Raw genomic sequence first — 55,418 nt, 5'->3', positions numbered from 1 at the left:
CACCTTCTCGGCGGTACTGCGCGCCTCCGCGAGCGCCCGCTCCGGCATCGCCGCCACGATCTTCTGCAGCGCCCTGCGGGCGTCCTCCTTGAAGAGCACGTGCTCGCTGCGGCTCAGCGCCACGGCGACGGCCGCCGCCTCGCGGGGAGTGAAGTTCAGCGGCGGCAGGCTCATCGAGCGATCCAGCGTGTACCCGCCCGCTCTTCCGGTCTTGGTCGCGAGCGGAACGCCGGCCTGCCCGAGTGCACTCAGGTCGCGCTCGATGGTGCGGAGACTTGCCTCGAAGTGCCCGGCCAGCTGCCGCGCCGTACGACCGCGCGGCCCTGCCGCCCGCAGCTCCTCCACCAGGGCGTACAAGCGGTCGATGCGGTTCATCCTCGCAGCGTAGATGCGAGCGGGGACATTCCTGGCCCGGGAGCTTCTACCTGGAGCCGTCTCTCGTGGCGGTTGCGTCACGCCGCTGTCAGGCGGGGAGGGTGAGGTTCCGGTGGCGGAGTGACAGGAGGCCGGTCAGGGTGAGGGCGGCGACGACTGCGAGCAAGGTGAGGACCGGGGCGGTCGTGACCGCGACGGCCGGGGCCTTGGGGACGTGCGTGAACGGCGAGAGGTCCTGAACCCACAGTGGCAGTTTGAATGTGGGGCCGAACAGTGGACCAACCAGAATGAACGCCATGAGCAGCGCCCACGACAAGGCAGCAGCGAAGCGGGGGATGAGACCAGCTGCGGCGATCACTGCGGCAGCGACCACGAGAATGCCTGGCATTTGTACCAGGGCTGCACCTTGAAGAATGCGCACCTGTCCGGCCCGATCGCCGAGCACTCCTCCTGCGGCCAGTCCCGAACCAGTGGCGAAGAGCAATAGCAGTGTGGTGGCGCCGAGCAGCGCTGTGACCGCGTGGCCGGCCACCCAGCGGAACCGGCTGACCGCGGTCGAGAGGACTTGCTCCACGGGCCCGTCGACCTCTTCGGCGCGTATGCGCAGCAGCACCTGCACTGTGTAGATCGCCGCCGCCATGCCTGCCATCTGCATGACCGAGGCGCGGTAGGCATCGAGGATCAGCTCGCTGCCGCCCATCTCCGTGTACCAGTCGCGGGCTGCGCCCGTTGAGTCCTTCACTTGGCCGATCAGGCCACCCATCACAAGGCCGAAGCCCAGCATGCCGATCGCCCAGCCGATGAATGCGCTGCGCTGCAAATGCCAGGCCAGGCCGACCGGGCTGCGCAGGACGCGGCCGGCCTGCGCGCGGCCGCGTCGCTGAGGCAGGATTCCCTGCCCGAAGTCGCGCCGCGCGGCCAACAGGACGGCTGTGCCGGTGCAGGCAAGGAACAGCGCGACCGCCAGCCCCAGCGGCCACCAGTGGTCACCGCCGAATGGCCGCATCTGCTGACCCCAGCCGATCGGGGACAGCCAAGCAGGCCAAGCGCTGTTCACGCGCAGGCCGCTGGGATCGACGCGGCCGGCCATGTTGCCGATCCCACTGGTCAGGAACGCAACTCCGAGGACGGCGGCGGCGAGGCCGCTGGCGCCACGCGTGCTGGAGGCGAGTTGAGCCGTGACCGCAGCGACTCCGGCGAACGCGACGCCTACAGCGGCGACCGCGGCGCCGGCGGCGAAGGCCCCGCCGGGCGGCTGCCCGGCAACGATCAGGCCCAGGCCCAGCAGGGCCGCCAGGACGATGTTGCTGACGATGGTCACGATCAGGGCGGCTGCCAGGTTCGCGTAGCGTCCCACGGATGCGGCGCCGATCAGCTCGGCCCGGCCTGATTCCTCGCTCTGCCGGGTGTGTCGCACGACGGCGAACGTGCTCATCAGCGCGGCGAGGACGGCGAGCAGGAGGTAGTCGCGAACCATGGCGTACCCACCGACGCTGGGTCCCGAGGCCAACCCCAGCATGCGAATTCCAGGATTGGTCGCCGTGACACGTGTTTCCTGGACCAGGTCTGCTGCCGGATTCCGGAACTCGTTGGCCCAGAGCGCGGTGGTGGCGGTGGTGAAGATGGTCAGACCGAGAATCCAGGCAGGGAGAGTGATCCGGTCCCGGCGCAGTGCGAGGCGAGTGAGTGTGGCGGTGCCGGTGAGGGTGATCATCGAACACCCGCCAGGTCGGCGCCTGTGCGTTGGGCGGCGATGTCGTCGCCGTAGTGGCGCAGGAACAGCTCCTCCAAGGTGGGCGGGGAGCTGACGAGGCTGTGCACGTCAAAAGTGACCAGCCGCGTCAGCACCGCGTTGAGGTCACCCTGGTCCACGCTGAACCGGGTCAGCGGACCGTCGCGTTTCACGTCCTGCACCCCGGGCAGGCCGTCGAGCCCGTCGATCGGCTGCGAGGTCTCCACGACAACGCTGGTACGCGTCAGGTGCCGCAACTGGTCGAAGGTGCCCGACTCGGCCGTCCGGCCGGCGCGCACGATGGTCACGCGGTCGCACAGCGCCTCGACCTCGGACAGGATGTGACTGGACAGCAGGATGGTGCTACCTGCCTCACGCCGCTCGCTCACGATGTCCTGGAACACCGTCTCCATCAACGGGTCAAGGCCGGACGTCGGCTCGTCGAGAAGGTAGAGCTCGACGTCGGACGCGAACGCCGCAACCAGGGCCACCTTCTGCCGGTTGCCCTTGGAATAGGCGCGACAGCGCTTCGTCGGATCCAGCGCGAACCGCTCGAGGAGATCAGCTCGACGCGAACGGTCCAGGCCGCCGCGCAGCGAACCCAGGAGATCGATGACCTCCCCACCGGTCAGGTTGGGCCAGAGATTCACCTCTCCCGGCACGTAGGCCAGGCGATGGTGCAGGCTGACGGTGTCCCGCCAGGGGTCTGCACCCAGTACGGCGACTTGTCCGGCATCGCGCCGCAACAGCCCCAACAGGATCCGGATCGTGGTGGTCTTACCCGCACCGTTGGGCCCGAGGAAGCCGTGGACCTCCCCGGTCGAGACGGCCAGGTCGAGCTGATCGAGTGCCCGGGTCGAGCCGAAGTTCTTCACCAGCCCGGCCGCCGAAATTGCCACCGTCATGTTCCTCACCTCGTCAAGCTCCCGCTCGAACCACCGCGGCTGTTCTCTTCGGCCTTCCACTTCGACTGTCTCCACCGGTAAGTCGGTCCGGCAGGGGAGAAGGTCCCTGTTTCCAAGGCACCCCGGGCGAAAGTCCGACCCGGGGGCAGGACTTCCGGCCGTGTACCGAACCCCGGTCGTCGCAGGCTGGAGGTACAAGGAGCTCACAGGCTCGGCGGGGTCGAAACGACCGCTGGTCAGGCGTGGCTGGAGGGGGTGTGACGCTCGGCAGCGTTGGCTGGCGGGGGAGGGGGACTCCAGTGCACGGTGAGGGAGTCGCGGTGGCCGATCTGCTCGATGCGGCTGGCGAGTCGGCGTTGAAGTTGCGCTAACTGGTCCTCGGCCGAGGATTCCGCGTGGAGGCGGAGCCCGGCCGGAGTTGCGGACAGGACGCAGGTCGCGTCGCCCAGGTCGAGGAACAAGCTGCCGTCGGTCCGCGTGTCGGCCTGGATCCCACCTGGTCCGTGGCCCAGATGCCTGCTGAGCTGACTGAGATAGCGATCGGCCCGATCGGTGCTGACGAATCCCTCGGCGGTGGGCATCTGCTGACTCCTTCGCTAGGATTCGGGATTTGCGATACATAGTGTCGCATATAAGGACGTAGTGTCGAGGAAGACGACGTTCTGTATGGTTGTCACCATGCCGAAGCTGTGGGACGACACCATCGAGGCACACCGCCAGGCTGTTCGCGACGCGACCCTGGATGCGACGGCAGCGCTGGTCGCCGAGCGTGGGGTGACCGGCGTGACGATGTCGGAGATCGCGAAGCGCACTGGGCTCGGGCGGGCGACGCTGTACAAGTACTTCCCCGACGTCGAGACGATCCTGCTTGCCTGGCATGAGCGCCAGGTCGGCAACCATCTGCACCGACTGTCGTCGATCAGAGATCAGACGGGCCGCCTCGACGCCGTGCTCGAGGCGTACGCCGTCATCTGCAGCGAGCACCCGAAGATTGACCTCGACGCCTCGTTGCACCGGGCGGACGATGTCGCGAAAGCCCGCCGACACCTGACCGACTACCTGGCGCAGTTGCTGGCCGAGGAAGTCGCTGCCGGACGGGTGCGGAACGACGCACCGCCGAAGGAGTTGGCGACGTACTGCGTCCATGCGCTGGCCGCGGCCGGCGTCGCACCGTCGAAGGCGGCGGTGCGGCGTCTGGTCGCCGTCACGCTGGCCGGGTTGCGAAGCCCAGTCCCCGAGCAGGGAGAGTCGGAGGCTGGCACCGGCTCAGCCACAGCTCGGAGGATGACGCCAGGTCCGCTGGCGTCTGGCTGATGCCGTTCGTGCCACCACGCTGTGGAGTCGGCGCTGTCACCGTCAAGGTTCGGGCGCTGCTGGCACCGCCGTCGGCCTCTGGCGGCGCCGCCGGAGTGCCATGGCCGCCAGGCCTACAACGGGTCCGGCAGCGAGCACGACCGCGAGGGCGGCGTAGCCGTAGGTGAGGGTTGCCGCGGTGGCGACGCCGGCGACCAGGAGCGGTCCGCCAGCGTCGCCAAGTTCCCGCCCGAGCTCGGCGGTACCCATGGTCTGACCGAGGCGCGCCGGCGGCGTTGAGGCGGCCAGGGCCGCGAACCCCAACGGCGTGATCAGCCCCGTGCCGGCCCCGATCAACAACGCAGCAAGCAGGACGCCGACGATCCCCGGCAGGGTGGCACAGCCCAGACCGGCCGCGGCTGTGAGCAGGCCTACTGTCAGGCCGCCGCGCGCGGTGATGCGGCCGGCGTCCAGGGCGCGACCGGCGCGAGGCTGTACCAACGCGGCGGTAGCGGCGAGCACGGATACGGCTGCTCCGGTGGCGACCGTGCCCAGCCCAGCCGCCGCGCCGGTCACCGGCAAGAACCCAACACCGACGGACAGGGCCGCGGTGGCCCCGGCCAGCGCGGCGGTCGGCCGCAGAAACACCGGATCGGTGACCCGGCGGGTGAGGTCGATCACGGTCTGACGGGTCCGGGGGAGCGGGGGCACTGCCGGTACTGCGAGCAGCGCCCAGGCGGCCACTGCCAACGCGAGGACGGTCATCACGGCGAACAGCAACCTGAATCCACCCAGCCACACCAGCCCACCGCCGAGCAGCGGTCCGAGGGTGTAGCCGATGCTCTTGTAGAACCCGTAGCTGCCGAACGCCCGGCCGTGCTTGGCCGCCGGGTTGAGTCGCGCCACCAATGCGGAGGCTGACGGCGAGAACGCCGACGCCGCGGCACCTTGCCCCAGCCGCGCGACCCACAGCCACCCAGGGCTGTCGGCCACCACATACAGCCCGGAGGCGACAGCGAAGCCGACCAGCCCGGCCAGCAGTACCGGCCGGGCGCCGATCCGGTCGGCGATGGTGCCGAACACCGGCTTCAGCAGCACCTCGGCACCGTCGTACAGCGCGAGCAGGAATCCAAGCCTCAGCAGCGACTTCACCGCGTCGTCGGAGAAGGCGCCCAGGTTGGCCGCCACCGCGTGCGCACCGAACGCTGTTGTGAACCCGGCCGCGTACAGGGGCCACATCCGCCGGTCGCGGGCGGTCGTGGGCGGTGCAGTGGGGTTGGTCATCGTTCGCCGCTCGGGATGTCGTGCAGGACCCCGAAGACCCGCTCGGCGTAGTCCTCGCACGCCGCCACGCACTCTTTCAGTCGAGCGGTCGCCTGGATGGCTTCCGGAGTACCGAAGACGTCCCGGGCGGTCAGGTCACAATGCCAGCGCCGCAGCCTCTCCAGGCTCTGCTCTTCTTCTTCGAGCTCAGCCAAAGTGAACTTCTCGATCCGGATCTCCTTGGCCACCTCGGCTTGGTACTTGGCGCAGTCGGCGAGGAACTCTGCCCAGTCCGCCTGGCGGGCGGCGTTGAACATCGCCTCGAAACGCTCAGCATCGGCTGGGCTGCGACCGCCGGCCTCCAGGACCGTCGCCTCACCATCAGCGCGCGCTGCCAGCGCGACAGCACGCTCCACACCGCCGGCGAACACAGGCAGGTCTGGCACCGCCCAGACACCCTGACCAAGCGACAACGCACCCGCCTTGCGCAGTTCACGCCACACGCCGACTCGATGCCGGGAAGGCTCGGCAGTCAACCGGATCACCAGCATCAGCCACCGACTTCCGCGCTGCTCGTCTGTCACACAACCGAATGTATCGCGCGTTACATCGACGATCTCCACGGCGGTGGCAACGGTGCTGACGCTCTTCAAACCGCCAGGGGGTGCGAGGTCTACTATCTGCATATGCGTGCAGATAGTAGAGGTTGTCAGCGGCGGCTCCCCGACGATCAGGTGGATCTAGCGGTCGAGGTGTTCCGGATGCTGGCCGATGCCACGCGGATCCAGGTGTTGTGGGCGTTGACGGGCGAGGAGTTGCCGGTCAACGAGTTGGCGACCCGGGTGGGGAAACCGGCGCCATCGGTGTCGCAGCATCTGGCCAAGTTGCGGATGGCACGACTGGTACGGACCCGGCGCGAAGGAACCCAGGTTTTCTACCGGCTGGAGAACGATCACGTCGGCCGGCTGGTCGCGGACGCTGTCTACAACGCCGAACACGCAGGGCCCGGAGTCCCCGCTCACCACCTCGGCGACGAGGAACTGGCCCAGCTCCACCCGGGCCGCGACATCACCGATCCCAGCGGGCAGACTGCTCAATGACCCATCAACGAGCTCGAGAACACCGGCACGATGCCGGCCACGGGCACGGACACGGACACGGCCATGAAGCTACCGGCGGCTGGTGGCAGCTGATCCGCGATGCGGTGCGGCCGCATTCTCATGACGCCGCGGACTCGATCGACAGCGCGATCGAGTCCAGCGCGGCCGGGATCCGGGCCGTGAAGGTCAGCTTGCTAGTGCTCGCGCTCACCGCCGGCCTGCAGTTGATGGTCGTCGCGGTGTCGGGGTCGGTTGCTCTCCTGGCCGACACGGTGCACAACTTGTCCGACGCGTTCACGGCGCTGCCGTTGTGGATCGCGTTCGTCCTCGGCCGGCGCGCCGCGACCCGCCGCTACACCTACGGGTACGGGCGGGCCGAGGACCTGGCCGGGCTGTTCGTGGTCGCGATGATCGGGCTGTCCGCCCTGCTCGCGGGGTGGGAATCGATCCGTCGGCTCATCGACCCGGTTCCGGTCCACAACCTCGGCTGGGTTGCCGCCGCCGGCGTGATCGGCTTCGCCGGCAACGAAGCGGTCGCGGTCTACCGGATCCGGATCGGCCGCAAGATCGGCTCGGCGGCACTCGTCGCGGACGGGCTCCACGCTCGCACCGACGGCATGACATCGCTCGCCGTCGTGCTCGGCGCGGCAGGAGTCGCCGCCGGCTTCCCGCTCGCCGACCCACTGATCGGCCTCGTCATCACCATCGCCATCCTCGCCGTGTTGCGCACGGCAGGCCGCGACGTGTTCCGCAGGCTGATGGACGGCGTCGACCCGGCCATCGTGGATACCGCCGAAACTGCCCTCGCCGCCATGCCCGGAGTCCGCTCGGTACGGCGGGTCCGGATGCGCTGGATCGGCCACGAACTCCACGCCGACGTCGACCTGGTCGTCGACGCTCACGACAGTACCGAGGCTCACCGTCTGGCCCACGACGCCGAACACGAACTGACCCATGCGGTGCCGCGCTTGCGTACGGCCGTGGTACATGCCTATCCGGCAACCCATGATCACCACAGTCACGATGCACACGGGCTCTGATCACGGGGTACCGCGATGCCCTTGCCAAGGGCAACCGCCCTCCATCGGCGGATCGGGGCATACAAGGCCTTGCGAGCATCGCGAGGACGATCCAGCAGGGAGCCATGATGTCCAGCCCTGACCTGGTGTTCGGTCCAGGCCGTCAGTCCCTTGGCGGCTAGAACCTGGGAGGATACCGAAATCCGTCCGCCTCGGCGATCATGGAGGGAAGGGTTGCGACCAGGACCGGCGTTCGACAAGCCGATGCCGCCGGAATGGAGGAATGATGACGGACCCCGCGGACCGGATCGACTTCGCCAATCTCCCCGCGCCCGACGACGACGGCATTGTGGTGACGTTGTTCATCACCGTCCGCAAGGTCGCGCGGTCCCGGGACTTCTACTCGCGTGTCCTCGGCGGCACCGTCGTCCTGGACGAGAATCCGTGCATGGTCAAGCTGGCCAATTCGTGGATCATCATGAACCCCGGCGGGCCGCCCACTCCGGACAAGCCAGGGATCTCGGTGGTCGACTACCAGCCCGGCGACACGACCTCGATCTTCCTTAACCTGCGGGTCGCTGATATCCAGGCCCGCTACGAGGAGTGGAAGGCCAAGGGCGCAGAGTTTGTGACGCCACCGATCGACCGCGGAGCAGAGATCCGCTGCTACATGCGGGACCCGGACGGATATCTCATCGAGGTCGGCCAGTCCACCGGACTGCTGCACGGCAAGCTCGCCGCGAAGCGCGCGGAGGACCTCCCGGGCTGAACTTGTCGCCGGTCGTTCCAGGCATGGGCGTGGCTGCCGGCGAACATCGCCGCTTCGAGGCATCCAGGTAGGTCGCGCGCGCGAAAGGTCGATCGGCTCCGCGCCGCGGGGAGCAGCAGTGGTGACGCTTCGCTGCCCCGGTTCGAGCGAACGCCAACTGGTCCGGCACTAGGTCGATCCGGGCCTGCCTCAGCTCGTCGAGAGGCCCGGACTCGGCTAGCGCCGGCAACTTCAGGTGCGCGTAACCCGGTCCTGTCGGATCGATGCGTAGGCCCTGTTGATGATCCGACGACGGCGAGGAATTCTTCGTGATTTCCGCAGCGGATCAGCTGTGACGCGGATTCCGCCGCGAGGTCGGCAGCACGAGGATCGAGGGGACAGATTTCACCGACGAAGGAGAGCTCCGATGCGCTCGGACACTGATCTGGTCGACAACGTCTGCAACGAACTGTTCTGGGATCGCAAGGTCGACAACGATGCGATCGCGGTGTCGGCGGAAGCCCGCACGGTCCCGCTGGGCGGCATCGTGGGGAGCCTGCGCAAGATGCAGCCGGCGAAGAAGTCGTGATGGGAGGAGGATCAGCCATGCCTACTGACGCCCCATCGGCGAAGCGAATCGCCCGGTTCATCGAGCCGTTCCGAGTGAAGCCGGGCTCGCACGTGACACTCGCTGAGGACTTCGATCCCGCGTTCAAGGCGGGGATCGAGAAGAAGAAGGACGGCGCCGAGCTGTTGACCGAGGGGATCGAGCTGCTTGCGGACTACCAGGCCCGGCTTGCGGCTCAGGACACCGTCGGCGTCGTCGTGGTCCTTCAGGCGCTCGACGCGGCCGGCAAGGACGGGACGATCCGCCACGTGATGAGCGGCGTGAATCCCCAGGGCGTGAGAGTCGAGAGCTTCAAGGTTCCTTCGGCGACCGACCTGAACCACGACTTCCTTCGCCGGTACCAGGAGCGCCTGCCGTCCAGGGGCGAGATCGGCATCTTCAACCGCTCCCACTATGAGGAGGTGCTCGTCGTCCGGGTGCACCAGGAGAATCTCGTCCGCCAGAAGCTGCCGCTCGAGACGCGCGAGGACCACGTCTGGAAGCACAGGTACGAAGCGATCAACAACTGGGAGCGCTACCTCGTCGAGAACGGCTTCCGGGTCGTGAAGCTGTTCCTCAACCTCTCGAAGGAGGAGCAGCGCGTCCGCTTCCTGAGGCGCATCGACCTGCCGGAGCACAACTGGAAGTTCTCGGCGCACGATGTGCAGGAGCGCCGGTCCTGGGACGACTACCAGGAGGCGTTCTCGCAGATGCTGAGCCACACGAGCACCGAGTGGGCTCCCTGGCATGTGATCCCGGCGGACCGCAAGTGGTTCGCCCGAATCGCAGCCGCGGGGGTGATCGCCAACGCACTGATCGAGCTCGACCCGCAGTACCCGACGCTCGACGACGATGCGCTGCGAGACCTTCAGGCGACGAAGGTCGAGCTGGAATCGGAGGCACCCAAGGGGGCTGCCCCGGATCCGTTCGAACCGGCTCTCGCTGAGCAGGAGGCATGAGCGATGGCTGGCAGATTCGTCGCGGCGATCGACCACGGCACCACCAGCACGCGATGCTTGCTGTTCGGCGAGGATGGCACTGCCGTCGCAACCGCGCAGCGCGGACAGACCATGCACTACCCCGGACCGGGCCTGGTCGAGCTCGACATGGCCGAGGTCTGGCAGCGAACCCAGGAGTGCATCCATGAGGCGCTCGCCGCGGCGGATGCCCAGCCGGCGGATCTCGCCGGGATCGGGATCACGAACGAGCGCGAGTCCGTCGTACTGTGGGATCGCCGCACGGGACGCCCGGTAGCGAACTCGATCACTTGGCAGGACACCCGGACGGCCGCGGCCGCCGACGCACTGGCTGCCGACGAAGGCATCAATCGGTTCCAGCAGCGCACCGGCCTGCCGATCTCGACATATTCCTCGGCTCTCAAGCTCCGCTGGCTGCTCGACCAGGACCCGGCCAGGCGGGAGGCGGCCGGCCGGGGCGACCTGTTGTTCGGCACCCCCGACACCTGGCTGCTGTGGAATCTCACCGGCGGTCCCGATGGCGGCGTGCACGTGACCGAGCCGAGCAACGCCAGCCGGACGCTTCTGATGAACCTGCACACGATCGAGTGGGATCAGGAACTGCTGGACATCATGGACATCCCGCGCGCACTGCTCCCGGAGATCCGCTCCTCGAGCGAGGTCTACGGCACCGCGACGGGCGATCTGGCCGGCGTCCCCGTTGCCGGCCTTCTCGGCGACCAGCAGGCCTCGTTGCTGGGGCACACGTGTTTCGACCACGGTGACATGAAGAGCACCTACGGCACCGGAGCCTTCCTGCTCGCCAACCTCGGAACGGAACCGGTGATGTCCAAGCATGGCTTGATCACTACGGTCGCCTGGAAGCTGGGCGACGCCGACGCCGTCTACGCCCTCGAGGGTTCGGTCTCGATGGCCGGCGCCCTCGTCCAGTGGCTCAGCGAGAACGTCGGAATCATCACCGACGCTTCCGAGGTCGAGACCCTCGCGCGCTCCGTCGAGAACTCGGGCGGCGTGGTCTTCGTCCCCGCGTTCTCCGGCCTGTTGGCGCCGTACTGGCACGACGATGCGCGTGGGGTGATCGTAGGCCTGACACGGTTCGCCAACAAAGGACACATCGCACGTGCGGCGCTGGAAGCCACGGCGTACCAGACCTACGACCTGGTTGAAGCGATGCTCGCCGACACCGGCCTGGCGGAGCTCGGCGAACTCCGAGTGGATGGAGGCATGACCAAGAACGAGCTCCTGATGCAGTTTCAGGCCGACATCCTCGGCTCCCACGTCGTCGCTCCGGCCGCGGCTGAGATCACCGCCACCGGCGCCGCCTACGCCGCGGGGCTTGCGACCGGGTTCTGGTCGGGGCTAGACGATCTGCGTGCGAACTACACCATCACGCACGGCTGGGAGCCGCACATGAGTGCGGACGAACGGGCGCGCGGCGTCGCCGGCTGGCGCATCGGTGTGGAACGGACGCTGGGCCTGGCCGGAAAAACAGGCTGACGAGTGCAAAGAGACCGGAACTCTCACACCGGTGACTCTGCGTGGGCCTACGCAGCCGTCTTCACGGTCCCGGACGGTCACTTGTGGATGATCGAGACGGCTCCTTGAGTTCGAGGAGGTAGTCGCCGGAGGCGGCGGTGCGGAGGGCGATCCGCTCGTTCTCGATCCGGACGTTCGTGATCGGATCGTCGAGGGCCAGTCCGGCGACGCGGGTACCTGCGGCTGGGTCCCAGACGGTGAGGTTTCCGCCGGTGGATCCGGTCACGAGCACGGTCCGCCGGTTGACCGGGCCGAGGGCCACGCATTCGACGGCGGCGGCCCCGTCAGCGGGATTCTCGATCCGCTCGCCGGCCGCGATCGCGTACAGCCTCACCTTCCCACTACAGGCCACCGCGACGATCGGACCGCGATCAGCAAGGTTGCCCAGGGCCACAGACGTTGCGAGTTCGAGGCCCGGCTTCATTCCCAGCCGGTCCCAGCCAAACGCGAGGACGTGCTCCGGGAGCTCTACGAACGGTCCCGCGACAATCTGTGGGCGCTCATCGGCGATCGTCTGCTGATCCCAGATCCACACCGCACCTTCGGCCGATCCCGTGGCGAGGATTGGCCGGCCATCCAGTTCGCCGGTCACCGCGACCGACAGCGGCCAGTCCTCGGGTCGGTTCACAGGAATCGGCCGCTGGCCGGACTGGTTCCGCGGCGGCGCCTTGCCGAGCCCGAGCGGAATCGGCATTGGCGCGAACCCCTCGCCCTGAGCAGGGGCGTCCGCGGTGCTACGGCGACGGAAGAGCTTCACGCCGTGCCTGTCCGCCTCGTAGTCGATCTGCTGCAACTGCACCAGGGCGGTGTCGTCGTAGTCGGGTGAGGACACCACGATCCCGCGCCCGTCTACAGTCCCGATCGCGATGGCGCGAGTCAGCGGACCGTACGGCGACCGCTCGACGTGCGCGTTGCCTTCGGTGAGCCACAACAGGCGATCGCCGATGCCGGCGGCGACGACGAACGTCGTCCCGCCCGCGACCCGGCCGCCGGCCATGACGTCCTGCGAGCTGCCGTTCTCGGACGTGATGAGAGCAGTCCGCCAGATCGTGCGGTTGTCCGAGGGATCGATCAGCACCACACGGTGCATGCGTCTGGGCCCGCGCTCGTCCTCCACGCCGAGAACCATCAACGCGCCGTCGTCCTCGACTCCGAACCCACGAACCTGACGCTCCTCCAGACCGGCTACGACGTCCACGGGCTCCAACGAGACCGCATCGACGACGTTCAGCCCGCCGTGGAACGAGGCACCCGCGATGACGAGCCGGCCGTTCACCCGGCCGACTCCGAGGGCGAAACCAAGCCCGATCTCCGCCGCGACCAACCTCTCACCACTACGGGCGTCCCACACCGCGAGCACGCCGTCGTACTCCGCGGCGGTCACCACGACGGACCGTCCGCCGATAGTGGCCACAGCCACCGCGGTCGGTCGGTAACCGACTTCGATGGTGGCCGCGACGTCCGGGACGCCGGCGCGCGGGTCCCAGAGTTCGACTCGTTCGTCGACCGCGATGGCGACCACCGGGCGGTCGCCGACGTGACCGAATCCCAGCCCGCGCACCTTGCCCGCGGTTCCGTACGTCGACTCGAGATCCGCGCTCCAGTCGAGGCTGCCCTCCACCATCCGGAGCCAGGGTGCCGTGGCGGTCCGGCCGATCGCGTTTCCGAGTTCGGCCATCGAGGAGCCGGCGTAGTCCTTCAGCCGGGCGTGGAGTTGGCCGGGAAGCTGATCGGGATCGCGGCTGAGGGCGATCCGGCTCCGGCGCAGCGTCCGCTCGATGACGTCGATGGGCTGGAACGTGCTCGCCCACATCACCAGAGCGTCGGTGTCGTCACGACTCACGTCCTGCTCGGTGACGACCCTGGCCGCGCCGATCAGTGCGACGGTCTGGTCGACGCCCAGCAATTCGATGGCCCGGGGCAACCAACCGGTGTCGGTCACGAGGTCCGCGAGACCGTAGGCATCAGGTGTGGTCCGGTCCGCGTCGGCGACGTAGTGCTCGGCGAGATAGCGAACGGCGTAGAAGTTGGCGGTGGTCCATCCACCCGGGTCGGTACGATAGTGCTCGGCCAGAGCCTTCGCGATCCGGCGGTGCCCCTCGCCGTACCCGGGCTGAGCGTAGAAGTGCTCACCGAAGGTCTGGTGCGCGAGCCGGTAGGTGCTCTGACCGTTCTCGCCGTCGAGCATGATGTACGGCGCCGCGTCGATGATGAGCTTGTCCAGGTCAGCCTCGCCGGGGCGCCGGCCGAACGCACCGGCGACTGTCGCCCAGATGTTGTCGGCACGGGGCAGACCTCGACCGCACTTGTGAGCGAGTGCCTCGAGCAGTGGGCCGAAGGTGCGGTCGGCAACCGACAGGCGTCGTACGGCGGTGGCGAACAGACCGCGGTGATCCTGGGCGAGTAGGTCGGTGAGCTCCCCTCGGTTGGCCGGAGCGAGCAGCTCGGGCCGGGCGAGGATCTCGTGCACCGCCAGGCGGGCGTACAGGAAGTGCCTGTTGTGCGCGCCGACGCTGCGGGCGGCCTCGGCCACGGTGTCCTCGTCGATCTGAAGCGTGCTCAGCTGGCGCTGTACATACCTGGTGACTGCCGCCGTATCGAGGTCGACAGTGACCCGTGTGATGTTGCCGAGGGCATCGAGCAGGTTGGTGTCGTCCGGTTCCGGTAGGTCGGGGCCTTCCCTCGTCGATCGGCGGGTGCCCACGACGACCCGGCATCCTTCGATGTCCGCCAACTGCCGCAGTACGGCGGCTACGTCCAGTGGCTCCTGGGCTTCGTCCAGCGCATCGACCAGCACGGTGAGCGGCGCGGCGCGGCCTTCGACCGCGCGGCGCAGTCCCTCGACCTTCGCGGCGGGATCCCGCCCAGGATCTGGTGCCTCCATCCCGAGGTCGGTGGCCAACCGGTCGACGACGTCGGAGGTCGACAGACCGGTGAGCAGAACGGACGCGTCGAACAAGTTGTCCGGAGGTTGTTCCGCTGCGGGCAGCCGCTCGACCTGGCCGGTGCGGACCAGCAGGTCGCGCAGCGAGGGGTTGGTGTGAACGACGATGTTGCCCAGTACGGCGGATTTGCCCGAGCCGGCCGGGCCGGTGACGGCGAGCAGGCCGGACGAGTTCGTGCTCAGCCAGTCGGTGATCTCGCGGCGTTCCCGGCCGCGGCCTTCGAAGTACCAGGTCAGCTCGCTGAGCTCGGCGCCCTGCGCCTTCGGCACGAAGAAGCCGCGCTGATCCGGAGGCAGGCCGGCGAGGAAGTCCTTGAGTTCGGTGTAGACATCGTGCGGTGCGGTGATGCCCTGGCTGAACACCCGGGGCCGGGCCAACGGACGCGCCCGGCCGAGACTGCTCCGGATCGCGCTTCCGGGCTCGAGCCGGTTCTCCAGGCGGCCGATGAGGTCGTCGATCCGGATCACCTCGTCGTTGTCCTCGTAGGAATCCAGGACCGCTCGCAGCGCAGCCGGAACCGCCGTGAGGAACGACGACCCCCGCCCGCCGCCGCCCAGCAGCGCGAACCGCTGCGGCGGGTTCGGCTTGGCCAGGATGGCCGCCGCCAGCAGCTCGACGAACCGCTCCGCCCCGCATGCCTCGATGACGACGAGCGTCCACGCCTCGGCGTCGCCGCGTCTGGCCGACCACTCGTCATCCAGATGGTCCGCCAGTTCGGTCGCGTTGTGCCCGGTGCCCTTCTTGTGCTGCGCCGTACCGAACGAGGCGAGCCAGGCGTCGTTGCCGTCCGACTCGCCATGCCCCACCCACAGCAGGATCGAACTCCGCGGGCCGTCGCGGTCGGCCCACCGACCCAACTGCTGCTTCACCCATGCCGCGTCGCGTTCACCGCCGGTCCAGTGCTGGACGACGCCGCCGTACGGCGCGAGCAGCTCGGCGATCGCCTCGGCGTCGTCGTCCGCGGCGACAGGCGGGAACGGATTCTGGACCTGGGTGCTGTAGTCGGCGATCGGGACGGCGTGGATGGTGAAGGTCGGCTCGCTCATTCGTCGGCTCCTTCGAGGACATAGTCCTCGGGGGCGACCGCCATCACCTGCTCGGTCACAGCCGACGCCCCACCGCCCTTGACCTCGACCCTGTACACCCCTGGCCCCGGCAGGTCGACGGATGCGGTCACAACGCCGCCCAGCTCCTGCAACGGAGGCCAGGCCACCTGGCGTTGGGTGAACGCGTCGAAGACCCGGCACGACGTACCGCTCGCTTCCGTACCCGTCACCGTGATTCTGAGCGGCTCGGCGACCGACATGACATCGGGTACGTCGATGCCGATCTCACCGAGCCCGAGCGGCGGACCGGCGGTGTCGTTGGTCAGTACGTCGCGGACGTAGGAGACGGCCTCCTCCGTCGCCGCGATGGCACCGTGGGACTGCGGCAAGGTGCCGACCGGGAGATCGAACGCGGCGGCGGCACGGCGGAACACGGTCCCGTCGCCGGCGAGATCCTCACGACGTTGAATCCGACCGGTCTGATCGGTGATGCAGGTGTGCCGGAAGGGAGTCGCCACCCCGCCGTCCACGGACAGACTCTGCATCGTCGGCTGTTCGACGCCGACGAGCAGCCGCAGACCCCGGGCCGGCCCATCCATCAGCTGGTCGTGCCGGTGATGGGACGCGGCGGCGAGGTCCGCGTCACCGCCGAGGTCCGCGACGTCTTCGGGCAGCAACCATCGAGCGGTCTCGCCGTCGTCCACGCAACGGTAGAAGGGCAGCAGGTCGTGCAGTCCTGGCATGTTCCGGACGAGGTGCCGCAGCCGCCGGTGGGGGAGCGGTACGGGTGTGCCGCGCCCCGAGGTCAGGATGTACGCAGCCTTCACCGCGCCGTAGTACGGCGTACCTAGCGTCACTGTCATGCGTACGTCGGACTCGCCGCCGAGCACCTGGGTGAAGTACCGGGCGACGAGTCCGCCCATCGAGTGGGCGACCAGCACCACCTTCGCGTCCGCGCTGCCCGCGGGATGGGCACGCCACCGATCCAGGTGCCACTTGACCCGCCGGCCGAGTTCGCCCGCGTTGTGCTGCACGGACAACCGCCAGTCGTACGGGAACTCGCACAACGCGTCCGGGTGGGCAAGCACCCGTCCGATCCCCGTGAGCAACGCGGTGTAAGGCTCGAACCCCTTCAGCACCGGCGCGAACGCGGGGAACCTCAGCAGGCCGACGGCCCGGATCCGCCCGGTCCGGCCGGTCCGTTCGTCATCCGTCACGGCCAGCCGTCGCAACGCCGTACCGGTCGTCCAGGCGTTGATCAACCACCCGGCATCGTCGAGCCCCCACAACACATCGCCCGACTCTGCCTCGACCAGCGAACTTCCCATGATCCCCGGAAGCACGACTACCGCGTCCCGAGACACAGCCCCACCCGGCCCGTCCATTCGAACCCACCCCCGGGTTCAGTTTCGGCTCGTTCCCGGCGAAATACCAGGCGCCGTGAATCAGATCAGTGCGCGGCTCGCTTGGTGCCGGATTGCCTGCCTCCGCTACCTGCTTGTGCCGCGCAGCTCGTGCAGCGACGTGGTGGTCAGGCTGTCACCTGGAATGGCGCTTTGCCGGGTTCGACCAGTACGACTGTGCGGGCTGCGGCGTGGGTCAACGCGCTGGTGAAGCTGCCGTCGGCGAACTGGGCCACCGGTCCGCGCGGGGACCGGCCGACCGCGATGGTGCGCGCGTCGATGTCGTCGGCGTGCTGAGCGAGGGTCCGACCTGCAGCGGCGTGGTCACCGACGCTCGAGAGCACCAGACCGGTGGCGGCGATGCCCTGCGTGAACAGCCGGTCGAGGTGGCTCAGGACCGAGGCGTGTGCCTGCTCAGCGTCCTCGGCGTCGATGGCCAGCTCCTCGACAACGGCGGTCTCGCGGACGTGGACAACCTCCAACGGGCTGCCGGTGTCGCGGGCGATCATGGCGGCCGCGTCGACGATCTCGGCGGCGTCTTCGGTGGCGCCGACCGCGACCACGACAGGTTGGTACCCCGCCGCCGGCGCGGGCCCGACGCGCTGGAGGCTCGGGCGCACCGGCTCGCCCTCGACCATGCCCTTCTCGGCCGCGGCGACCAGCTTGTGACCGGAGGCGAGCACGACGATGGCCAGGATGAAGGCGACGCCACCGAGGTAGAAGGGGACGCTGAGGTTGGTGGCGTCGGCGAGCTTGCCCGCGACGAATGGTGCGAGGCCGCCGCCGATGAACCGGACGAAGCCGTACGCCGAGGACGCGACCGGCCGCTCCACCGGCGAGACGAGCATGACTGCCTGTGTGGTCAAGGTGTTGTTGATGCCGATGAACGCGCCACTGACGATGACCGCGGTGATGACCGCCGCCGGAGTGTTCACGCCGATCGCGATGACGGCCATGACGATGCCGAGGCCGAGCAGGTTGACGTAGAGCACCGGCGCGGTGCCGAACCGCGCCTGCAGCCGCGGTGCGAAGAACACGCTGAAGGCGGCGACCAGCAGGCCCCAGCCGGTGAAGACCAGGCCGAGCTTGTGGGCGTTGAGTTCCATCGGGTACGGCGCGTAGCCGAGCATCGTGAAGAATCCCCAGTTGTAGAGCAGCGCCATGATGCCCATCGTCAGCAGGCCGCGGTGCCGCAACGCCTTGAGCGGCGCGGCCAACGATGTCTTGTGCTCCGGCTTCGGAAGGTCCGGAACGAACGCGACGGTCGCGACGAGGGCGATGAACATCAGCACTGCGACGCCGAAGAACGGCCAGCGCCAACTGATGCTGCCGAGTTCGCCGCCGAGCAGCGGCCCGACCGCGATGCCGAGACCCAGCGCGGTCTCGTACAGGATGATCGCCCCGGCGAAGCCGCCGCTGGCCGAGGCCACGATGACGGCGAGGCTGGTCGCGATGAACAAGGCGTTGCCCAGGCCCCAGCCGGCGCGGAAACCGACAATGCCGCCGATCGTGTTCGACGTGCCGGCGAGTGCGGCGAACACGACGATCAGGATCAGGCCGACGACCAGCGTGCGCTTGGCGCCGATGCGGCTGGATACCCAGCCGACTACCAGCATTGCGACCGCGGTCACGACCAGATAGCTGGTGAACAGCAGTGACACCTGGCTCGGCGTGGCGTGCAGGCTGCCGGCCAGTGCGGGCAGGATCGGATCGACGAGCCCGATGCCCATGAACGAGACGACACAAGCGAATGCCACGGCCCAGACGGCACGTGGCTGCTTGAACGGGCTCGGGGCCGTCCCATGTGATGCGGTCATATGGAGGTTCTCCTGATGGTGGTGTTTGGCGATTCGCGTATTCAGTCGGACGGCCGGGCCGAGACGAGCCGGTCGAGTGCGGGGAGTGCGGCGGCGATAGCGGCCTGATCCTGCGGATCGAGGCGGTCGAGCAGGCGCTGCAGGGCGGCGGCCCGCTCCGCACGCCGGCGCCTGACGAGGTCGAGGCCGGCGTCGGTCGCCTCCACCAGCACGGCGCGGCGGTCGTCGCTGTTCGCGGTACGGCGCACGAGGCCCTCGCGTTCCATCCGGGTGACCAGCTGCGTCATCCCTGGCTGGGAGGCGCGCTGGGCATGAGCCAGCTCCGTCAGCCCGAGGGGTCCGTCACGTCCGAGGCGATTCAGGGCGGACGAGGCTGCCGCGCTGAGATCGCCGGCGGTGGAGACCTGGCGGATGAACGTCACGAGGTGCTCGAGCACCACAACCAGCTCAGCGCCGGAGGCATTCGATTGCATAACCCTATTATGCATAACCTCCTTATGGATACCGAGTGCCGACCTGCAAGAGTGACGGAGCTCACTCCCGTGTCGAACGCCTGGGCAGAGGCTGCGAAGGTTGACAGCGCATCAATTGCTCAGTAGATATTGAGGCAATGAACATTGAGCGAGTACCCCTGGCGGAGCGGGCGCGGATTCACGCGGCGCTCGGTGATCCAGCGCGGTTGGCGATTGTTGACACGCTGGTCGCCGGGGATGCCGCGCCCGGTGAGTTGGGCGTGGTGCTGGACATGCCGACCAATCTCATCGCCCATCACTTGAAGGTGCTGGAGGACGCCGGCCTGGTCGTGCGGTCCCGGTCCGAGGGGGATCGCCGCCGCACGTACGTGCGGCTGGTGGCCGAGGTACTGGAGTCCGTGGTCACGCCGTCTCTGACCGTGGTGCCGCGGGTGGTCTTCGTGTGTACGCAGAATTCGGCTCGCTCGCAGTTGGCCGCTTCGATCTGGTCGCGGCGCAGTCACATCCCTGCTCTGTCGGCCGGAACTCAGCCTGCGGCCAAGCCACACCCGCGGGCTGTGCGGGTGGCCCGCAAACGCGGATTGGACCCCGCCGCCTGGCGCACCGCTCACGTCGGAGATGTGGTGGAACGCGATGACCTGGTCATCGCGGTGTGCGACATCGCCTATGAGCACCTCCCGGCCGGCGCCCGGCCGCGGCTGCACTGGTCGGTGCCGGATCCGGCGGCTGTCGATACCGACGCGGCGTTCGAAGCCGCTTACGACGAGATCGCCGACCGGATCGACCGGCTGGCGCCCGTGCTTTCGCCCACCAAGACGACCGAAACTCCCAGGAGCCGACCATGACCGAAGTCGCCGGGCAGCACCGAGACGACCTGTCCATCGACCAGCAACTCGCCTTGCGTACCGCGTCCCGAAGGCTCGGCGAGGAGTTCGCCGGCATCTTCGGCACCGAGACGATCGAACGGTTCCTGCATTCGAGCTATGACCAGTTCGCCACCGGCAGCACCGTGCCCAACTTCCTGCCCCTGCTGGCCGAACGGTTCGCCCGCCAGCGCCTGACCGCGCTCGCCCGGGTCGAAGGCCACGGCGACGGCCGACCGGTCGTACTGTTCCTGTGCGTGCACAACGCCGGCCGCAGCCAGATGGCGCTCGGGTTCTTCGAACACCTCGCCGGCGACGCCGCGATCGCCTGGTCCGGCGGCTCCGAGCCGGGTGTCGAGGTCAACCCGTCCGCGGTCGCCGCGATGGCCGAACGCGGCATCGACATCTCGACCGAGTACCCGAAGCCATGGACCGACGAGGTGGTCCGAGCCGCGGATGTTGTCGTGACGATGGGCTGCGGCGACGCCTGCCCGATCTTCCCCGGCAAGCGGTACGAGGACTGGATTCTCGACGACCCGGCCGGCCAGGACGTCGAGCAGGTCCGGCCGGTGCGCGACGAGATCGAGCGCCGTGTCCGCCAGCTCCTCGAGGAACTGTCCGTCCCCGCCGCCCACCTGGGCCGCCAGTGAGCAGCGCCGCGCCGCTGTGGCGACGAGTGGTCGCCGAGGCCGTCGGAACAGGCCTGCTGGTCACCGTCGTGGTCGGCTCAGGGATTGCGGCCGCGTCCTTGTCACCCAATGACATCGGTCTGCAGCTGCTGGAGAACGCGTTCGCGACAGCACTCGGGCTCGCGGTACTGATCCTCATGCTCGGACCTGTGTCGGGTGCACACTTCAACCCGGTCGTCTCAGCTGTCGACTGGTGGCTAGGGCAACGGACCGGTACTGGGCTGACGCTGCGCGACCTGGCGGCGTACATTCCGGCCCAGATCGTCGGTGCCGTTGCGGGAGCCGTACTCGCCAACCTGATGTATGCCAAGGCTGCCGTGTCGTGGTCGACCACCGACCGCAGCTCCGGCCATCTGTGGCTGGGTGAGGTGGTCGCGACCGCGGGTCTCGTCGTACTGATCTTTGCGCTGGCCTGGTCCGGTCGAGCCGCGCTCGCACCTGTTGCCGTCGGCGCCTACATCGGATCGGCGTACTGGTTCACGTCGTCGACCTCGTTCGCCAACCCGGCTGTGAGCATCGGGCGCGCCTTCAGCGACACCTTCGCCGGCATCGCGCCCGGATCCCTTCCGGGGTTCGTCGTTGCGCAACTTTTCGGTGCCGTCGTCGGCGTCGGACTGCTCGCCGTCCTGTACCCCGAAGCCGGGCAAGCCGCCGACGAGATCGTCACCCCACAGGCCGACACCACAAGATCTGGAGTAGCCCAGTGACGCGGCTGGTGATCATCGGCGGCAGCGACGCCGGCATCACGGCGGGTCTGCGGGCCCGCCAGCTCGATCCCACTACCGAGGTCCACCTCGTGGTGGCCGACGACTACCCGAACTTCTCGATCTGCGGCATCCCGTACTACGTTTCTGGCGAAGTACCCGACTGGCACTCGATGGCTCACCGAAGCAAGAACGACCTGGAAAGAGCGGGTCTGCGGCTGCACCTGGAAGAACGTGCCATCGGCATCGATGTCGACGCCCGTACCGTGTCCACAGTGTCTGCTGCGGGGGAGGCTCGAGCGATCGGCTACGACCGGCTGATCATCGCAACTGGGCAGTGCCCAACAAGCCGCAGATCGCCGGGCTCGACCAACTCGGTGCAGGCGACGGGGTGCATCTGCTCCACACCATGGCGACACGTTTGCAGTGACCCGGACGCTTGAAGAGGGCGCCCGCTCCGCGGTAATAGTCGGCGCCGGCTACATCGGCCTTGAGATGGCCGAAGCGCTACGCAGTCGCGGCCTCGACGTCACCGTTGTCGAACAACTCGGGCAGGTCCTGCCGCGCACACTGGACCCACAACTCGCGACCCTCATCGAAACAGAACTCGTACGAAACGGCGTCTCCGTCTACTGCGACACCTCGGTCACCAGCATCGAGAGATCCGATGCAGGACTGGAGGTCCACGTCAGCGGCGCCGGCCAACCGGGCTCACTCGCGTCCGACCTGATCCTGGTCGTCACCGGCGTGCGTCCGGACACCCAGCTGGCTGTCGACGCCGGCGCCAAGACCGGCTTCGGCGGAGCGCTCGCCGTCGATCCGGGCATGCGTACCAACCTTCCTGACGTGTACGCCGCCGGCGACTGCGTCCACACCCACCACAGACTCCTCGACGACCCCACCTACGTCCCTCTCGGCACCACCGCCCACAAACAGGGCCGCGTCGCGGGGGAGAACGCGGTCGGAGGCCGTACGACGTACGCCGGGTCGCTGGGAACCCAGGTCGTGCGGATCTTCGACCTGGTCGCTGCGGCGACCGGACTCCGCGACCGCGAAGCCGCAGCCGCCGGCTACCACCCGGCCACGGTCGTGTCAGCGCCCTACGACCACAAGGTCTACTACCCGGGCGCCACGCCGATCGCACTTCATCTCACCGGTGACACAGCCACCGGCAGATTGCTCGGAGCTCAGCTCGTCGGCCACGCATCAGCACAGATTGCCAAGCGCGTCGACATCCTCGCCACAGCGATCCACTACGGCGGCTCAGTCGACGACATCGGCATCCTCGACCTGTCCTACACCCCACCGCTCGGCTCGCCCTACGACGCCGTCCAGATCGCTGCCCACGCATGGCAGGACAACCAGCTCAGGTGACGGCGGCGGTCAGTCGGACGGTGTGGTCAAGGTGAGCTGGCGCCGATGGAACTCGAAATGCTGGGTCGGGAAGCGATAGACGTCAGCCAACGTCATGTAGTCCTTGAAGAACGGATCCCACCGAGTCGGGTAGTGCATGCCACGCGCGAGATCAGCCTCGGTCTCGGCATCCAACCTCTGATGCAGTTTGGCGATGACGTGGTCGAACATCGCTTCCATGCGGTCCGGACCCAGCGTGTTCCCGCCGAGGTAGGAGCCAAGGAAGTTCACTGCGTCGAACAGCCCGGTGCCGGCATTCAGCAGTCGGGCGTAGGCGAGACTGAACCCTTGAGGAAGCCGGCCGAAGACACGAACCAGTCTCAGCAGCGACCGGATGATCAAGTAGCCCAGCAGCATGTGGAAGAGCAGTTGACGATTGTTCCAGCGGGTGCCGTTGGACGGCCGGCGCAGATCCGCTTCGTCAGCCCCTGCCACCAACCGGTGGAAGTCATCCCTGGCTTGCTCGAGCTCGTCGTGCGTCCGTGCCCTGTCCATAACTCATGATCCACGGCATCCAGAGAGCATCCAACGGTCGGATGGCCACCTGATGCCTGCGTGGGTGTGGCGCCTGATCCTCGGGAACGGCGGTCCGAGGGTCAGGAGGGTTCGACGTACCAGGGTGGGAGTTGTTCTGGGCGGAGGTCTGTGGTGTCGCCGGGGCGGGTGAGGGTTAGGACGGCTCGTTCGATTTCTGGGCGGGCGTTCAGGGCGTCTTCTACTGTGTTGAGGCGCACGGCGAGGTCGGATTCTGGCGCGTCGCCGACCATGTCTACGGCGGCGACCAGGAAGATTTTGTCGGTGCCTACCCACTCCATGTGGAGGAAGCTGACTCGTTCGATGTCGGCGTGGTCGAGGAGGGCTCGTAGGGCTCGGTTGCGGGCGAGTGGGGTCACGGCCTCGCCGGTGAGGAAGTCCATGTTGCGGCTGATCAGGAACAGCGCGACGAAGGCGAGCAGCAGGCCGACCACGATCGAGCCGATCGCGTCCCAGGCGGCGTTGCCGGTCACCTGGTGCAGGGTGATGGCAACGGTCGCGATGATGATGCCGATCAGCGCCGACAGGTCTTCGGCGAACACCGCGCGCAGCATGGGGTTCGAGGTGACCTTCAAGTAGCGCAGCGGGCGTAGCCGGCGTTGTGTCGCGCCGGCTCTCGTCTGCCGCAGCGCCTGGAGGAAGGAGATGCCTTCGAGTACGAAGGAGATCGCGAGGACGGCGTACGCCCACACGTACGACGAGTCGTCCCCCTCCGGGCTGCGCAGCGACTGGATCCCGTGCCAGATCGAGACCGCCGCACCCACGGTGAACAACCCGAACGCCGCGAACATCGACCAGATATAGCCGACCCGGCCGTAGCCCAGCGGATGAGCCCGGTCGGCGGGCCTCCCGGCCTGCCGCTCACCGATCAGGAGGAAGACCTCGTTACCGGTGTCCGCCCAGGAGTGCGCGGCCTCCGCCATCATCGAAGCGGAGCCGGTGATGACGGCGGCGATCGTCTTCGCGACCGCGATCAGCAGGTTGGCGCTCAACGCGACGACGACGGTCAGGAGGCTATCGCTTCCGGTCGTTGCGGCCGTGCCTTGCGAGGTGCTCACGGAACGACCCTAAACCTCGATCCACCGCGAGTTCCGCGGGCGTATCACCGCGGTGGCCGTGGCGTCGAGGAACGCCAGCACTGCGAGGAGGCCGCGGTAACGATCAAGTCGCCGTTGGCTTTTGCCGGCCGTAGACGAAGTAGGTGATCGGCACCACGCCGAGTGAGTTGGTCAGCGTGATGGCGATCGCCCAGGGGACCTTGGAACCTCGGACTTCGGCGGCCGGTCGGCGGGCGAGGTCAACCAGGGCGACGACCTTCAGTGCGCCCTCGAGAACACCGCTCACGATGATGAGGAGCCGCTTGCGATCACTCAGGTCGTCCCACTTCGTCTTGGCCACCACTACACGATGCGCCCACCCGACTCGCCCTGCAAGCAGCGGGGTCATCGGTCGGCTTGCGGACCATGAACACGTCGACCGGATCCTCGCTCTCGAGGGTGAATCCGCACCGCTCGTACAAGCGTCGTGCTGGACTGCCCTGAAGCACGTTCAACCTGACAGGGACGCCGGCCGAAGACCCCAGTCCACCACGATCCGCCACGCTACAACGCGGTGCTGCGGTGGGCGTCAAGGGATAGGTTCGGGCCATGGCAGCAGTTCGTCGGCCGGCCGGGGAGACGCTTTCGATCGACGTGGCGCGGCGGATCGCGCTTGCCGCGCAGGGGTTTGCTGATCCGCGGCCGTCGGGCCGAGTCGACGTACGGCATGTCCGGCGGGTGATTGATCGTGTCGGCGTGCTGCAGATCGATTCGGTGAACGTGTTGTGCCGGTCGCACTACCTGCCGATGTTCGCTCGGCTGGGAGCCTATTCGCGGGCGGCCTTGGATCAGCTGGCGTGGGGTGGGGAGCGGGAGCTGGTCGAGTACTTCTGGGGGCACAAGGCGAGCTTGCTTCCGATGGCGACTTATCCGTTGCTGCGGTGGCGGATGCGGGTGGCTGAGCGGCAGATGTGGGATGCGGCGCTTGATCCGGAACTGGCGGTGCCGTGGTCGGTTGTGGCTGGGATGCAGCGGCTGAGCGTGGAGCGGCCGGGACTGGTCGACGAAGTGCTTGCCGTGGTCACCGAACGTGGACCGATCACGGCCGGCGAGGCCAACCCCGATGGGGTGCGCCGCAAGCGGACCGATCCGGATCCGGATCCCAGCACGGGGCGGATGTGGAACTGGCAGGACGCCAAGATCGCTGTGGAGTACCTGTTCTGCACGGGCCGCGTTGCGATCGCGGGCCGGCGCAACTTCGAGCGTCTGTATGACCTCACCGAGCGGGTGGTGCCAGCCGGAGTGCTCGCCAGGCCCGAGCTCGATTCCGACGAGGCGCGGCGAGAGTTGATCAGGATTTCGGCCCGGGCGCTCGGCGTCGCCACCGCGCGTGAGCTGTGCGGAGCCAGTGGCGGGTATTTTCCGTTGCCGATTGCAACCGCCAAGCGGGTGATCAGTGAGTTGGTGGAGGCTGGCGACCTGGTTCCGGTACGCGTTGAAGGGGTGTCCCAGCCGAGCTACCGGTGGTCGGAGGCCGAGGATCGTCCGGTTCCGGCTCGTGCCTTGCTGTCACCGTTCGACACGCTGATCTGGAACCGCGACCGGACCCATCGGCTGTTCGACTGCTTCTACCGGATCAGCATCTACACGCCGGCGGCGCAGCGGGTGCACGGGTACTACGTGCTGCCGTTCCTGCTCGGTGATCGGTTGGTTGCCAGAGTCGACCTGAAGGCCGATCGCCGGAACTCCGCACTGGTTGTCCCGACTGTCACCGCCGAACCCGGCGTACCCGATGGCGAGATCGTCGAGCCGCTGGCCGCCGAGCTCAGCCTGATGGCCCGATGGCTGGAACTCGACCGGGTACTGGTCAGTGCTCCCGGCGATCTGGGGCGAGCCCTGTCCCAGGCCGTCTGACCCGTCTAGGAGGAGCCGAGCTGGTGGCCAGACGGCGCGACCTGGCCACGCCAACTCGACACTGATCGTTGCGGTGCCGAAGAGCGGTCGTGCTTGTACACCCTTGCGTCCCTGTCGACTTCGAATTTGACGGTGGGATAGCGGAAGGCTCCGGCTATGGCGACGTGCAGATTGAAATCTGCACGGGAGAGGCGTTTGAGGTCCGCTATCAGGCTGGTGATGAGCAGCTCGATCTGACACTTGAGTGAAGCATCTCGAATCCTGAGGGGTGAACGTCCATCATCCCGACATAGACACTTGCTCGGCTGGCCGCACAGAGAATCTCGATGGCGAGTTGTGGTTCGAGAGATTTTGGTGAGTGTCCGATACTGTCTCACCAGCGTGGAAGAAGGCTGCCGGTGATCGGCCCGGCGAGGCGGCCTTTCGGCTGCAGTCACGAGCGGTCATCTGGCTGATTGTCAGTGGCTGAGGCAGCCGACGCGATGCCGAGTCCGGTCGAAGCGTCAGGTGTTGGACGTCATTGGTGACGATGGCTAATCCGCGCTGCCAAAGCCGCCGCCTCCAATCGGGTCGAGGTTCCGGTCTTTCGCAGGATGTTTGAAACGTGAACGCTGACCGTCTTGTCGCTGATGACTAGCTCGTTTGCGATCTCAGTGTTCGACCGCCCGGCAACGAGGTAGGTGAGAATCTGCTTCTCACGGTCTGTCAGGTTCGCCAGCGCCGGCGGCGCGCCGGGCGCCACCTCAAGCGGCACAGGCTCACGAAGGTTCACACGGGCGCTCCTGGCGAGTGACTCGACATCATTAACAAGAGGGCGCGCGCCGAGCTTTAATGCGACGCGGTGCGCATCTCTCAGGAGCTCGCCGATGGCTGATCGTGACGATCTGATGTCAAACATCGCTTCTGCGCATCTCAGACGCGAAACCGCCTCGTGCCACGGCCAGCCTGCAGCCTGACAATGTTCGATGGCCTCGCGCCATCGAGCAGACTGGCCCGAGTCCCCCCGGCATCGCGCCGCCTCGGCGGCGTACAGGGCTCGGGATGCCGCCTGATTGATGGCATCCCACCTATGTCCGGAGAACGGTTCTCCCGGCCACTTCTTGACGACCTCGTCAAGCGCGGCCACCGCCCTGAGCGCGCTGTCATGGTCGCCTTCGTCGCGGGCAGCTACGGCCGCTTCGGCGGCGACGTGAGCCAGAATCACTAGGAATTCTTCCTGGTTGAGGACCGCCTCGGTGTGGCGCATCAGCATCCGACCGTGGAGCCATGCCAGCGCCCGCGCCGGCTCGCAACACCCGACTAGGACCTCGGCGCCGACCTCACTGAGCTGTCGGCTCAGAATTGGGTAATGCGGAGAGACCAGTTCCAGGGCCCTATCCAAGTGATCTCTGGCTGCTGTGATATCGCCGGTACGTGCCGCGAGCCGAGCCGCGCGAAGGCGGACAGCTGCGTCCGGAACTCCGCCACACCGCGCGGCTAGTGCCGTACGAAGGAGATCACGACATTCTTGCCAACGCCCTAGCTGCAGCAACCCGTCAGCGGCCTGGGCTGCGAGATAGTAGCCCCATTGCAATGATCCCGCGGCTAGTACGTCGTGGAAGGCGTTCAGTGCTACCTCGATGGATTCGTCGACTCGACCAAGCAGGACGAGGCTGCTCACCCGCCACATCGCAGCGTCCTCGATCAAGAGACTGTCGTCGCAGAGCCGAGCGAGCTGCTCAGCCTCCTCCGCATCGGCCAGAGCCTTCAATGGGCTGTTCGTTGCCGTGCGGGTCCGAGCGATCAAGGCGTCCGCCAGCGCTGCGTGGGAGCCTGATCGACGCCCGACCTGCACAGCGTGTTCTGCATGAGTTACTGCAGCATCTTGCAGGCCGTCCCAGTGCTCGGCCATGGAAAGGCTTGCTAGCGCCCGAGCATGCTCGGGGCTGTCAGGCACGGACCGCGTCAGTTCAACGCCCTCTATGTGTGCAGAGTGAAGGATCGTATCTGGTGCCAGGTTCCGCAGATAGGTAAGACTCCACTCGCGGAGCAGCGTGCTGAACAAGAGTGGTTCGCGATTGCGGTCGACGTGGTCCATCGCTTGTTCGGCCAGTGCGATTGCCGACCTGAGTTGGCCGGCTCTGTCCGCGGCGGCGCTTGCCCGGCGGAGTAGGCCGACCCGTGACGCCGAGTCGCGACGCAAATCTGGCGAGACCTTGTCCCAGAGCGAGCATGCGCGCTCGAGATGGATGGCCAATTCAGCTGATGCATGGAGCCTGTCGGCATCGTCCGCCGCGACGAGCGACCACCGGTATGCGTTGTCGATTCGTCCGGCCTGCTGGTTGTGGATCGCTAGGTCTGCGGCCAGGCGGACAGGTCGGTTATCGGGCAGCAATTCGAGAACACGCGCGTACTCTGAGTGAATGTGCGCGGCCCCGCCAGGCGGCAGATCGTAGTACAACACCTCGGCGAGTAGCGGATGGCGGAACCACGGACGGCCAGCGACATCGAGGCGCACGACGCCGTGATCCCGCGCCTCGACTAGACATCCAACGAGCGATGCTCGCGGCACGCCGTGCTCGGCGGCGACGTCGGCCAGTACCCCTATATCGGTGGGGCGTCCGCCGACTGACAGCACCTGCGTTGCCTGGCGCGCCTCGGGGGATAGGCCATGCCAGCTGGCCAGCAGTGCTTCGCGAAGCGCGGCGGGTGCCGTTACCGGCAGTTCCAGTTCATCGCCAGCTAGGCCACGGACCAGGAGTTCGGTGAGATATGGGTTCCCATCGGAACGTTCCTGTACCTGGGTTGCGAGGGCGATGTCGACAGCGCGCCCGAGCAGGCCTTGGATCTGGTCCTCAGTCGCCGCTAGGTCGAGTCGGTCGAGGTGAATCTCGGTGAAGTGTGGAAGGCGGCGCATGTCCGCCAACCAGGTGTGCAACGGATGACCGTCGCCGCGGTGCTCATCGCGACAGGTGGCGAGCAGCGCCAGACGTTGCTCGCGGAATCCGGTGATCAGATATGCGAGGACGTCTAACGATGAGCGGTCCGCCCAATGCAGATCATCGACCACCACGACAGTCGGCGCTCGGTCGGCGAGGCGATTGAACACCAGGTCGAGCAAAGGCAAAAGGCGCCCCGGCTCAACTGGTCCGCCTTCGGCCAAGGCGGGCATTACGGCACCAAGTTCGCCGGCCCCGGACATGATCTCTGCACGAGTCGCGGCGTCGGCCCGCGCTAGCCATGCCTGAAGGGCGCCAGTCACCGGGGCAAACGGTACAGACGCTTCGCCGAAGTGCACGGACGTTCCCCACAACACCTGGGTCTCGGGCGACAATGCATGGCACACGTGGCGCACAAGTCGCGTCTTGCCGACCCCGGCTTCGCCGTGCAATACCACTGCAGCAGGCCGTCCACTCGCGGCACTGTGCAGCGTCCTTGCGAGCAGTTGCTCTTCGACCCTTCGTCCGGCAAGCCAGGGACCGGGCGATTCCTCGGCGGCACTCACGTCTTCAGTCTCCACCCGGTCCGAGTGTCGCTGCCATGCCTCGTCAGGCAGTCGCCACAGACGATCCTGGCGTGTCACCTCTCAAGTCGGCCAGGCCCCTCGCCGAGTTGTCATCTAGAGGTTCGCTCGCCCTCAGCGATGTGGAGTAGCTATGCACCCCTACCTGGGACGGACAAGCGGGTCATCGCACCAGCGCTGCTGTTGATAAGCCATGAGCACCAAATCCGCCGGCCAGAACTGTGTGCCATGGGAACGCCAAACAGCGAATGCGGGCCATGGCAATCATTCAGGGTGTGGTCGTGGTCAGCACGGGCGGATGTATTCGATCTGGGGGAGGGGAGCGCCGTCGCCGAAGTCTCGGGGGCGGGTGGCGCCGGTTTCGGTGAAGCCGGACTTTGTGTAGAACCGGCGGGACTGGGGCGTGTCCCGGAGGGTCCAGAGGTGGACGTGGGCGAAGCCGGTACTGCGGAGCGCGTGGAGGGTTTCGGTCATCAGGCGGGGTGCCACGCCGGTACCCCAGCCGTCGGGGTGGGCGTAGAAGCTGAGGATCTCGGCTTGGCCCGAGCGTTCAGTGGAGGCGGTGCTCCAGGAGAAGCCGAGAGGGCGGTTGTCGAGGGTGGCGAGCAGGATCAGTGCAGTCTCGTCGGTGACACGGTCGTGCCACCGGGTCCGCCGGGAGGCGATCTCGCAGCCGGCGAACCCCGGGTCGAAGAACGGGGCGTAGGCGGCTTCCCACGAAGCGGCGTGAACGATGCCGATGGCCTCACCGTCCGTGAGGGTCGCGCGGCGGACCGCGATCACCGGGGAGCCGCTAGAGGGTTGAGCGGAGGTAGTCAGTTCTGAGCCCACATCCGGCACTATATGCGAATCAATCGCATTTAGGTACAGCGGCAAGGTCACCCGTCAAGGGTGAAGCGCGGGCGTCGAGGCCGGGCCTAGTGTCGAGAGCAACCGGGTTGGCCGGACGATAGCGGAGGTGTGGGCGGCGATGATCCAGGACGAGACAGGCGAGCTGGAGACCGGCTCGAGTTGGATGGTGGGCGGTCTTGCGTTCGCCGCCTCCGTGATGGTCATGGTCGGGTCCTTCTCGACCGTTGCCGGCTTCGCCGCGATCTTCGACGACGGCTACGTCGTGGTCAGCAGGCGTTATGCGTTCGATCTCAGCACGACGGCGTGGGGGTGGATCCACCTGGTGCTGGGCATCGCCGCCGTGGTGGCCGGCTTCTCCCTGTTCGCCAATGCGGCGTGGGCCAGGATCGTCGCGCTCATTCTGTCCGTGGTGATAGCCATCGACCACTTCTTCTTCATTCCCTACGCGCCGTTCTGGTCGATCCTCATCATCGCGCTCTGCGTTTGGGTCATCTGGGCGCTGACCCAGGCCCGAAAGGTCGACACCTGACCACAGGGCCGCGGCAGGAGGGGCCGCCTCGATGGATGGTGGAAGCCTTGCTGACTGGGTCGCCGCGGGTGGGGCCGTGGTGGCCGCTGTCGGGACTGTCGGAGCGTTGGGTGTAGCTCTCAGCCTGCTGCGCGAGGACCGCCGGCTGAGGGCGGTCGCGCAGGCGACTCATGTCTCCGTGTGGGCTGAATGGCGGCGGTCATCGGACCGGTACGACCTGTCCGAGCGACAGTTCTTCGCCTACATCAGCAACGCCGGCGATGCGCCGATCTATGTGGAGGACCTGCGGGCCGGCTTCGAAGGGAGCGGCCCGATCGGCCCTGTCATCCAGGTGGGCACGGTGCCGGCGGGTGGTACCAGCGACTACGGCCTCAGCGAGGTGCACTTCCCTCCGGGTGGCGAGGTCCCGTATCTCCAGATCAGGTTTCTCGACACGAACCGGGTCTGGTGGTTGCTCGACTCTCGGGCGAGGCTGACGAGAGTCGGGCGACGTGACGAGCTGAGCAGTGGGTAGCTTTCGCGGGATTCAGGTCGCGGTGGGGCGGGGATGAAGCCGAAGCGTTGGCGGCTGCAGTCGTAGGTGAACATGGGGGCGATGGTGGGCAGTGCCTGGTCGGTGCCCACCATCGCTCGTTCTCACGGCTGGGCTCATCCGGCGCGGGGGATGACTTGATCGGCCGGGCTCGGCAGGGTTGGTGACTTCACCGGTCGGTCGAGGGGCGCTCGCATGACGGTTCAACCTACGCAGGGTGGGGCACACGTGGTTGCCGGTGGTCGGTTGTGGGCCGGCGGGCTGGCTACAGCGGTGATCGCCGGGCTGATCGCGGTTGCCGGGATTCTGATCGCCCGCGGGGTGTTCGACGTACCTGTGCTCGCGCCGGAGGGTGAGGGCACCTGGGGAGACGCGGACACGTGGACGTACGCCTTGTACTGCGGGTTGGCGGCGCTGGTGGCTACCGGGCTGCTGCATCTGCTGCTGGTGTCCACGCCTCGGCCGTGGCAGTTCTTCGGGTGGATCATCGCGCTGGCCACGGCCGTGGCGGCGCTCGCCCCGTTCGTCACCACCGGCTCGACGTCATCGAAAGTCGCGACCGGGCTGATCAACCTCGCCGTCGGGATCGCGATCGGCACCCTGCTACCCGGAGCAGCGCGCTCCGCGATGCGGCCACGCGCAGTCGGCCCCGCGGCCTAGTCTGTGAGCGCGTCCAGCGCGACGACGGTGGCTAGCAACAGCGCCTCGTCCTCGTCCGGCGCGATCTCTATTCCGTAGGTGTCGCGAACCCGGAACCATCGCTTCGAGATGTGGGCGATCGTGTCGCCGTCGCGCTTGATCTCGTACTCGTGGTCGACGATGTTGCCGTGTGCCTTGAGGTCCGGCCCGTCCTCCACGTCGATGGCGAAGCGGTCGCGGATACCCACCAGCGCCTTGTGCACCGTCGCGACCTTGTGGCCGTCGCGCTCGATGGCGAGCTTGTCGCGGACGGTGAGCTTCCGTTCCTGGATCTTCGCCACCTCGTGACCGGCCGCGTCCTCAAGCACGAACGTGTCGCGTAGCCGCAACGCCTTGCCGTTCACCTTGTACGCGCGGTTGCCCTCTTCGTCCTCGATCCAGAAGTCGTCACCGATCGACGCCAGCTTCGTCCTCATCCGGTACCGGCGTGGTTCCACGTCGTTGTTCCGCCCTCTTCGCAGGATTCCCATCGCCGAGCGCTCCTCACCCCCAGGACTGATTGTCGAGCCTACAGCCGAGCGCCCGGCAAGACCTCACCCCACAGGGACGATCCTGCACCTCACTCTGGCTCAGGGGTGGTCTCGCGGGAGCGCCTGGAGACCTGGGCGATACGGGTCGGGCCGGTGACCAGTGCGCGTCGCCACGGGAGGGTTCCCTCGATCTCGACTTCCAGGGAGAAGCTGAGGACGGTGCGGATCAGCACGATCAGCGCCAGGACGGTGACATTTTCCAGCGTCGGGGCAACCGCCACCGTGCGGATCAGATCGGCGGCCACCAGGACCTCGAGAGCCAGCAGAAGCGCCGCGCCGAACGACTGCCGCAGCGTCACGAACGCCTTGGTCCCGTCGGACGTACGCCGCCACTCCGCCACGGCCAGCCCGACCGACCAAACGAACCCGAGCGCGAGAATCAGCGCGCCCAGTCCCTCGAACACCTGCGCCGCCCGGTCCATCACCTCGGAGAACGTCACCGCAGCCACACACTCCCTGGTCTGGCGGAGTCGGCGCGACCCGCAGTCACCGCAAACTACCGCAACCGTCGACAGCGTCCGCTCAACGCCGTCAGGACCGCTTCATCCTTGGCGGGTGAGGCTGCGCCCATCCCCGCGGATTAGGTTGAAATCGCCGGTGCGCTCCCGAGGAGAACCCGGCCCTGTCCGGCGGCGGAAGTGACCGTGCACAAGAGGAGCGTGTCGTGACTGAGACCAGCGTGACGAAAGACGATATTGATGAGCTGGGGCCGGTCGACTGGATCGTGGTCGAGTTCCCGGGAAGCAGATTCAAGGGTGAGATCGCGCCGGAACTGGCGTCGCTCGTGGAGCGCAACATCGTGCGCGTCCTGGATCTTCTGATCATGAGGAAGGACGAGGACGGCACCCTCGAGGCCTTCGAGCTCTCCGACCTCGACGACCCTGAACTGGGCGAGTTGCGTACCTACGAGACGGAACTGGCCATGCTGCTCAGCGAGGACGACGTGGCCGCGATCGCGGCCGCCGTGGAGCCTGGCAGCACCGCTGCTGTGCTCGTCTGGGAGAACACCTGGGCAGCGCCGTTCGGGTCCGCCGTACGTCGGGCCGGCGGTCAACTGGTGGCCAGTGGGCGGATCCCGATCCAGGCCCTGCTGGCAGTCATCCAGGAAGACGAAGAAGAACTCGCCAAGGAAGGCAGCTGAGATGGGTATCGCAAGGCGACGGGCGCGCCGCGCTGGTGTGGTCGGCGCTCCGGTGGCGCGAGTAGCAACCACGGCGGCGACAGCGGCCGTGGTCGTCCACGGAGTCAACCGCAGACAGGACCGCCGAGGAGACCGGCGAGACGACCGCGAGGATCGCCGGGACTGATCCTCGGGTGGATGTCGGTCACGCGCCCAGTTGCCGTCGGCAACGACGGTCGGCGTGCGCAGGCTTGGCACGGCAGTAGCCGTCCGAACGGCCAGCGCACGGATCACCCACCTACGAGATCCGAGGGGCAACCGATGGCGACCGACAAGCCGGACGTTCTGCTGAACGTGTCACGCGATCCGAGTGCCACGGCCGCTGAAGTCTCGCCGCGCGGACCGGACAGCCCACCGGCTTCGGACATGGTGTGGATCCCGCGCGGGACGTTCCTGATGGGGTCTGATCACCACTATCCCGAAGAGGCACCTGCCCATCGAGTCACTGTCGAGGGCTTCTGGATGGACAGTCACACCGTCACGAACCGCCAGTTCGGCCGCTTCGTGGCCAAGACCGGCTACGTGACGCTGGCCGAGCGGCCCGCCGACGCCGCTGACTACCCCGGCGCCAAGCCGGAGATGCTGTTGCCGTCATCGACCGTCTTCGAGTCGCCCGACCACCCCGTCGACCTTGGGAACCACTACAACTGGTGGATCTACGTGCAGGGCGCGAACTGGCGCCATCCCCAGGGACCGGGCAGCTCCATCAAGAAGCGGCCCGATCATCCAGTGGTGCACGTGGCCTGGGAGGACGTCGCCGCGTACGCGCAGTGGATCGGCAAAGAGTTGCCGACCGAGGCCGAGTGGGAACGCGCGGCCCGCGGGGGCCTCGATGGCGCCGAGTACGCGTGGGGCGACGAGTTCACCCCCGGGGACAGCTGGATGGCGAACACTTGGCAGGGCGACTTCCCGATCGAGAACCTCAAGCTGGACGGGTACGTCGGCACAGCTCCGGTCGGATCTTTCCCGCCCAACGGGTACGGCTTGATGGACATGATCGGCAACGTCTGGGAGTGGACCAGCGACTGGTACCAGGCTCATGCCGAGACCTCGCACGCCTGCTGCACCGTCGAGAGCCCACGCGGCGGCGATCGAGAGCGAAGCTACGATCCTCAGCTGACTGACGTCCGCATCCCCCGCAAGGTGATGAAAGGCGGCTCGCACCTGTGCGCGCCGAACTACTGCCGCCGCTACCGTCCGGCGGCCCGGATGCCACAGGCGATCGACACCGCGACGTCACACCTGGGTTTCCGCTGCATCGTGCGCGCCTGACCCCCGGCTGGATCAGCTTCGCGGATCACGGCTGGTCGGTGCTGGGCGGCGCCGGGGGAGTTGGAGGTCGATGCACGGAGAGTCGCGATCGGGGGCCGGCGGTCGAGTCGTCGTCGCTTTGCTCGAAACGGACGTACCGACGTCCGAGCGGGCCCGCCGAGACGCCATGGAGCGCCACACTCAGCAAGACCGTGAGCGCGACGACGGCGACAGCCTGCTCGACCACCGGGATGTCGCCGAGCTGCTCGATCGCCAGCAGTGCGAACACGATCGACGCCAAGCCGCGGGGCCCGAACCAACCCACGAACAAGACGGTCTGGCGGTCCAGCCCCGTGCCTAGCAGGGACAGGGCGACCGGAACGATGCGGACCACGGTCAGACTCAGTACGGCGTACGCGAGCAGCGGCAGGTCGAAGTTGTGAATGGCGATCGGCACCAGGGCGGCTCCGAAGAGGAACCAGACGGTGAGTGCGAGGACCTCACCGAGAAGCTCCGGCAGCTCGATGGCGTTGTCCGCGTCGACAACCTCCTCGTCGAGTACTGCTCTGAAGACGATGCCGGCCACGAATGCCGCGATGAATCCGTTGCCGCTGAACGCGCCGGCGAGGGCGAAGCTGCTGAGGGCGGCTGCCAGAGTTCCAAGCCGCCGTGCGCCGGTGGCGATCCAGCGCCGTCGGGAGCCGAGCGTCATGAGTCTGGCGCCTACTGTCCCGATCACCAGGCCGACGATGATGCCGACGGCGAGTTCGAGCAGTGCACCGCCGCCGTGGTCGGAGCCGCCGTCGTGACTTTCCACCCCGAGTTGGCCGGCGGCGACAGCCAGCGTGAACGTCACGACCGGTGTGACGATGCCGTCGTTGAGTCCACTTTCCACATTGAGCGTGCGACGCAGGCGCATGGGGATCCGGCGGTCGTTGATCACCTGGGCGCTGAGTGCGGCGTCAGTGGGAGCCAGCGTGGCGCCCACGAAGCCTGCGAGCGCCCAGGTGAAGTCGTCGAAGATCCAGGCGGCCAGCAGGGAGCCCACGATCACGGACAGCGGAAGCCCGATAGTCAGCAGCCGGCCGGGCAGGCGAATGTCTCGTTTGAGCCTCGAGAGGTTGACTCTGGCAGCGTCCGAGAACAACAGGAGCGCCAGCGTCAGCTCCGCGATCAGATGGACCGACGGGGCCTCCACGTCGACCGGGAGAGGGCCCCAGTCAGGGTTGCCCAGCGCATAGCCGGCGACGGCGAAGACGAGTGGACCGGTGATGTTGAAGCGGGCCAGGAGATCAGAGACGACCGCCCACCCGAGGATGAGGAGCGCGAGCACCGCGAACGTGGCCTCGGTCACTGCCCCGCCTCCGTCTGAGATCAACGCCCGCCCGGACTGGTCCATCCCTACCTTGACAGTCGCCGCCCAGGGCCCACCTCATCCGCCGTCAGCTGGTCTGTTCGGCGGGGACCTCGGTCGGCGGAAGATCCTTGGGTTCGGCGACCGGGGCGTGCTCCGGGGGCTGGCCACTCGAGATGAGCCCGCTGAGCCAACGGGTGGACGGGTCGGCATCGACGAGCAGCGCCTTCACCAGCAGGGACGCCGGGATGGCGAGTACGGCGCCCACCGGGCCGAGGATCCAGGCCCAGACGATCAGGGACAGGAAGCTGAGTGTGGTGGACAGACCGACCGCGTCGCCGACGACCTTCGGTTGGATGATCGACTGGATGATGAAATTGATGACGCAGTAGGCAGCGATCACCCACAGCATCGTCGCCACCCCCTGGTCGAGCAGCCCCAGCAGCGCGGGCGGGACGACGCCGATGAAGAATCCGACGTTCGGGATGTAGTTGGTGATGAAGGCGAGCAGACCCCACAGCCAGGGGAGCGGGATGTCCAGCAGGTAGAGGACCCCGACGTCGATCGCGGCGACGACGAACCCGAAGACGGTGCAGACGATCAGGTAGCGCGTTGTTCCCCGGGCGAAGCCGGACAGGGCGTTGACGATGTCCGGTCGGTCTTGCCCGGCCTCGCGGAGACGGTCCGGGAACTGCGTGGCGTCCAGGGCCATGAAGAACAGCACGATGACGACGAAGCTGAGATCGGACAGCGTCCCCACGAGTCCGGAGAGCAGGCTCTGGAGCAGGTCGAAGAACTTGCCCAGATCGAGCTTCTCCAAGGCCGCCTGGAGTTGCTGCTGTCCCACACCGCGGTCCGCCAGCCAACCGCGCGCGTCGTCGACGAGCTCGGCGAACTTGTCCTGGTAGGTCGGCAGCAGGGTGGCCAGTTTGGCGACCGAGTAGGCTACGGCGGCTGCCATGCCGAGGAGGAAGGCGATCACGACCACCAGCGCGATCAGCCCGGCGAGCCAGGTTCGAACGCCTCGCCGGACCAGCAGGCGGCGCAGTGGACTGACGGCGATCGTCAGGACCAGCGCGAGAAAGACGGGGCCGACGATGTCGGAGGTACTTCGGATACCGGCGACCGCCAGAACGGAGCCTCCCGCCCCGAGGAGAACGACGACTCCCCGGGGAAGCGCCCAGGAGCCATCTGTCGGCGCCGGCGCCGGGCTCGCCGCCGGCAGCTGACCGTTAGGTGGTTCCGAGGCGCCTGCAGTCATGCTCGAAACCCCTTTTCCGACCGGTCCCGGGCTTCGAAGATCGCTCACATCGCGACCGGCAGCATCACCCGCCCCGGATGATCCTGGCGGTGGCGGACTCCTCGAGAGCGGTTCGGCACCGCCATCCGGGTCATCCGGTTGGGGTGAGGTGTTCGGCGGACGGCTGCGGGAGGCTGCCGGTGATCCCGTGTCATCGACCTGTCTGCCACAACGGCGACGACAGAGAGAGCGGCGCCGTGGAGGAGGCCGGATGCAGGACGGGCCGAGTGCTCGCGCGCCGAAGTCGGACCAGGGAAGGCAGCCGTCCGACTATGCCGGGGCGATCTACGGATCGCTGCTGGCCGCATCGGTCGTCGCCGGCACCAGCCCGGGCCATGAGCCCGCACCCACAGGCCAACTGATCGTCCTGCTGCTCGCGACCGGCGTGGTGTTCTGGCTCGCCCATGTCTACGCGGCGGTGGTCGGCGAGCGGTCGGCCGATGGATTGCTGTCCCTGGACAAGTACCGCGCCTCCGCGAGGCGGGAATGGCCGATCGTGCAGGCCTCCGTACCGCCCGCCGCGGCGGCGGGTGTCGGCGCGCTTCTCGGTCTGTCGGACGCGGGAGCCGCGTGGCTGGCACTCGCGGTGGCGGTGGGATCCCAGCTGGGCTGGGCCCTGTACGTCGCGGCCAAGGCGGGGGCCACCCGGGGGGGCATGGCCGTCTCAGGTCTCGTCTACCTCGTGCTGGGTCTCCTCATCGTCGCGCTGAAGGCTCTCTTGTCGCACTAGTCGTCCGCCAAGGGTGACGCGCGACCGCCCGATGCGGTCCTAGTGTCGGTGGGCGCTCGACGTTCGTCGAGGGACGAGCAGGAGGGGTGGGCTCACAGATGACCCAAAGCAGTGGGATCGAGCCGCAGGCCGAGTCGGGCTGGGCCATGACCGGTGTCGCGTTCGCCGCCGCGATGATGTTGATGATCGGCCTGTTCCAGGTGATCATCGGCCTCGCCGGGATCATCAACGACGAGTTCTTCGTGCCCGTCAGGGGTTACGCGTTCCATCTGGACATCACCGGCTGGGGCTGGCTGCACCTGGTCCTGGGCCTGGCCATGATCGCGGTGGGCATCGGTCTGTTCTCCCGGGCGGTCTGGGCGGGCGTGATCGCCGTGTTCCTGACGGTGCTGAGTGCGATCGACAACTTCTTCTTCATTCCCTATGCACCGTTCTGGTCCCTGCTCCTGATCGCTCTCGACGTCTGGGTGATCTGGGCCCTGACACGTCCGCGCGCGCTTCGCACCTGACGGCGGGGTCACCATGTCCGTGCCCGCGCCCCGCCTCGGTGATCTCGGCCGGATCCTCGCCACCTGGATCACCTCGGTCCTGGCTCTCGCCTTCGCGGCGGCCGTGCTCCCCGGCCTCAAGTTCACTTCGTTCCCGCAGTTGCTCCTCGCGGCGGCGGCGACGCTGGTGGTCGGTGCGCTGGTGCGCCCACTGCTGGTCGTCGCCAGCGCGGCAGTGGGCTGGCTTGCGGTGCTCCTGCTCGCGGTGCTCGGACAGGCAGTGATCCTGGCGGTGACTCTCAGCCTGATCCCAGGGGTTGAAGCCGACTCGTTCTGGGTTGTTCTGGCGGCTGCCTGGATCGCGGCGGCTGCGGCGACGGTCGTGGCGTGGTTGTGCACCTCGGGCACGCCCGAGGCGTTCACCGCCGCGCTGGTACGCCGTACCAGACGGCGGGGTGTGACGGTCGAGGATCCGGAGATTCCCGGTGTCATCTTCGTCCAGCTGGACGGAGTGCCCTTCCCGGTCATGCAGTGGCAGCTTCTCGCCGCCACGCTGCCCACCGTGGGTCGCTGGATCCGCAAGAACGGGTACCGCCTGGTCGAGTGGACCCCGGTGCTCCCGCCGACCACACCGGCCAGCCAACTGGGGATCCTGCACGGCCGCATCGACGGAGTACCGGCGTTCAGGTGGTACGACCGGGCGCTGGGGCGGGTGCTGGTGGCCAACCGGGCCGCCGATGCCACCGAGATCGAACGCCGCGCCTCCGACGGCCGCGGCCTGCTGGCCGACGGCGGCGTCAGTATCTCGAACCTCTTCAGCGGTGACGCCGAGCGAGCCTTGCTGACGATGAGCAAGATGCAGCTGGCCCGTGGCACGGCAGACACCCGGCGCCGCGTCGCCTGGTATCTGGCCAGGCCCGACGGTTTCGCGGGCAGCTTCTTCGGGGCGCTCGCCGAGATCGCCCGGGAGCGGTACGAGGCACGCCGTCAACGTCGTCGCGACGTTCAACCGCGCCAGCACCGCGATTGGCTCTTCGCCGGCATGCGTGCCGTCACGAATGTCCTGCTTCGGGACCTCAACACGGCTCTGGTGGCGGAGGAGATGATCCGCGGTACCCGCGCCGTCTACGTGGACTACGTCGACTACGACGAGGTGGCTCACCACGCCGGCGCCCTCCGGCCCGAGTCGTTGGCCGCCCTGGACCGGCTCGATCACGTCCTCGCCTGTCTGGAGGCCGTCGCCGCGGCAGCACCCCGGCCGTACCGGCTGGTCGTCCTGTCCGACCACGGCCAGTCCCAGGGAGCGATCTTTGCCGACAAGTACGGCGTCGACCTCTCCGCTGTCTGCTCGCAGCTGACGGCGGCAAAGGTCGAAGCCGTCGAGCAGTCGGTCGAGGGCTGGGGGCGTGTCAACGGTCTTCTGGCCGATCTCGCCGGAGCTGACTCCAGCACCGGACGGATGGCCAACGACGCCTCGGAACGTGTGCAGCGCCGCTCTGCGCCACCGGAGGTGACAGCCGGGTCGGAGCTGGTCGTGCTCGGGTCGGGCAACCTCGGTCTGGTGTACGCCGCTTCGGAGCGCCGGCTGACGATGGAGGACATCACCGATCGCTGGCCTGCTCTGATCCCCGGACTGGTGAACCACGAGGGAATCAGCTTCATCGCAGTGCTGAGTTCGGAGTACGGTCCCTTGGCCGTCGGGCCGGACGGCGTGAACCAGCTCTCCGACGGGAAGGTGACAGGCGAAGATCCGCTGGCGGCGTTCGGGCCACTGGCCCGAACGGACCTGCTGAGGGCGGCTTCGATGCCGGAGGCCCCTGATCTGTACGTCAACAGCTCCGTCGACATCGACACCGGGGAAGTCGCCGCGTTCGAGGGTCTGGTCGGCAGCCACGGCGGCATGGGCGGGTGGCAGGGACGGGGGTTGCTCCTCGCCCCGTCCGATCTGCAGATCCCGGATCAGCCGATCCGCGGCGCGGACGAGCTCCACCGCGTGCTGGTCGGCTATCTCGAACAGCTCGGGCAGCGCGCCGGGATCAAGCGTGATACGGCGATCAAGCGTGACACCGCGGAGGTCTGAGATGCCTCCGGCCGAACAGGTTTCGCCCCTAGCGGAAGGCCGCCCAGGACGCGGGTACGTCCGCGCCGCCCTCTTCGGCGGTCCGGGTGCCGAAGCGCACGTAGCCGGCGTGCGGCATGACCTTGCCCGCGACCAGTGCGTGGCCCTGCTCGAAGGTCGGCGACCGATCGAGCAGACCGGTGGGCACGAACGAGAACACCGAGCGCAGGAACTCGAGGTCGGCGGTGGAGTTCATCCTCATCAGCAGGAGGTTGTCGCACTGGGACAGGACGTTCTCCTGGACCTTCTGCGGACGCTGGGTGGACAGCAGCAGGTACAGCCCGAACTTCCGCCCCTCGGCGGCGATCCGTACGGCGTACTCCGCGGCCAGGGCCGTGATCGCGTCCCGGGGTTCGGCCGGGCAGACGTTGTGCGCCTCGTCGATCACCACGAGGACCGGCTCCCGGCGGGACCGGCGGTTCCACAGGGTGGCGAGCACGGACTCCGCGACGACGCTCTGTTCCTCGGGCGTGTCCAGCGAACCGAGGTCGACGACCAGGCAGCGCAGGTCTCCCTCCTGCAGGTCCTCGAGCAGCGACCCCGCTTGGCCGCGGGCCCAGATCGACCAGTCCAGCACGCCGAGGTTGGATGCCCGCAGGCCCAGTTCGCGGGCGCCGGGCTGGTCGACGGTGAGGAAGTCGTCGAGACCCTCGATGAGAGCCGCGCCCTGTTCGTTGGCGTCGAGGAAGGAGGACAACGCGGCGTACTCCTCCCGGTCGCTGATCGGATCCAGTTGCAGCAGCGCACCCCGGCCGGCCCGGTCGATATCGGCGAAGCGAAGCCGGAGCCGATCATCACCCGCACCGCCGGATCGGCGTACGGCGATGCCGCGAGCGGCCTCCGCGTAGCGATCCGTGAGTGTGGGGTGGAGCCCGGCGCGGGTCTCGGCCAGCCGGACGAAGTCGGAGTTCGGGTCGAGGATGACCATCCGCAGGCCGGTCTCGACCAGCAACTGTTCGAGAACGAGCCCGAGCGAGTAGGTCTTCCCGGAGCCGGACTGGCCACACAGGAAGGTGTGCCGGTTGAATCCGCCGGCGTCGAGAGCGGCCGGTACGCCGGGCGCGAGCAACTGCTCGCCGATCTCGAGCATCGCGCGCTGCGGCCGGTTCTTCATCACCCAGTCGTGCACCTCGTCCGTCCGCGCGGGACGGATCGCGGCGTCGTGGAACGGCACACCCTCACCGTCGAGAACGATCCCGTCGCCCTGCGCGGTCCGGATGTGGAACGCTCCGGGCGAAGCCGGCTCCACCTCCGCGGCATCCACCCGAGCGATCTGAAGTGTCAGGACTTGTCCCAGCCGACCGGCCCCGCCGGTCTCCAGTACGACGTAACCGCCCGCCTGGAGCGCGAGGTCGACCAAGGAGGCCTGGAACTCGAAGCGGCTGCCGTCGACCGAACTCGCGAGCGGAAGAACTCCGCGCTCGATCACACGGCGCGCGGCACGGAAGTCGGTGATGCGGTCCGCAGGAACGGCGACCGGCGAAGGATCTGGCTCGTACTGCGCTGGCTGCATGCGCCACGTTTATCACCGTCGGTAAGACGAAGACTCACCCATAGCGGATGAGCAACCAGAGCGGCCAGGAAGCAACACTCGACCCGGAGGCGTGACGATGATCGACCAGAGCGCCGGGCAGTGGTTCCTCCGTCCTGACGAGCGGGGCAATCCCGGCACGGACATCGACCGGATGGGGGACGTGGACGGCTCCTGGGTCGAGGGCAACCTGGTCCGGCCGCTGATTCACGGGGCGACCTACTTCCGCCGGCTGCACGAGGAGCTCTGTGCGCTGCGCCCCGGGGACCACGTCTACTTCACCGACTGGCGTGGCGACTCCGACGAGAAGTTGTTGCCCGACGGTCCCTCGGTCGGCACCGTGCTGGCCGATCTGGCCCGGTCGGGGGTCGAGGTCAGAGCGCTGCTCTGGAGATCGCACTCGGACCACCTGCAGTTCAACTCCCGCGAGAACCAGCGGCTGGGGACGAAGCTCAATCGGGCGGGCGCCGAGGTGCTGCTCGACCAACGCGTCCGGCGGATGGCCTCGCACCACCAGAAGCTGTTCGTCATCCGGCACAAGGGCCGACGGGAACTCGACGTCGCGTACGTCGGGGGCATCGACCTGTCGCACCAGCGCCGCGACGACCATGAGCACCGCGGGGATCCGCAGCAGGCCCCGATGGACCGCCGGTACGGCGACCAGACACCGTGGCACGATGCGGCGCTGGAGTTGCGGGGACCGGTGGTCGGCGACCTGTTCCGCACCTTCGTCGAACGGTGGGACGACGGTCACCCGCTCGATCGGCGGACGCCCTACCGGATGATCGTGCAGCGGCTGGCCCGGATGCCGCGCCACCCCCGGTCGCTGACCGAGGAGTTCCCCGATCCGCCGCCGGCCGGACCCCACGCCGTACAGGTGCTGCGAACCTATGCCTACAAGCGCCCTGGCTATCCGTTCGCGCCCGAGGGGGAGCGGAGCATCGCCCGCGCTTATGGCAAGGCGTTCGGCAATGCACGCAAGCTGATCTATTTGGAGGACCAGTACCTGTGGTCCGAGCTGATCGCGCAGGACATCGCCGAGGCTCTGCAGCGTTCGCCCGAGCTCCGCGTGATCGTCGTCGTTCCGCGGTACCCGGCGTCGGACGGTGCGGTGAGTGGGCCACCGGCCCGCTTCGGTCAACTGCGAGCGGTGCGGATGCTGCATGGCGCGGCGCCCGGACGCGTCGGGATCTACGACCTGGAGAACACCGCCGGGGCGCCCATCTACGTGCACTCCAAGATCTGCATCGTCGACGACGTCTGGTTCACCTGCGGCTCGGACAACTTCAACCGCCGTTCCTGGACCTGTGACAGCGAGCTCACCTGCGCGGTGCTGGATGCGACTCCCGACGACCGGCACTCAGTTGCCAAGGGCACCCGTCGGTTGGCTCGGGACCTGCGGCTGGAGGTGTGGTCCGAGCACCTCGGCCTGCCGCGCGAGGAGCTGGCCGGGCTCGAGCTGGACGCGGGATTCGAGCTCTGGCGGCAGACCGCGGCCAGGCTTGAAGGCTGGTGCGCCGGTGGACGGAAGGGCCCGCGGCCGCCTGGGCACATCCGCCCGCACGAGTCGGGCCACCTGACCCGGCTGCAAGCGCTCTGGGCGGAACCGCTCTACCGGCTGATCTACGACCCGGATGGCAGACCGCGCCGGATGCGTCGCCGAAGGGAGTTCTGAGATGAGTGTCGAGGTCGTGTTCTGGACCGTGGTGCTGGCGCGCTTCGCCCTGCCGCTCCTGATCCCGCTGTTCCCGTTGCCTGCGATCATCGGCTGTCTACTGCTCGACGGTGTCGACCAGACGATCTTCCAGACGTTCGGGTTCGACCCGCCGTTCTACCAGAGCTACGACAAGGCGATGGACGTCTTCTACCTGTCGGTTGCCTTCCTGGCGAGTCTGCGGAACTGGACCAACCCTGCCGCGGTCCGGGTCAGTCGTTTCCTGTTCTTCTACCGCCAGATCGGCGTGGTCGCCTTCGAGCTCACCGGCCTGCGGTGGCTGCTGCTGGTGTTCCCCAACACCTTCGAGTACTTCTTCATCGCCTACGAGGGGATCCGCACCCGCTGGAACCCCGCGCGGTACGGGCTCAAGTTCTGGGTGGTCGTCGCCGGTGCCATCTGGATCTTCGTCAAGCTGCCGCAGGAGTACTGGATCCACATCGCCCAACTGGACCTGACCGACACGATCAGAGACGTCTCCTGGTTCCTTCCCGCGCTGATCGCCGCCCTGCTCGTCCTGGCCGCGATCCTGTACTTCGTCGTCCGTCCGCGACTGCCGGCGGTTGACTGGTCCTGGCGGTTCCGCGCGGACCCGCTGCCGGTCGAGATCGACGACGCACAGGAGCGGGCGGCGTACCAGGCGGCGCACCGGAAGGTGTTCGACGGGACGGCGCTGGAGAAGACCTTCCTGATCGGCCTGATCAGCGTGATCTTCGGGCAGGTCCTGCCCGGGGTGGACGCGAGCCCCTTCCAAATGTTCCTCGCGATCGCGTTCTTCGTCGTGATCAACTCGGCGATCGGTCTGTGGGCGGCCAAGCGAGGCTATTCGTGGGACTCGGTCGCGGTGTCCTTCGCGGCTGTCTTCGGGACGAATGTGGTGCTGGTGGTGGTCGCCGATCTGCTGACCTCGCGCCGGGAGGACCACTTGTCGCTGGTCGACACGCTCTTCTTCGTCCTGCTGTTCAGCGTCCTGACCACGCTCTACGACCGCTACCGCCCGATCAGCGACTTCCGCGCCGCCGCCGCTGAGCGGAAGGAGGCGGAGCACTGACGGCGCCGGACCTCAAAGTGTTCGCGCAGCGGCTGGAGGAGACGTTCCCCGGCCGCTGTGCCAGATCCTTCCTGACCCTGCGAGGGATAGACCGGGCGATGGTGATCTCCTCGCAGGCCCTGACCGCGCTCATTCCTTTGCTGCTCCTGGTGTCGACGCTCGCGCCGGCGAGCCGCCGAGACGTGGTCTCACGAGCGCTCATCCGGAGATTCGAGCTCAAAGGCGAGGCCGCCGACGCCGTCCGGGAGGTGTTCGCCCAGCCTGTCGGTGCGTCGAGCGTCGGTGTCCTGAGCGTCGTGATCCTGGTCTTCTCCGGGGTCTCCCTCGCCCGCCGGATGCAGCGGATGTACCAGGACGCCTGGCGGCTCAAGCCTCTCCCGGGTGTCCGCGGCTCGTTCAACACGTTCCTCGGCCTGGGCGCCCTGCTGCTGGACATCGCGTTGCTCTACCTTGCGCGCTCACTCGTGCGGGCGCTCCCGCTGGACTGGCTGCTCGGCGTCCCGGTCTCGATCGTGAGCGGTCTGTTGTTGTGGACCTTCATCCCGTGGCTGCTGCTCGACGGCCGGGTTCGCTGGCGGAGGCTGATCCCCACCGGAGCCGTGGCGACCTTGTGCAGCGGTGTCTACGGCGTCGCGTCCACCATCTACATGCCGCGGATGATGGAGAGCTACAGCGAGCGGTACGGTCTCTTCGGTGTCACGTTGGCACTGGTGGGGTGGCTGTTGTCCATCGCGCTCATCGTGGTCGGTGCGACCGTGGTGGGCGCGGAGTTCGATCGCAGCCAGGGGTGGTTCGCCCGCCGCGTGCGCTCCTGGCTCGGCGTGGAGACGCAACCCGAGGACAGCGCGATCCAGGCGTGAAGCCCGCGGAACTTCCCCCGCCAGGGGTGATGCCGCGCGAGGGTGCTGCGCTGATCATGGTGGCGTGGGTACAACTGAGCAATCCGTGAACCCGCCTGACGCGCCGCCGACGAGCCGAGACGCGATCCTCGTGCTCGACGCGGCAGTCGGGGCTACCATGCTGGCTGCGGCCACCGCGCGGATGGTCGGGCGCCGAGCCCGGGGAGTCGTCAAACCGGTCGCCGTGGTGTTCCTGCGGCCGCCGATGCTGACGGAGCGGTACCAAGCGGGCACCTACCTGGACGCCCTCGCACGACAGGGTGTCCGAGGGCGCGGCGAAGTGGAGCGCCAGGTGTCCGTGATGCTCGACAAGCTGGTCCCACCGGTCGTCGCCGCCGTACTCCAGCGGATCGACATGGCGCAGCTCGCCGAGGGAGTCATCGCTGAGGTCGACCTCGCCGAGATCATCCGGCAGTCCACCGGCACCGTTGCCTCCGACACCGTCCGCGGCGTACGCATGCAGAGCATCTCCGGTGACGAGGCCGTCGGCCGGGCAGTGGGCCGGCTGAGGGTCCGGTTCAGCCGGAAGGCAGCTCCCGCGCCTCCACCGGTCGACCAGCCTCCACCGGCCGACCGGCCTCCGGCGGAACCCGCGCCGGCACCTGAACCCGAGATGACCACCTCCACCTAGCGATGACGATGGACGAAGTCATCCCGATCGTCCCGCGGGAGGCCCGCCCGTACCAGGGACGGCAAGCAGGTCTGGTCACCCGGCTGATCGCCGGCGTGATCGATGGGGTGCTGGTGGTGGCCGCGCTGGTGGTCGGTTACGTGGGCGTCAACGGTGCGATGTTCCTGTTCGATCCCCGCGGCTTCCAGTTCAGTGAAGCCTCGCCGATCCTGAGCGTCACGACGGGCCTGGTCGTGCTCGTCCTCTACCTCACCGTCGCCTGGTCCACCATCGGACGGACCTACGGCTGCCGCGTGATGGCACTTCGAGTCGTGAACCATCGCGGAGGACGGCTGCGGGCGCCCGTCGCCCTGCTGAGGGCCGTCCTCTACGTCATGTTCCCGATCGGGCTCTTTTTCTGTGCTGGTGGCGCCGGGCGCCGCTCCCTGCAGGACTTGGTACTGCGTACGTCGGTGATCTACGACTGGCGCCCCGGCATCCTTGACCGGGATCACCCCATCTCGCGGTGACGACTAGGACTCGGGGCGTGACGGCAACAGGCCCAGCTCCCAAGCTCGCCGTACCGCCTCGTTGCGCCGTGAAGCACTCAGCTTGCGCAGGATGCTCCGCACGTGGCTGCGGACCGTGTTGACCGAGACATACATGGTGCTGGCGATCTCTTCGGTGGTCAGCAGTTCCGCGAGGTACTGCAGCACCTCGTGCTCCTTGCTGGTCAACGTGGAGGTGACGACCAGCCCGGTTCGCGTCTGGCTGACGTGAGCCGCGGTCTGCTCGTGACCTCGCGGCAGTCCCGGCGCGCGGAGCCAGGGGTGACGCCTCATGAGGTCGCCGGTTGGCTGGAGCAACCCTTGCAGCGCGGGCGGCGCCTCTGAGAACGGCCGGCGCAGATGCTCCGGGGCAGCCAGTCTCAGCGCACGCTCCACGCACAGGCCGCTGCGGCCGGGATCTCCGGTCCTGATCGACTCCGCAGCCTGGACCAGCCAGCCTTCGACCTGAGTTTCCAGTGCCACCGCACGGTGCGTGGTCAGCGGCGGCAGCCCGGGTCCGCGCTCGCCGGCCTCGGTAGCAGCTCGCTGCAGAACCAGGAGCGAACCGACCTGGTCGCGTCCCCGGGAGTGCTCGATCACACTGATGGCCTCGCGTAGCCGGTTCTGCGCCACCAGCGTCTTCGCCTCGTCCACGACGAGGGATTGACTGAGCCACCCGTCGTGGTGGACGCCGTAGCTGTTCCTCGCGGCCCGCAACTCCGCACCGGCGAGATCAGCATCGCCGCCGGCCCGGAGCAGTCGCGCCCTGACCAGAGCCAGTGCGGCTTCGAGGACGCGAGCGTCGTGGGTGGGTGCGGCGTCGGCGGCACGATGCACGAACTCCTGGGCTCCCACCAGATCACCTTGGTCGGCTCTCACCCAGGCTTGGGCCACGATGGCTGACTGAGGCTCCTGTGGCTGTGCCCCGGACTCCGCCAGAGCACTCGCATGCGAGGCGGTCTCGGTGGCCTGGCGTAGGTGTCCCCAGACGGCCTCGACCAGTGCTGCCATTCCCAGAAGATCCGCCAAGGCGTCGAGCACGCCGGTGGCCTCGGCGACCTCGATGCCTTCGGTAAAGGTGGCCAGGGCGGCCTGGAAGTCTCCGCGCTGAAGCAGGACGCGCCCCTTGCAGCCGGCGACCAGCAGCTTCAGCTCCGGGTGTGTGACCGCAGGGTTCGGTGATGCTGCGCGCAGTGCCGACTCGGCCGCCAGTGCGGCGTCCAACCCTTCCTCGACGTCCGCCCCGAGGCTCGCCGAGACCGCCCCCAGGATGATGATCGCCAGCTCGGCTGCGCGGGTATGGGGCGAGGCCGGGTCAGCGAGTGTCTTGCGCGCAGTGTCGAGTTCTGCAGTACAGCGAGCGACATCGAAGTCGGCGAGCGCCCTCGCCGCCCTCACGATCGCGGCCTCGGCGCCGGTCAGGTCGTCCGGCAGGTCGGCGAACAGCTCTGCCAACAGCCGACGCTGGCGCCCGACGAGCAGACCGGCGACGTCGAGATCCTCCACCAGATACCTGGCGGCGTCCCCCCACCGACGACCTCTGATGGCATGCCGGACGGCCTCCAGTCGCTGACCGTTCTGCGAGAACCAGACGGCGGCAGCCCGATGCAGGGAAGGGACCAGATTCGGCCTCTCGAAGTACAGCTGGGTGCGAAGGAACTCGCGGAACAGCGGCTGGTAGCAGTAGCTGTCGTCCGTCCCCGGCACCGGCTGGATGAACGAGTTGCCGTGGGATATGAACTCCAGCGACCGAAGATCACAAGCGCGATCTGTCAGCGCCTGGGCCAGTGCGGGCCGGACCTCGTCGACGACGGAGGTCCGCAGCAGGAACTCTCGCAGCGCCGGCGGCTGCGCGTCGAGCACCTCGGACATCAGGTACGCCGCGACGTTGCCGGCATCGCCGCGGAACTCACGGATCGCCTGCTCCACGTCCTTCTTGCCGGCCAGGCCCATGGCCGCGAACATGAGGCCGGCGGGCCAGCCATCGGTGCGTTGCTGGAGCTCGACCACCTGCGAGTGCGTCAGCTCGAGTTTCTGATTCCGCAGCAGCGCTGTGGCCTCCTCCACCGTGAAGGCCAGATCAGCGGCGCGGATCTCGGCGAGGGTCCCCGCCAAGCGGTAGAGGTGGAGGGGGAGTGGTGGGTCGGACCGGGTCAGCAGCACGATCCGTACTCGTCCCGCACTGCCACGGATGAGGTGATGGAGACTGTCGCCGAGCTCCGGCGTGACTGTGAGGTCGCCGCAGTCGACTACGAGCACCAAGGTGCCCGGCTCGACGTCGGTGTGCCGGCCTGCCAACGGTTGTCCGGGTTGGTCGGCGGGAGTGAACACCACGGGGTCATCGGACAAGCTCGAGCCGCTGCGTTGCAGACCGTCGAGCACGGAATCCAGCAGGGCCGCGGGATGTTCGCTGCTGAGATCGAGCGCGATGTGCCTGACAGTTGCCGGGCCGGCAGCAAGCATCTCCCAGCTGACCAGCAACAAAGTCTTGCCGAAGCCGGCCGGCGCGCTGACCAGGGTGATCGGTCGACGAACTCCTTGGCTGACGAGGTCGAGAAGACGGTGCCGCAGCACTGTCCCTGCTGGGAGCTCCGAGATCCGGGTCGTGGATCTCGGAGGTTCGGCGGATGGCGCCAACGGTGAACTGCGTCCGGACTGCACCCCCGCATGCTGGTCGCTTGGCATGTCCCCTCCTAGCGATTTGCGGCACGACCGATCGCTTTAGGGCGGTACACGGCGAGTCCGCACCTCTGACGACACCACGGATTCGCCGGTAAAACCAGTGTTTGCAGTCCGATTGTCGGACATTTCGAGACACCTTGATGCCGGTATGCACATCAGCCTCGGATCGATTCCGTTGCGCTCCGATCGGCAGTTCACCCCACAGGGATGAGCCGCACTCCGTGCGCCTTTGCGACCGTCAGACGAACACGCTGGGAACGGAGTAGGTCCGATGGTCGAAGCGACGTTCGAGATCCGTGTAGCGGGTGCCATCCCCGAGGAAGATCTTCGCGACATGGGCGCGGTGGTCCTGGCCGTGGACCAGGTGAACACGGTGATCTACAGCATTCCCGACCAGTCGGCGCTCTACGGCCTGCTCGCGCGATTGCGGGCCCTGGGCATCGAGGTCGTCGAGGTCCGCCGGATCCCGGAGGCGTCACCAGCGGAGCCCGAACTGATCCCCATCCCACCTGGAGAGGAAGACGATGAGAACGAGTGAGCGCACCAGACCGTCGTACCAGGTCGTCGTCCTCGGTGAACTGGAACCTGCCGTGCTGGCCTACTGCGTCCGTCCACCGACTCACAACCAGACCTCTGGCGTCGTCCGGTTGCGGGTTCGCGAGGGTCAAGGCATCGCTGAGCTCGCCGCGATGCTGCAGGCAGCGGGGCTGATGATCCTGAGTATCCGGCAGCTGTCCGAGCGCGAAACGTGGAGTACCGCGACCCTGCCCGTCTGAGCTCATCCAGGGCGGGTGATGACGCCGTCGCTCGGCCACGGCAGGGTTACGCAAGACAGCACGCCGGGCCGCGAGGGTCTGGTAGAGGGGATGGAGAGCGATGCCAGAGACAGAGGTTCACGGACCCATCGACTTCGTACTCATCGAGTTCACCGGCGACCGGCTGACCGGCCGGGCGGCCGAGGAGGTGGTGAGTCTGATCGAGCGCGGCATCATTCACGTCTACGACGTGATGATCGTCGGCAAGGACGCCGACGGCGCCGTCTATGCGGTCGACCTGGCGGAATCGTCCGGCCGCGCTGGTGGCTTCGCGGAACTGGACGGCGCCCGGACAGGCATCCTGGCTGACCACGACCTCAACGAAGCGGCCGGCGCGATGCAGCCGGGCACGCTGGCGGCGCTGATCGTCTACGAGAACACCTGGGCGATTCCGTTCGTTGCTGCGGCGATGGAGTCCGGCGGCACCCTGATCGCCGGTGGACGCATCCCGGCGGAGGACGTGATGGCAGTTCTCGACGCCATGGAAACCCTCGAACCGACGACCTGAGGAGACTGACATGCCAGGACTGTTGCGAGGAATTGCGCGAACCGCGGCCGTCGCGGGGACGGCGACTGTTGTCGCCGGCCGGGTGCAGCGTCATCAAGCCTCGAAGTTTGCCCAGCGCGACGCCGAGACGGCAGCACAACGTGATCAGGCGTACGACGAACAGGTCGCGCCGCAGGAGTATGCCCAACCGCCGCAGGACGCCGCACCGCCACCTGCGCCGGCCGCCGACCCGTTGGAACGGCTGAAGACCCTGGGCGAGCTGAAGGAGTCGGGTGTGCTCACCGAGGCGGAGTTCCAAGCACAGAAGGCCAAGATCCTCGCCGGCTGAGTGGCTGATGCGCGTGGCCCACGAGGGCGTCACCTTCCAACCGACTCCTGACCGGATCACCGAGGAGCAGGAGCGTTTGCGATGACAGAGGAAGCGGGCCGCGCTGCTGAGGAGACAAAAGGCAATCCCCGGCTTGCCATCCTGCTCGCGATGGCGATGTTCGTGCTGGTGGTCGACACCTCGCTGATGAACGTCTCGATCGCCTCGGTGGTTCAGGACCTGGACACGACGGTGAGCGGCGTCCAGTCCGCGATCGCGCTCGAGGCGCTGGTGTCTGCCGCGTTCATCCTGATCGGCAGCAAGATCGGGGATCTGTTCGGGCGCAAGCGGGCGTATCTCCTGGGCCTGACCGGCTACGCGATCGGCGCACTGGCGATGACAGTGGCACAGAACCTGCTGACGATCATCATCTTCTGGGCAATAGTGGGTGGCATCGGCGCATCGCTCCTGCTGCCGGCGATGCAGTCCCTGATCCACGGCAATTTCGAAGGAGCCGCTCAGGTCAAGGCCTACGCCATGGTCGGGGCCGCGGCCGCGCTGGCCGCGGCAGTCGGACCGCTGCTCGGTGGCTTCATCACCACCTACCTGTCCTGGCGCCTGGGTTTCGCGCTCGAGGTCGTCGTGATCGCGGTCGTGGTCCTCGGTCGGGGACTGATCAGCGACGTGCCGTACACAGGATCTCGGCAGATCGACGGGGTCGGTGCGGTGCTTTCCGCGCTGGGCATGGGCGGTGTCGTGCTCGGCATCCTGGTGTGGCAGGAAGGCGGCGAGTCCGTCGGCGCGATCATCCTCATCGGCGTGATCGCTCTCGCCGGCCTCGTCTACTGGCTGAAGCGACGAAAGCGGCAGGGGAAGCCGACACTGCTCGACCCGGATCTGTTCAAGTCCGCCGTCTTCCGCCTGGGCATCAGCCAGCAGTTGCTCCAGCAGATCGCGCTGGGCGGCAGCATGATCGCCCTGCCGATCTACCTGCAGATGGTGCTCGAGTACGACGCGATGCAGACGGGCCTGTCCCTCGCCCCGCTTTCGCTCAGCATGTTCGCGACGGCGATCCTGGCGGAGCGGAAGGCTGGGGACCGGCCCCCGAGCCACATCATCAGGTGGGGATTCGTACTCCTGACGACAGGACTGCTGCTGATCATCCCGATCGTGCCGCGGGCAGACTCGGGCTGGTATCTCGCGGGCCCGCTGCTGCTCGCCGGTGTGGGGTTCGGTCTCCTGGTGTCCCAGCTCAACAACTACACACTGGCCCCGATCTCGCAGGAACGCGTCAGCGAGGCCGCCGGGGTGAACTCGGCGGGGGGTTCGTTCGGCTTGTCGTTCGGGTTGGCGTTCGCCGGCGCCATCATGCTGGCGACCCTCTCCTTCAGCTTCAACCACGAAGCAGAGTCAAGCGCCGTCCTCGGACCGGCCGAGCAGGAGCGTGTCGCGATGGGGCTGGAGGAGGACGCGCAGGTGATGAGCAACACCGAGCTCGAGAAGCTACTCGTCAACGAACCCCAGCCGATTCAGGACGAGATCATCCGCATCAACACCACCGCACGACCGTTGGCCCTTCAGGTGGCCCTGGGCGTTCCGATCCTCGCCGGTCTGATCGGCCTGGTGAACTCCTTCCGGATGGTGCGCCTGCCCGTCGTCCCACCGCCCGCCCCCGCCTCCGGCGAAGTGATCACCTAGCCCTCATTCCTTCCGATGACTGATGTTGGTCTGCACAGCCCCGAACAAGGCCTTGGCGACGAGACCGACCAGCACGAGGTCGCCGATCATCTGCACGATGACCACCGTGCGAGCTATCTCCGACTTGGCCACGATGTCGCCGAAACCGACCGTCGCGAACACCGTCACGGTGAAGTACGCCGAGTCCAGCCGGCTCATCGGTTCGGAGAAGTTCTCTGGCTGGGCAGCTTCCATCAGGTAGTAGGTCGTAGCGAAGACCACGAGGAACAGGGGCACAGACGTCACCAGTGCGCCGATCGCTCTGATCACGGGGTGCGGCGATCGGATGGTCTCGCGCAGCTGCCAGGTCAGCAGGAGAGCCACGATCGCGAGTCCGATGACCAGGCCGACGCCTGAGGCGCCCGTCAGGTTCCTCATGGGCAGCAGGAAGTAGCCGGCGACGATGGCCACGGAGATCAGCAAGGAACGCACCAGCGACTTCATCGCGAGCCTGCGGCGGACTTTCCGCGGGAGTTCTTCGTAGCTGAGGTCGGTCTCTGTCACCACCTCAGTGAAGCGCGGACCGAACCCGGTCGGTTCATCCATCGCGGGTGATGCTGATCGGCCGGCCGGCGGTGTTGGCTGGCACCCTCAAGGATCTGAGTTGGCTGGGGGTGACTCGACGACGACCGGAGGGCCTCATGAGTGCATGGAACATTGTCGCGGAGGAAGAGACGCTCGCCCGCGCACCGAGAGTAGCCGGCGCCGATGGCCGATCCGTGGCGACCGCGGCCCGTCACCTGACACCCTCCGAACGAGCCCTCCGGGGGCTCGCAGCGCGCGCTGCGTTGCCGCCGCACGAGCAGGCCGAGCTGGTATTGCCGGCGAGTCGGCCGGATCCCGTCGCCTTGATCGAGGAGCAGGCCCGGACCCGAGTCCCCGAGCTGGTGCCGGTGCGGCACGGCCGGATGATGGTGTCGCCCTTCACCTTCTTCCGCGGCAATGCCCTGGGGATGGCGGTCGACCTGGGCGCCGCCGCTGTGTCCGGCCTCGGGGCACAGCTGTGCGGTGACGCCCACCTCTCGAACTTCGGGCTCTTCGGATCTGCCGAGCGGCGGCTGATCTTCGACGTCAACGATTTCGACGAAACCCTCGCCGGCCCGTGGGAGTGGGACGTCAAGCGTCTCGCCGCGAGCATCGCGGTCGCCGGCCGGGGCAACGGCTTCTCGCGGAAGGAACGGCGCAAGTGCGTCCTGCAGACGGTACGACGCTACCGCGATGCCACCGCCGAGTTCGCCACGATGGGAGCTCTCGGCGTCTGGTATGCCCGCGGGGACGTCGACGAGCTCCAGGAGGTGCTGCGCAACAAGATCAACTCGAGCAGCCGGAAGAGTCTCGACGAGGTCACGCTCAAGGCACGCGGCAGCGGAAACCTGAAGGCCTTCGCCAAACTCACCGAGATGACCGACGACGGGGTGCGGATCAAGGCTGATCCTCCGCTGATGATTCCCATCGCCGATCTGCTGCCCGAGGTCGGCCGTGCGGAGCTCGTGACCCAGCTCAAGGCTCTGCTGGCCGGCTACCGCAGATCTCTGCCGCACGAGCGCCGGACGCTGT

The 55,418-nt window shown here is 67.6% G+C and carries 54 protein-coding genes (2 of these 54 only partly in view); 32 read left to right on the top strand and 22 right to left on the bottom strand.

All coding sequences use genetic code 11. From position 1 onward, the window contains the following. The 4 genes from ACFPJ1_RS11590 to ACFPJ1_RS11575 all read right to left on the bottom strand — a co-directional run. Positions 1-375, bottom strand: the start of a protein-coding gene (locus tag ACFPJ1_RS11590) for a helix-turn-helix transcriptional regulator (protein ID WP_380103549.1). The gene continues 414 nt to the left of window position 1, outside the view; 375 of the gene's 789 nt are visible here — the first part of the coding sequence; the start codon lies at positions 373-375; the stop codon falls past the left edge of the window. An 88-nt stretch (positions 376-463) separates the two neighbouring features. Continuing rightward, positions 464-2,089 (bottom strand): ABC transporter permease, encoded by a 1,626-nt coding sequence (locus tag ACFPJ1_RS11585; RefSeq protein ID WP_380103548.1) that lies wholly within the window; start codon positions 2,087-2,089, stop codon positions 464-466. After that, the gene (locus tag ACFPJ1_RS11580; protein WP_380103546.1) at positions 2,086-3,012 is read right to left on the bottom strand and encodes an ABC transporter ATP-binding protein; all 927 of its coding nucleotides are present in this window, start codon (positions 3,010-3,012) and stop codon (positions 2,086-2,088) included. Before ACFPJ1_RS11580 ends, ACFPJ1_RS11585 begins: the two co-directional genes overlap by 4 nt. A gap of 236 nt (positions 3,013-3,248) precedes the next feature. Then, positions 3,249-3,593 carry a DUF2218 domain-containing protein gene (locus ACFPJ1_RS11575; RefSeq protein WP_380103545.1) on the bottom strand — a complete coding sequence of 115 codons (345 nt, stop codon included), beginning with the start codon at positions 3,591-3,593 and terminating at the stop codon, positions 3,249-3,251. A gap of 97 nt (positions 3,594-3,690) precedes the next feature. On the opposite strand from ACFPJ1_RS11575, the gene ACFPJ1_RS11570 reads away from it, so the two are divergent. After that, complete coding sequence (locus ACFPJ1_RS11570; RefSeq protein WP_380103544.1) at positions 3,691-4,326, top strand: TetR/AcrR family transcriptional regulator; 636 nt, start codon at positions 3,691-3,693, stop codon at positions 4,324-4,326. 42 nt (positions 4,327-4,368) lie between these two features. Here the strand turns inward: ACFPJ1_RS11570 and ACFPJ1_RS11565 are convergent, their stop codons facing one another. Both ACFPJ1_RS11565 and ACFPJ1_RS11560 read right to left on the bottom strand, forming a co-directional pair. Continuing rightward, positions 4,369-5,589, bottom strand: a complete 1,221-nt coding sequence (locus ACFPJ1_RS11565) for an MFS transporter (protein ID WP_380103543.1) — start codon at positions 5,587-5,589, stop codon at positions 4,369-4,371. Continuing rightward, entirely contained in the window at positions 5,586-6,221 is a 636-nt protein-coding gene (locus ACFPJ1_RS11560; RefSeq protein WP_380103542.1) for a Chromate resistance protein ChrB, read from the bottom strand. Before ACFPJ1_RS11560 ends, ACFPJ1_RS11565 begins: the two co-directional genes overlap by 4 nt. A gap of 33 nt (positions 6,222-6,254) precedes the next feature. On the opposite strand from ACFPJ1_RS11560, the gene ACFPJ1_RS11555 reads away from it, so the two are divergent. The 6 genes from ACFPJ1_RS11555 to glpK all read left to right on the top strand — a co-directional run bounded on the left by ACFPJ1_RS11555 (position 6,255) and on the right by glpK (position 11,516). Further along, on the top strand, positions 6,255-6,668 hold the full coding sequence (locus ACFPJ1_RS11555) for an ArsR/SmtB family transcription factor (RefSeq protein ID WP_380103541.1): 414 nt from the start codon (positions 6,255-6,257) through the stop codon (positions 6,666-6,668). Positions 6,669-6,772: 104 nt separating this feature from the next. Next, complete coding sequence (locus ACFPJ1_RS11550) at positions 6,773-7,708, top strand: cation diffusion facilitator family transporter (protein WP_380103540.1); 936 nt, start codon at positions 6,773-6,775, stop codon at positions 7,706-7,708. Positions 7,709-7,973: 265 nt separating this feature from the next. Beyond that, positions 7,974-8,456 (top strand): VOC family protein, encoded by a 483-nt coding sequence (locus ACFPJ1_RS11545; protein ID WP_380103539.1) that lies wholly within the window; start codon positions 7,974-7,976, stop codon positions 8,454-8,456. Positions 8,457-8,862: 406 nt separating this feature from the next. Then, positions 8,863-9,024, top strand: a complete 162-nt coding sequence (locus tag ACFPJ1_RS11540) for a hypothetical protein (protein ID WP_380103538.1) — start codon at positions 8,863-8,865, stop codon at positions 9,022-9,024. Between the two features lie 17 nt (positions 9,025-9,041). After that, a complete protein-coding gene (locus ACFPJ1_RS11535) occupies positions 9,042-10,001 on the top strand; it encodes a PPK2 family polyphosphate kinase (RefSeq protein WP_380103537.1) in 960 nt (319 codons plus the stop codon). Between the two features lie 3 nt (positions 10,002-10,004). Beyond that, entirely contained in the window at positions 10,005-11,516 is a 1,512-nt protein-coding gene (glpK, locus tag ACFPJ1_RS11530; protein ID WP_380103536.1) for a glycerol kinase GlpK, read from the top strand. A gap of 61 nt (positions 11,517-11,577) precedes the next feature. On the opposite strand, the gene ACFPJ1_RS11525 is transcribed toward glpK, so the two are convergent. The 4 genes from ACFPJ1_RS11525 to ACFPJ1_RS11510 form a co-directional block, all read right to left on the bottom strand. Then, entirely contained in the window at positions 11,578-15,546 is a 3,969-nt protein-coding gene (locus tag ACFPJ1_RS11525) for a P-loop domain-containing protein (RefSeq protein WP_380103535.1), read from the bottom strand. Continuing rightward, complete coding sequence (locus tag ACFPJ1_RS11520) at positions 15,543-16,874, bottom strand: esterase/lipase family protein (protein WP_380103534.1); 1,332 nt, start codon at positions 16,872-16,874, stop codon at positions 15,543-15,545. The genes ACFPJ1_RS11525 and ACFPJ1_RS11520 overlap by 4 nt, the downstream gene beginning before the upstream one ends. Before the next feature lie 203 nt (positions 16,875-17,077). Further along, positions 17,078-18,766, bottom strand: coding sequence for an MFS transporter (locus ACFPJ1_RS11515; protein WP_380103533.1), 1,689 nt, complete (start codon positions 18,764-18,766; stop codon positions 17,078-17,080). A 41-nt stretch (positions 18,767-18,807) separates the two neighbouring features. Further along, the gene (locus ACFPJ1_RS11510) at positions 18,808-19,239 is read right to left on the bottom strand and encodes a MarR family winged helix-turn-helix transcriptional regulator (RefSeq protein ID WP_380103532.1); all 432 of its coding nucleotides are present in this window, start codon (positions 19,237-19,239) and stop codon (positions 18,808-18,810) included. 137 nt (positions 19,240-19,376) lie between these two features. Between ACFPJ1_RS11510 and ACFPJ1_RS11505 the strand changes: the two genes are divergently transcribed. Genes ACFPJ1_RS11505 through ACFPJ1_RS11485 form a run of 5 tightly spaced genes read left to right on the top strand, consistent with a single transcriptional unit; the run spans position 19,377 to position 22,869 of the window. After that, a complete protein-coding gene (locus ACFPJ1_RS11505) occupies positions 19,377-20,084 on the top strand; it encodes an arsenate reductase/protein-tyrosine-phosphatase family protein (RefSeq protein WP_380103531.1) in 708 nt (235 codons plus the stop codon). Beyond that, positions 20,081-20,752, top strand: coding sequence for an arsenate reductase ArsC (locus ACFPJ1_RS11500; protein ID WP_380103530.1), 672 nt, complete (start codon positions 20,081-20,083; stop codon positions 20,750-20,752). The genes ACFPJ1_RS11505 and ACFPJ1_RS11500 overlap by 4 nt, the downstream gene beginning before the upstream one ends. Next, the gene (locus ACFPJ1_RS11495; protein WP_380103529.1) at positions 20,749-21,498 is read left to right on the top strand and encodes an MIP/aquaporin family protein; all 750 of its coding nucleotides are present in this window, start codon (positions 20,749-20,751) and stop codon (positions 21,496-21,498) included. The genes ACFPJ1_RS11500 and ACFPJ1_RS11495 overlap by 4 nt, the downstream gene beginning before the upstream one ends. Continuing rightward, a complete protein-coding gene (locus tag ACFPJ1_RS11490) occupies positions 21,495-21,938 on the top strand; it encodes an FAD-dependent oxidoreductase (protein WP_380103528.1) in 444 nt (147 codons plus the stop codon). The genes ACFPJ1_RS11495 and ACFPJ1_RS11490 overlap by 4 nt, the downstream gene beginning before the upstream one ends. Continuing rightward, on the top strand, positions 21,922-22,869 hold the full coding sequence (locus ACFPJ1_RS11485; RefSeq protein ID WP_380103526.1) for an FAD-dependent oxidoreductase: 948 nt from the start codon (positions 21,922-21,924) through the stop codon (positions 22,867-22,869). Before ACFPJ1_RS11490 ends, ACFPJ1_RS11485 begins: the two co-directional genes overlap by 17 nt. Before the next feature lie 9 nt (positions 22,870-22,878). On the opposite strand, the gene ACFPJ1_RS11480 is transcribed toward ACFPJ1_RS11485, so the two are convergent. The 3 genes from ACFPJ1_RS11480 to ACFPJ1_RS11470 all read right to left on the bottom strand — a co-directional run bounded on the left by ACFPJ1_RS11480 (position 22,879) and on the right by ACFPJ1_RS11470 (position 24,840). Next, positions 22,879-23,403 (bottom strand): DinB family protein, encoded by a 525-nt coding sequence (locus tag ACFPJ1_RS11480; protein ID WP_380103525.1) that lies wholly within the window; start codon positions 23,401-23,403, stop codon positions 22,879-22,881. A 101-nt stretch (positions 23,404-23,504) separates the two neighbouring features. Further along, complete coding sequence (locus ACFPJ1_RS11475) at positions 23,505-24,500, bottom strand: cation diffusion facilitator family transporter (RefSeq protein WP_380103524.1); 996 nt, start codon at positions 24,498-24,500, stop codon at positions 23,505-23,507. 103 nt (positions 24,501-24,603) lie between these two features. Further along, entirely contained in the window at positions 24,604-24,840 is a 237-nt protein-coding gene (locus ACFPJ1_RS11470; RefSeq protein ID WP_380103523.1) for a DUF5652 family protein, read from the bottom strand. A gap of 248 nt (positions 24,841-25,088) precedes the next feature. Here ACFPJ1_RS11470 and ACFPJ1_RS11465 point away from each other — a divergent pair, with 248 nt between their 5' ends. Further along, positions 25,089-26,393 carry a winged helix-turn-helix domain-containing protein gene (locus tag ACFPJ1_RS11465; RefSeq protein WP_380103522.1) on the top strand — a complete coding sequence of 435 codons (1,305 nt, stop codon included), beginning with the start codon at positions 25,089-25,091 and terminating at the stop codon, positions 26,391-26,393. A gap of 517 nt (positions 26,394-26,910) precedes the next feature. Here the strand turns inward: ACFPJ1_RS11465 and ACFPJ1_RS11460 are convergent. Together ACFPJ1_RS11460 and ACFPJ1_RS11455 are read right to left on the bottom strand one after the other, a co-directional pair. Further along, positions 26,911-29,892, bottom strand: coding sequence for a helix-turn-helix transcriptional regulator (locus ACFPJ1_RS11460; protein WP_380103521.1), 2,982 nt, complete (start codon positions 29,890-29,892; stop codon positions 26,911-26,913). 288 nt (positions 29,893-30,180) lie between these two features. Next, positions 30,181-30,726, bottom strand: a complete 546-nt coding sequence (locus ACFPJ1_RS11455) for a GNAT family N-acetyltransferase (protein WP_380103520.1) — start codon at positions 30,724-30,726, stop codon at positions 30,181-30,183. A gap of 139 nt (positions 30,727-30,865) precedes the next feature. Between ACFPJ1_RS11455 and ACFPJ1_RS11450 the strand changes: the two genes are divergently transcribed. The 3 genes from ACFPJ1_RS11450 (at position 30,866) to ACFPJ1_RS11440 (ending at position 32,468) form a co-directional block, all read left to right on the top strand. Further along, entirely contained in the window at positions 30,866-31,276 is a 411-nt protein-coding gene (locus ACFPJ1_RS11450) for a DUF7144 family membrane protein (protein WP_380103519.1), read from the top strand. A gap of 31 nt (positions 31,277-31,307) precedes the next feature. Beyond that, positions 31,308-31,790: a hypothetical protein gene (locus ACFPJ1_RS11445; RefSeq protein WP_380103518.1), complete on the top strand. Its 483-nt coding sequence runs from the start codon at positions 31,308-31,310 to the stop codon at positions 31,788-31,790. A 213-nt stretch (positions 31,791-32,003) separates the two neighbouring features. After that, positions 32,004-32,468 (top strand): DUF6069 family protein, encoded by a 465-nt coding sequence (locus ACFPJ1_RS11440; RefSeq protein WP_380103517.1) that lies wholly within the window; start codon positions 32,004-32,006, stop codon positions 32,466-32,468. Here the strand turns inward: ACFPJ1_RS11440 and ACFPJ1_RS11435 are convergent. Further along, positions 32,465-32,977 (bottom strand): LURP-one-related/scramblase family protein, encoded by a 513-nt coding sequence (locus ACFPJ1_RS11435; RefSeq protein WP_380103516.1) that lies wholly within the window; start codon positions 32,975-32,977, stop codon positions 32,465-32,467. The two genes, ACFPJ1_RS11440 and ACFPJ1_RS11435, sit on opposite strands and share 4 nt — an antisense overlap. Positions 32,978-33,066: 89 nt before the next feature. Next, positions 33,067-33,477 carry a DUF1622 domain-containing protein gene (locus ACFPJ1_RS11430; protein WP_380103515.1) on the bottom strand — a complete coding sequence of 137 codons (411 nt, stop codon included), beginning with the start codon at positions 33,475-33,477 and terminating at the stop codon, positions 33,067-33,069. Between the two features lie 224 nt (positions 33,478-33,701). Between ACFPJ1_RS11430 and ACFPJ1_RS11425 the strand changes: the two genes are divergently transcribed. Together ACFPJ1_RS11425 and ACFPJ1_RS11420 are read left to right on the top strand one after the other, a co-directional pair. Next, positions 33,702-34,178, top strand: coding sequence for a DUF6325 family protein (locus ACFPJ1_RS11425; RefSeq protein WP_380103514.1), 477 nt, complete (start codon positions 33,702-33,704; stop codon positions 34,176-34,178). 300 nt (positions 34,179-34,478) lie between these two features. Further along, entirely contained in the window at positions 34,479-35,489 is a 1,011-nt protein-coding gene (locus ACFPJ1_RS11420) for a formylglycine-generating enzyme family protein (RefSeq protein ID WP_380103513.1), read from the top strand. Positions 35,490-35,514: 25 nt separating this feature from the next. Here the strand turns inward: ACFPJ1_RS11420 and ACFPJ1_RS11415 are convergent, their stop codons facing one another. After that, positions 35,515-36,822, bottom strand: a complete 1,308-nt coding sequence (locus tag ACFPJ1_RS11415; RefSeq protein ID WP_380103511.1) for a cation:proton antiporter — start codon at positions 36,820-36,822, stop codon at positions 35,515-35,517. 88 nt (positions 36,823-36,910) lie between these two features. Then, positions 36,911-38,083 (bottom strand): AI-2E family transporter, encoded by a 1,173-nt coding sequence (locus ACFPJ1_RS11410; protein WP_380103510.1) that lies wholly within the window; start codon positions 38,081-38,083, stop codon positions 36,911-36,913. Between the two features lie 250 nt (positions 38,084-38,333). On the opposite strand from ACFPJ1_RS11410, the gene ACFPJ1_RS11405 reads away from it, so the two are divergent. The 3 genes from ACFPJ1_RS11405 (at position 38,334) to ACFPJ1_RS11395 (ending at position 41,420) form a co-directional block, all read left to right on the top strand. After that, on the top strand, positions 38,334-38,852 hold the full coding sequence (locus ACFPJ1_RS11405; RefSeq protein ID WP_380103508.1) for a hypothetical protein: 519 nt from the start codon (positions 38,334-38,336) through the stop codon (positions 38,850-38,852). A 98-nt stretch (positions 38,853-38,950) separates the two neighbouring features. Further along, positions 38,951-39,361 carry a DUF7144 family membrane protein gene (locus tag ACFPJ1_RS11400; RefSeq protein ID WP_380103507.1) on the top strand — a complete coding sequence of 137 codons (411 nt, stop codon included), beginning with the start codon at positions 38,951-38,953 and terminating at the stop codon, positions 39,359-39,361. Between the two features lie 13 nt (positions 39,362-39,374). Further along, complete coding sequence (locus ACFPJ1_RS11395; RefSeq protein WP_380103506.1) at positions 39,375-41,420, top strand: phage holin family protein; 2,046 nt, start codon at positions 39,375-39,377, stop codon at positions 41,418-41,420. 28 nt (positions 41,421-41,448) lie between these two features. On the opposite strand, the gene ACFPJ1_RS11390 is transcribed toward ACFPJ1_RS11395, so the two are convergent. Next, positions 41,449-42,972: an ATP-binding protein gene (locus tag ACFPJ1_RS11390; RefSeq protein WP_380103505.1), complete on the bottom strand. Its 1,524-nt coding sequence runs from the start codon at positions 42,970-42,972 to the stop codon at positions 41,449-41,451. A 97-nt stretch (positions 42,973-43,069) separates the two neighbouring features. On the opposite strand from ACFPJ1_RS11390, the gene ACFPJ1_RS11385 reads away from it, so the two are divergent. From ACFPJ1_RS11385 to ACFPJ1_RS11365, 5 genes are all read left to right on the top strand, one after another. Further along, positions 43,070-44,665, top strand: coding sequence for a phospholipase D family protein (locus ACFPJ1_RS11385; RefSeq protein WP_380103504.1), 1,596 nt, complete (start codon positions 43,070-43,072; stop codon positions 44,663-44,665). Between the two features lies 1 nt (position 44,666). Further along, positions 44,667-45,755: a hypothetical protein gene (locus ACFPJ1_RS11380; RefSeq protein WP_380103503.1), complete on the top strand. Its 1,089-nt coding sequence runs from the start codon at positions 44,667-44,669 to the stop codon at positions 45,753-45,755. A gap of 17 nt (positions 45,756-45,772) precedes the next feature. After that, a complete protein-coding gene (locus ACFPJ1_RS11375; RefSeq protein ID WP_380103502.1) occupies positions 45,773-46,615 on the top strand; it encodes a YhjD/YihY/BrkB family envelope integrity protein in 843 nt (280 codons plus the stop codon). A 64-nt stretch (positions 46,616-46,679) separates the two neighbouring features. Then, positions 46,680-47,285 carry a hypothetical protein gene (locus ACFPJ1_RS11370; protein ID WP_380103501.1) on the top strand — a complete coding sequence of 202 codons (606 nt, stop codon included), beginning with the start codon at positions 46,680-46,682 and terminating at the stop codon, positions 47,283-47,285. 2 nt (positions 47,286-47,287) lie between these two features. After that, positions 47,288-47,794 carry an RDD family protein gene (locus tag ACFPJ1_RS11365; RefSeq protein WP_380103500.1) on the top strand — a complete coding sequence of 169 codons (507 nt, stop codon included), beginning with the start codon at positions 47,288-47,290 and terminating at the stop codon, positions 47,792-47,794. Positions 47,795-47,797: 3 nt separating this feature from the next. Here ACFPJ1_RS11365 and ACFPJ1_RS11360 read toward each other — a convergent pair whose 3' ends face one another. Continuing rightward, on the bottom strand, positions 47,798-50,386 hold the full coding sequence (locus ACFPJ1_RS11360; RefSeq protein ID WP_380103499.1) for a winged helix-turn-helix domain-containing protein: 2,589 nt from the start codon (positions 50,384-50,386) through the stop codon (positions 47,798-47,800). Positions 50,387-50,765: 379 nt separating this feature from the next. On the opposite strand from ACFPJ1_RS11360, the gene ACFPJ1_RS11355 reads away from it, so the two are divergent. The 5 genes from ACFPJ1_RS11355 to ACFPJ1_RS11335 all read left to right on the top strand — a co-directional run bounded on the left by ACFPJ1_RS11355 (position 50,766) and on the right by ACFPJ1_RS11335 (position 53,822). Then, on the top strand, positions 50,766-51,032 hold the full coding sequence (locus tag ACFPJ1_RS11355; RefSeq protein WP_380103498.1) for a hypothetical protein: 267 nt from the start codon (positions 50,766-50,768) through the stop codon (positions 51,030-51,032). Next, entirely contained in the window at positions 51,019-51,270 is a 252-nt protein-coding gene (locus tag ACFPJ1_RS11350) for a hypothetical protein (RefSeq protein WP_380103497.1), read from the top strand. The genes ACFPJ1_RS11355 and ACFPJ1_RS11350 overlap by 14 nt, the downstream gene beginning before the upstream one ends. Positions 51,271-51,370: 100 nt before the next feature. Beyond that, entirely contained in the window at positions 51,371-51,817 is a 447-nt protein-coding gene (locus ACFPJ1_RS11345) for a DUF6325 family protein (RefSeq protein WP_380103496.1), read from the top strand. Positions 51,818-51,827: 10 nt separating this feature from the next. After that, positions 51,828-52,145, top strand: a complete 318-nt coding sequence (locus ACFPJ1_RS11340) for an SHOCT domain-containing protein (protein ID WP_380103495.1) — start codon at positions 51,828-51,830, stop codon at positions 52,143-52,145. A gap of 81 nt (positions 52,146-52,226) precedes the next feature. Further along, a complete protein-coding gene (locus ACFPJ1_RS11335; protein ID WP_380103494.1) occupies positions 52,227-53,822 on the top strand; it encodes an MFS transporter in 1,596 nt (531 codons plus the stop codon). A 3-nt stretch (positions 53,823-53,825) separates the two neighbouring features. On the opposite strand, the gene ACFPJ1_RS11330 is transcribed toward ACFPJ1_RS11335, so the two are convergent. Continuing rightward, the gene (locus ACFPJ1_RS11330) at positions 53,826-54,365 is read right to left on the bottom strand and encodes a potassium channel family protein (protein ID WP_380103493.1); all 540 of its coding nucleotides are present in this window, start codon (positions 54,363-54,365) and stop codon (positions 53,826-53,828) included. A 137-nt stretch (positions 54,366-54,502) separates the two neighbouring features. Between ACFPJ1_RS11330 and ACFPJ1_RS11325 the strand changes: the two genes are divergently transcribed. Next, positions 54,503-55,418, top strand: the 5' portion of a protein-coding gene (locus ACFPJ1_RS11325; protein ID WP_380103492.1) for a DUF2252 domain-containing protein. 584 nt of this gene lie beyond the right edge of the window; the window shows 916 of its 1,500 coding nt (coding positions 1-916); the start codon lies at positions 54,503-54,505; its stop codon lies beyond the right edge, outside the window.

The organism is Kribbella qitaiheensis (assembly GCF_042657745.1).
GTDB classification, from domain to species: Bacteria; Actinomycetota; Actinomycetes; order Propionibacteriales; family Kribbellaceae; genus Kribbella; species Kribbella qitaiheensis.
This window is presented reverse-complemented; position numbering and strand designations above follow the sequence as displayed.

Excerpts from the sequence above, each read along its gene's own strand:
- ACFPJ1_RS11365 (WP_380103500.1), top strand. The coding sequence starts at position 47,288 with ATGACGATGGACGAAGTCATCCCGATCGTCCCGCGGGAGGCCCGCCCG.
- ACFPJ1_RS11525 (WP_380103535.1), bottom strand. The coding sequence starts at position 15,546 with ATGAGCGAGCCGACCTTCACCATCCACGCCGTCCCGATCGCCGACTAC.
- ACFPJ1_RS11405 (WP_380103508.1), top strand. The coding sequence starts at position 38,334 with ATGCAGGACGGGCCGAGTGCTCGCGCGCCGAAGTCGGACCAGGGAAGG.
- ACFPJ1_RS11420 (WP_380103513.1), top strand. The coding sequence starts at position 34,479 with ATGGCGACCGACAAGCCGGACGTTCTGCTGAACGTGTCACGCGATCCG.
- ACFPJ1_RS11555 (WP_380103541.1), top strand. The coding sequence starts at position 6,255 with ATGCGTGCAGATAGTAGAGGTTGTCAGCGGCGGCTCCCCGACGATCAG.
- ACFPJ1_RS11545 (WP_380103539.1), top strand. The coding sequence starts at position 7,974 with ATGACGGACCCCGCGGACCGGATCGACTTCGCCAATCTCCCCGCGCCC.
- ACFPJ1_RS11580 (WP_380103546.1), bottom strand. The coding sequence starts at position 3,012 with ATGACGGTGGCAATTTCGGCGGCCGGGCTGGTGAAGAACTTCGGCTCG.
- ACFPJ1_RS11355 (WP_380103498.1), top strand. The coding sequence starts at position 50,766 with ATGGTCGAAGCGACGTTCGAGATCCGTGTAGCGGGTGCCATCCCCGAG.
- ACFPJ1_RS11520 (WP_380103534.1), bottom strand. The coding sequence starts at position 16,874 with ATGGGAAGTTCGCTGGTCGAGGCAGAGTCGGGCGATGTGTTGTGGGGG.
- ACFPJ1_RS11515 (WP_380103533.1), bottom strand. The coding sequence starts at position 18,766 with ATGACCGCATCACATGGGACGGCCCCGAGCCCGTTCAAGCAGCCACGT.
- ACFPJ1_RS11450 (WP_380103519.1), top strand. The coding sequence starts at position 30,866 with ATGATCCAGGACGAGACAGGCGAGCTGGAGACCGGCTCGAGTTGGATG.
- ACFPJ1_RS11445 (WP_380103518.1), top strand. The coding sequence starts at position 31,308 with ATGGATGGTGGAAGCCTTGCTGACTGGGTCGCCGCGGGTGGGGCCGTG.
- ACFPJ1_RS11340 (WP_380103495.1), top strand. The coding sequence starts at position 51,828 with ATGCCAGGACTGTTGCGAGGAATTGCGCGAACCGCGGCCGTCGCGGGG.
- ACFPJ1_RS11440 (WP_380103517.1), top strand. The coding sequence starts at position 32,004 with ATGACGGTTCAACCTACGCAGGGTGGGGCACACGTGGTTGCCGGTGGT.
- ACFPJ1_RS11395 (WP_380103506.1), top strand. The coding sequence starts at position 39,375 with ATGTCCGTGCCCGCGCCCCGCCTCGGTGATCTCGGCCGGATCCTCGCC.
- ACFPJ1_RS11435 (WP_380103516.1), bottom strand. The coding sequence starts at position 32,977 with ATGGGAATCCTGCGAAGAGGGCGGAACAACGACGTGGAACCACGCCGG.
- ACFPJ1_RS11335 (WP_380103494.1), top strand. The coding sequence starts at position 52,227 with ATGACAGAGGAAGCGGGCCGCGCTGCTGAGGAGACAAAAGGCAATCCC.
- ACFPJ1_RS11410 (WP_380103510.1), bottom strand. The coding sequence starts at position 38,083 with ATGACTGCAGGCGCCTCGGAACCACCTAACGGTCAGCTGCCGGCGGCG.
- glpK (WP_380103536.1), top strand. The coding sequence starts at position 10,005 with ATGGCTGGCAGATTCGTCGCGGCGATCGACCACGGCACCACCAGCACG.
- ACFPJ1_RS11350 (WP_380103497.1), top strand. The coding sequence starts at position 51,019 with ATGAGAACGAGTGAGCGCACCAGACCGTCGTACCAGGTCGTCGTCCTC.
- ACFPJ1_RS11380 (WP_380103503.1), top strand. The coding sequence starts at position 44,667 with ATGAGTGTCGAGGTCGTGTTCTGGACCGTGGTGCTGGCGCGCTTCGCC.
- ACFPJ1_RS11385 (WP_380103504.1), top strand. The coding sequence starts at position 43,070 with ATGATCGACCAGAGCGCCGGGCAGTGGTTCCTCCGTCCTGACGAGCGG.
- ACFPJ1_RS11505 (WP_380103531.1), top strand. The coding sequence starts at position 19,377 with ATGAACATTGAGCGAGTACCCCTGGCGGAGCGGGCGCGGATTCACGCG.
- ACFPJ1_RS11575 (WP_380103545.1), bottom strand. The coding sequence starts at position 3,593 with ATGCCCACCGCCGAGGGATTCGTCAGCACCGATCGGGCCGATCGCTAT.
- ACFPJ1_RS11345 (WP_380103496.1), top strand. The coding sequence starts at position 51,371 with ATGCCAGAGACAGAGGTTCACGGACCCATCGACTTCGTACTCATCGAG.
- ACFPJ1_RS11535 (WP_380103537.1), top strand. The coding sequence starts at position 9,042 with ATGCCTACTGACGCCCCATCGGCGAAGCGAATCGCCCGGTTCATCGAG.
- ACFPJ1_RS11500 (WP_380103530.1), top strand. The coding sequence starts at position 20,081 with ATGACCGAAGTCGCCGGGCAGCACCGAGACGACCTGTCCATCGACCAG.
- ACFPJ1_RS11565 (WP_380103543.1), bottom strand. The coding sequence starts at position 5,589 with ATGACCAACCCCACTGCACCGCCCACGACCGCCCGCGACCGGCGGATG.
- ACFPJ1_RS11570 (WP_380103544.1), top strand. The coding sequence starts at position 3,691 with ATGCCGAAGCTGTGGGACGACACCATCGAGGCACACCGCCAGGCTGTT.
- ACFPJ1_RS11585 (WP_380103548.1), bottom strand. The coding sequence starts at position 2,089 with ATGATCACCCTCACCGGCACCGCCACACTCACTCGCCTCGCACTGCGC.
- ACFPJ1_RS11480 (WP_380103525.1), bottom strand. The coding sequence starts at position 23,403 with ATGGACAGGGCACGGACGCACGACGAGCTCGAGCAAGCCAGGGATGAC.
- ACFPJ1_RS11390 (WP_380103505.1), bottom strand. The coding sequence starts at position 42,972 with ATGCAGCCAGCGCAGTACGAGCCAGATCCTTCGCCGGTCGCCGTTCCT.
- ACFPJ1_RS11400 (WP_380103507.1), top strand. The coding sequence starts at position 38,951 with ATGACCCAAAGCAGTGGGATCGAGCCGCAGGCCGAGTCGGGCTGGGCC.
- ACFPJ1_RS11465 (WP_380103522.1), top strand. The coding sequence starts at position 25,089 with ATGGCAGCAGTTCGTCGGCCGGCCGGGGAGACGCTTTCGATCGACGTG.
- ACFPJ1_RS11540 (WP_380103538.1), top strand. The coding sequence starts at position 8,863 with ATGCGCTCGGACACTGATCTGGTCGACAACGTCTGCAACGAACTGTTC.
- ACFPJ1_RS11510 (WP_380103532.1), bottom strand. The coding sequence starts at position 19,239 with ATGCAATCGAATGCCTCCGGCGCTGAGCTGGTTGTGGTGCTCGAGCAC.